At 73.9% G+C, this 43,616-nt stretch carries 42 protein-coding genes; 16 read left to right on the top strand and 26 right to left on the bottom strand.

Annotated elements, in window-relative coordinates:
- The 10 genes from V6U81_RS22725 to eccCa all read right to left on the bottom strand — a co-directional run.
- Positions 1 to 1,092: WXG100 family type VII secretion target (locus V6U81_RS22725; RefSeq protein WP_420884064.1), on the bottom strand; the 1,092-nt coding region annotated here is incomplete at its 3' end.
- Between the two features lie 19 nt (positions 1,093 to 1,111).
- Positions 1,112 to 1,684 carry a hypothetical protein gene (locus V6U81_RS22720; protein WP_334491925.1) on the bottom strand — a complete coding sequence of 191 codons (573 nt, stop codon included), beginning with the start codon at positions 1,682 to 1,684 and terminating at the stop codon, positions 1,112 to 1,114.
- 32 nt (positions 1,685 to 1,716) lie between these two features.
- Entirely contained in the window at positions 1,717 to 3,192 is a 1,476-nt protein-coding gene (locus tag V6U81_RS22715; protein WP_334491924.1) for a S8 family serine peptidase, read from the bottom strand.
- A 112-nt stretch (positions 3,193 to 3,304) separates the two neighbouring features.
- Entirely contained in the window at positions 3,305 to 3,583 is a 279-nt protein-coding gene (locus V6U81_RS22710) for a WXG100 family type VII secretion target (RefSeq protein ID WP_334491923.1), read from the bottom strand.
- 27 nt (positions 3,584 to 3,610) lie between these two features.
- Positions 3,611 to 3,919: a WXG100 family type VII secretion target gene (locus V6U81_RS22705; protein ID WP_334491922.1), complete on the bottom strand. Its 309-nt coding sequence runs from the start codon at positions 3,917 to 3,919 to the stop codon at positions 3,611 to 3,613.
- Positions 3,920 to 4,089: 170 nt separating this feature from the next.
- Positions 4,090 to 4,737: a hypothetical protein gene (locus V6U81_RS22700; RefSeq protein ID WP_334491921.1), complete on the bottom strand. Its 648-nt coding sequence runs from the start codon at positions 4,735 to 4,737 to the stop codon at positions 4,090 to 4,092.
- A gap of 14 nt (positions 4,738 to 4,751) precedes the next feature.
- Complete coding sequence (locus V6U81_RS22695) at positions 4,752 to 5,642, bottom strand: WXG100 family type VII secretion target (protein WP_334491920.1); 891 nt, start codon at positions 5,640 to 5,642, stop codon at positions 4,752 to 4,754.
- The gene (locus V6U81_RS22690) at positions 5,639 to 5,965 is read right to left on the bottom strand and encodes a type VII secretion target (protein ID WP_334491919.1); all 327 of its coding nucleotides are present in this window, start codon (positions 5,963 to 5,965) and stop codon (positions 5,639 to 5,641) included. Before V6U81_RS22690 ends, V6U81_RS22695 begins: the two co-directional genes overlap by 4 nt.
- A gap of 46 nt (positions 5,966 to 6,011) precedes the next feature.
- The gene (locus V6U81_RS22685) at positions 6,012 to 6,434 is read right to left on the bottom strand and encodes a YbaB/EbfC family nucleoid-associated protein (protein ID WP_334491918.1); all 423 of its coding nucleotides are present in this window, start codon (positions 6,432 to 6,434) and stop codon (positions 6,012 to 6,014) included.
- Positions 6,435 to 6,501: 67 nt separating this feature from the next.
- On the bottom strand, positions 6,502 to 10,464 hold the full coding sequence (gene eccCa, locus V6U81_RS22680) for a type VII secretion protein EccCa (protein ID WP_334491917.1): 3,963 nt from the start codon (positions 10,462 to 10,464) through the stop codon (positions 6,502 to 6,504).
- A gap of 166 nt (positions 10,465 to 10,630) precedes the next feature.
- Between eccCa and eccD the strand changes: the two genes are divergently transcribed.
- On the top strand, positions 10,631 to 12,028 hold the full coding sequence (gene eccD, locus V6U81_RS22675) for a type VII secretion integral membrane protein EccD (RefSeq protein ID WP_334491916.1): 1,398 nt from the start codon (positions 10,631 to 10,633) through the stop codon (positions 12,026 to 12,028).
- Here eccD and V6U81_RS22670 read toward each other — a convergent pair.
- Positions 12,012 to 13,184 (bottom strand): type VII secretion protein EccE, encoded by a 1,173-nt coding sequence (locus tag V6U81_RS22670; protein WP_334491915.1) that lies wholly within the window; start codon positions 13,182 to 13,184, stop codon positions 12,012 to 12,014. The two genes, eccD and V6U81_RS22670, sit on opposite strands and share 17 nt — an antisense overlap.
- Positions 13,185 to 13,346: 162 nt before the next feature.
- Here V6U81_RS22670 and eccB point away from each other — a divergent pair, with 162 nt between their 5' ends.
- The 8 genes from eccB (at position 13,347) to V6U81_RS22630 (ending at position 20,193) form a co-directional block, all read left to right on the top strand.
- The gene (eccB, locus tag V6U81_RS22665) at positions 13,347 to 14,819 is read left to right on the top strand and encodes a type VII secretion protein EccB (protein WP_334491914.1); all 1,473 of its coding nucleotides are present in this window, start codon (positions 13,347 to 13,349) and stop codon (positions 14,817 to 14,819) included.
- A 98-nt stretch (positions 14,820 to 14,917) separates the two neighbouring features.
- Positions 14,918 to 15,286: a hypothetical protein gene (locus V6U81_RS22660; protein ID WP_334491913.1), complete on the top strand. Its 369-nt coding sequence runs from the start codon at positions 14,918 to 14,920 to the stop codon at positions 15,284 to 15,286.
- Entirely contained in the window at positions 15,279 to 16,556 is a 1,278-nt protein-coding gene (locus tag V6U81_RS22655; protein ID WP_334491912.1) for a WXG100 family type VII secretion target, read from the top strand. The genes V6U81_RS22660 and V6U81_RS22655 overlap by 8 nt, the downstream gene beginning before the upstream one ends.
- Before the next feature lie 99 nt (positions 16,557 to 16,655).
- Positions 16,656 to 17,024 (top strand): hypothetical protein, encoded by a 369-nt coding sequence (locus tag V6U81_RS22650; RefSeq protein WP_334491911.1) that lies wholly within the window; start codon positions 16,656 to 16,658, stop codon positions 17,022 to 17,024.
- Between the two features lie 131 nt (positions 17,025 to 17,155).
- A complete protein-coding gene (locus V6U81_RS22645) occupies positions 17,156 to 17,953 on the top strand; it encodes a hypothetical protein (RefSeq protein ID WP_334491910.1) in 798 nt (265 codons plus the stop codon).
- Between the two features lie 74 nt (positions 17,954 to 18,027).
- On the top strand, positions 18,028 to 18,369 hold the full coding sequence (locus V6U81_RS22640; protein ID WP_334491909.1) for a YkvA family protein: 342 nt from the start codon (positions 18,028 to 18,030) through the stop codon (positions 18,367 to 18,369).
- 46 nt (positions 18,370 to 18,415) lie between these two features.
- Positions 18,416 to 18,841, top strand: a complete 426-nt coding sequence (locus V6U81_RS22635) for a pyridoxamine 5'-phosphate oxidase family protein (protein WP_334491908.1) — start codon at positions 18,416 to 18,418, stop codon at positions 18,839 to 18,841.
- Positions 18,842 to 19,473: 632 nt separating this feature from the next.
- Positions 19,474 to 20,193 (top strand): C39 family peptidase, encoded by a 720-nt coding sequence (locus tag V6U81_RS22630; protein ID WP_334491907.1) that lies wholly within the window; start codon positions 19,474 to 19,476, stop codon positions 20,191 to 20,193.
- 63 nt (positions 20,194 to 20,256) lie between these two features.
- Here the strand turns inward: V6U81_RS22630 and V6U81_RS22625 are convergent, their stop codons facing one another.
- From V6U81_RS22625 to V6U81_RS22600, 6 genes are all read right to left on the bottom strand, one after another.
- Positions 20,257 to 21,417, bottom strand: a complete 1,161-nt coding sequence (locus tag V6U81_RS22625; protein WP_334491906.1) for a M20/M25/M40 family metallo-hydrolase — start codon at positions 21,415 to 21,417, stop codon at positions 20,257 to 20,259.
- Positions 21,417 to 22,223 carry an amino acid ABC transporter ATP-binding protein gene (locus V6U81_RS22620; protein ID WP_334491905.1) on the bottom strand — a complete coding sequence of 269 codons (807 nt, stop codon included), beginning with the start codon at positions 22,221 to 22,223 and terminating at the stop codon, positions 21,417 to 21,419. Before V6U81_RS22620 ends, V6U81_RS22625 begins: the two co-directional genes overlap by 1 nt.
- Positions 22,220 to 23,074: an amino acid ABC transporter permease gene (locus V6U81_RS22615; protein ID WP_334491904.1), complete on the bottom strand. Its 855-nt coding sequence runs from the start codon at positions 23,072 to 23,074 to the stop codon at positions 22,220 to 22,222. The genes V6U81_RS22620 and V6U81_RS22615 overlap by 4 nt, the downstream gene beginning before the upstream one ends.
- Positions 23,075 to 23,190: 116 nt before the next feature.
- On the bottom strand, positions 23,191 to 24,135 hold the full coding sequence (locus V6U81_RS22610) for a transporter substrate-binding domain-containing protein (RefSeq protein ID WP_334491903.1): 945 nt from the start codon (positions 24,133 to 24,135) through the stop codon (positions 23,191 to 23,193).
- Positions 24,136 to 24,228: 93 nt separating this feature from the next.
- Positions 24,229 to 25,113: a MurR/RpiR family transcriptional regulator gene (locus V6U81_RS22605; protein ID WP_334491902.1), complete on the bottom strand. Its 885-nt coding sequence runs from the start codon at positions 25,111 to 25,113 to the stop codon at positions 24,229 to 24,231.
- Positions 25,114 to 25,138: 25 nt separating this feature from the next.
- Positions 25,139 to 26,566 (bottom strand): hypothetical protein, encoded by a 1,428-nt coding sequence (locus V6U81_RS22600; RefSeq protein WP_334491901.1) that lies wholly within the window; start codon positions 26,564 to 26,566, stop codon positions 25,139 to 25,141.
- A gap of 127 nt (positions 26,567 to 26,693) precedes the next feature.
- Here V6U81_RS22600 and V6U81_RS22595 point away from each other — a divergent pair, with 127 nt between their 5' ends.
- Positions 26,694 to 27,362: an HAD family hydrolase gene (locus tag V6U81_RS22595; RefSeq protein ID WP_334491900.1), complete on the top strand. Its 669-nt coding sequence runs from the start codon at positions 26,694 to 26,696 to the stop codon at positions 27,360 to 27,362.
- Positions 27,363 to 27,519: 157 nt separating this feature from the next.
- Here V6U81_RS22595 and V6U81_RS22590 read toward each other — a convergent pair whose 3' ends face one another.
- Positions 27,520 to 28,782, bottom strand: a complete 1,263-nt coding sequence (locus tag V6U81_RS22590) for a cyanophycinase (RefSeq protein ID WP_334491899.1) — start codon at positions 28,780 to 28,782, stop codon at positions 27,520 to 27,522.
- 126 nt (positions 28,783 to 28,908) lie between these two features.
- Between V6U81_RS22590 and V6U81_RS22585 the strand changes: the two genes are divergently transcribed.
- Positions 28,909 to 30,687, top strand: a complete 1,779-nt coding sequence (locus V6U81_RS22585) for a SpoIIE family protein phosphatase (RefSeq protein ID WP_334491898.1) — start codon at positions 28,909 to 28,911, stop codon at positions 30,685 to 30,687.
- Positions 30,684 to 31,286, top strand: a complete 603-nt coding sequence (locus V6U81_RS22580) for a hemerythrin domain-containing protein (protein ID WP_334491897.1) — start codon at positions 30,684 to 30,686, stop codon at positions 31,284 to 31,286. The genes V6U81_RS22585 and V6U81_RS22580 overlap by 4 nt, the downstream gene beginning before the upstream one ends.
- Before the next feature lie 72 nt (positions 31,287 to 31,358).
- Here the strand turns inward: V6U81_RS22580 and V6U81_RS22575 are convergent, their stop codons facing one another.
- Entirely contained in the window at positions 31,359 to 31,541 is a 183-nt protein-coding gene (locus V6U81_RS22575; protein WP_334491896.1) for an antitoxin, read from the bottom strand.
- 167 nt (positions 31,542 to 31,708) lie between these two features.
- On the opposite strand from V6U81_RS22575, the gene V6U81_RS22570 reads away from it, so the two are divergent.
- A complete protein-coding gene (locus tag V6U81_RS22570; RefSeq protein WP_334491895.1) occupies positions 31,709 to 32,818 on the top strand; it encodes an AI-2E family transporter in 1,110 nt (369 codons plus the stop codon).
- A 101-nt stretch (positions 32,819 to 32,919) separates the two neighbouring features.
- On the opposite strand, the gene V6U81_RS22565 is transcribed toward V6U81_RS22570, so the two are convergent.
- Positions 32,920 to 33,576: a dienelactone hydrolase family protein gene (locus V6U81_RS22565; protein WP_334491894.1), complete on the bottom strand. Its 657-nt coding sequence runs from the start codon at positions 33,574 to 33,576 to the stop codon at positions 32,920 to 32,922.
- A 120-nt stretch (positions 33,577 to 33,696) separates the two neighbouring features.
- Between V6U81_RS22565 and V6U81_RS22560 the strand changes: the two genes are divergently transcribed.
- The 3 genes from V6U81_RS22560 to V6U81_RS22550 all read left to right on the top strand — a co-directional run bounded on the left by V6U81_RS22560 (position 33,697) and on the right by V6U81_RS22550 (position 34,672).
- Positions 33,697 to 34,089 (top strand): MerR family transcriptional regulator, encoded by a 393-nt coding sequence (locus V6U81_RS22560; protein WP_334491893.1) that lies wholly within the window; start codon positions 33,697 to 33,699, stop codon positions 34,087 to 34,089.
- Positions 34,086 to 34,406 (top strand): thioredoxin family protein, encoded by a 321-nt coding sequence (locus V6U81_RS22555; RefSeq protein ID WP_420884063.1) that lies wholly within the window; start codon positions 34,086 to 34,088, stop codon positions 34,404 to 34,406. Before V6U81_RS22560 ends, V6U81_RS22555 begins: the two co-directional genes overlap by 4 nt.
- A gap of 86 nt (positions 34,407 to 34,492) precedes the next feature.
- Positions 34,493 to 34,672, top strand: a complete 180-nt coding sequence (locus V6U81_RS22550; protein WP_334491891.1) for a hypothetical protein — start codon at positions 34,493 to 34,495, stop codon at positions 34,670 to 34,672.
- Positions 34,673 to 34,735: 63 nt separating this feature from the next.
- Here the strand turns inward: V6U81_RS22550 and V6U81_RS22545 are convergent, their stop codons facing one another.
- From V6U81_RS22545 to V6U81_RS22520, 6 genes are all read right to left on the bottom strand, one after another.
- Positions 34,736 to 37,108, bottom strand: a complete 2,373-nt coding sequence (locus V6U81_RS22545) for a glycoside hydrolase family 65 protein (protein WP_334491890.1) — start codon at positions 37,106 to 37,108, stop codon at positions 34,736 to 34,738.
- Entirely contained in the window at positions 37,105 to 37,854 is a 750-nt protein-coding gene (locus V6U81_RS22540; RefSeq protein WP_334491889.1) for an HAD family hydrolase, read from the bottom strand. The genes V6U81_RS22545 and V6U81_RS22540 overlap by 4 nt, the downstream gene beginning before the upstream one ends.
- Before the next feature lie 58 nt (positions 37,855 to 37,912).
- Complete coding sequence (locus tag V6U81_RS22535; protein ID WP_334491888.1) at positions 37,913 to 38,380, bottom strand: DUF4442 domain-containing protein; 468 nt, start codon at positions 38,378 to 38,380, stop codon at positions 37,913 to 37,915.
- Positions 38,381 to 38,441: 61 nt separating this feature from the next.
- Positions 38,442 to 39,800 (bottom strand): ABC transporter ATP-binding protein, encoded by a 1,359-nt coding sequence (locus V6U81_RS22530; protein WP_334491887.1) that lies wholly within the window; start codon positions 39,798 to 39,800, stop codon positions 38,442 to 38,444.
- A gap of 75 nt (positions 39,801 to 39,875) precedes the next feature.
- Positions 39,876 to 42,053: a bifunctional glycosyltransferase/CDP-glycerol:glycerophosphate glycerophosphotransferase gene (locus tag V6U81_RS22525; protein WP_334491886.1), complete on the bottom strand. Its 2,178-nt coding sequence runs from the start codon at positions 42,051 to 42,053 to the stop codon at positions 39,876 to 39,878.
- The coding region (locus tag V6U81_RS22520; RefSeq protein ID WP_334491884.1) for a DUF5941 domain-containing protein at positions 42,050 to 43,616 on the bottom strand (1,567 nt) is incomplete at its 5' end. The genes V6U81_RS22520 and V6U81_RS22525, both read right to left, overlap by 4 nt.

Here is a 43,616-nt window from a genome sequence, read left to right as displayed (position 1 = left end):
GCCCGCGCCGGCACCCGCCCCGGCCGCGCCGCCCATCATCGGCGGCAGGCCCGGGCTGACCGGCCGGCCCAACGCGCCACCGCCGGGAATCATGCCGCCGGCCGCCCCTGCGCCGCCGCCGGCCCCCAGGCCGGTCGTACCGGGAAGGCCGCCACCGCCACCGCCGAAGCCGGTACCCACCCCGGGCAGGGTGCCGGTACCCGCGCCGGCCAGGCCGGTGCCGTAGTCCTCGTCCAGGCCGGTGCCGCCCGGGCTGTAACCAGTGCCGGTGCCCGGGGTCCAGCCGCTGCCGGAGCCGTCGTACCCGCCGCCGGTGGAGAGGTCAGGGTGGGCGCCCGAGCCGAAGGAGGCGCCGCCGGAACCGGTGCCGGGCAGGCCACCGGTGCCCAGCGAGGGGCCACCGCCGAGGCCGCCCGTCGAGGGCATGCCGCCGAGCCCGGGCACCTTTCCGGCACCTCCGGTGCCCGGACCGCCACCCAGATCGGGCCGGGTCGTCGTCCCGCCGTCGTACGGCGAGGCGCCCGCGCCGCCGGGCGTCTCGCGCTCCCGGTCCCGGTAGTCGTCGCTGACCTGGTCGTACGCCTGGCGCGCCTTCTCGGTGTTGTCGTTGAAGAACTCGCCGACCCAGTCGTTGAACTGGCCGATCTTCTCCACCGGCCAACTGCCCATGAAGTCGGCCCGAACGCTCGCCTCGAACAGCCCGGTGTCGAGGACCATGTCGCCGTTGCGGGCCGCCATCAGATCACCGACGCAGCCCTGCGGGATCGGCATCGCGTTCTGCGCCCGCTCCAGATCGCTCGCGGCCGTCTGCAGCACGGTCACGATGCTCTGCTGACCGTGCCCCGGCTTCCGCGCACCGTCCACGATCGCCTCGGCCTGCTTGGTGAGCCCCTCCATGTGCGTGCGGAACGCCTCGTACGCCGGGCCCTTCCAGCTCTCGCCGAGGCCCTTGACGTCGGCCTCCACCAGCCGCTTCACCTCGTCGATGTTGCCCAGCAGCGCCTGCCAGCCCAGCGCAGCGCCGGTGACGTCGCTCGGCCGGCCGGCGACGAGCACCTGCCGTGCCATGTCCTCCCAGCTCGGACCACCCATGTCAGTCCCCTTTCCCCGGTCAGACCGCGGGCCCGCCGGCCTCGAAGGCCCGCTGCATCTCCTGCGCCGACATCTTGTTGGCGCCCTCGGCGGTGTCGTACTTCCGCTTCACCTCGCGCAGCGCGTCGGCGGCCTTGTAGAGGTCGGCGGAGAGCTTCTTCAGCCCCTCCGACGTCGTCTTGTGCAGCCCGTGATGCACGCCGGCCAGGTTCAGCGCCTTCGGGAACCCGCCGAGGGCGCCGCCCGGGTCGCGCAACGCCGCGTCGCCGCCGAGCAGGTCCTTGATCTCCTCCATGTCGAACGCGAGCCGGCGGAGGTAGCCGGCCTGCTGCTCCAGGTTGTCGGCGGCCGCCTCCAGGCGGTCCGCCTCCCACTCGGTGACATCCCGCTTGCCGGGCCCGCCCACCAGCGCGGAGGGCGCCGATCCCGCGCCCGCGCTCACGTCGTCGCGGCGGACGCCGAACGCCGGCCCGTGCGCGGCCACCGTGGCGATGGGCCGCAGCGGGCTGCCCGGCGGCAGCACGTCGGCGGCGCCGGGCGGCACGCGCACCCAACCTTCCACCTGCGGTGGGCTGTTGCCGTCGTCGGTCATTCCTGTCCTCCCCGTTGGTCGTCGGCGGTGCGTCAGCGCTGCTGCGGAGCCGCCCCCGGCTGGCCGAACCCGTCAGGCTGGCCGGGCGACGGCGTGGGCGGGTGGTGCGGGACCGGCTGGGCGAGCGGTCTCGGCTGATAGGGGTGCGGCTGCGGCGGCGCGCCGAACCCGCCGGGCGGTGGCCCGTACCCGGGCGGAGTCGGCGCGGTCGCGGGGCCGTACCCGGCGGGTGGCGGACCGTGGCCGGGCGGACCGTACCCGGGCGGCGGGACGGCCCCCGGCGGCGGGAAGCCCGGACCGCCCAACGGCGCGCCGGGACCCGACCCGGGGCCGAACGGCGGCGTCGCCCGGCGGCGGCTCCGGCGGCGGGCGACCAGCGCCAGCACGACCGCGCCGACCACCACGGCCAGGCAGAGCACCCCCACGATCACGGTGCCGGCCTTGTTCTTCACCTTGAACGCGACGGCCGGACGTCCGTCGTCCGCTTCCGGGGAGGCCGTCGCCCCACCCGGCTGCGGACCCGCCGCGAGCAGCGGATTGGCGTCCACGGCCGGCACCTGGCGCTGCAACGCGGCCAGCACGTCGACCGCGCCGAAGCCGAACTTCGGATCCCGGCCCGGCGCCCCCGCGTCCCGGGCCGTCCGGATCAGCCGGTTGATCACGTTGGCCGGGTCCAGGTCCGGGTAGCGGGCCCGCACCAGCGCGACCACCCCGGCCACGATGGCGGTCGCCTGGCTGGTGCCTGAGTTGACCCCGTAGCCGTTCGAGGAGACCACCGTCGGCACCGGGGCGATGATGTCGTCGCCCGGCGCGGCGAGTACCACCTCGGGACCCGGCACCGATGCGCCGGCGAGGGCGCCCGACCGGTCCGTGGCGTTGACCGCGATCACCCCGGGGGCGTTCGCCGGCGAGGAGACCGTCCGGTTGCCCTTCGTCCAGGCGCCGGTGGCCGCCACGAGCACCACGTTCTTGTCGAGGGCGTAGCGGACCGCCTCGACGACCCGGACGCTGGGGGCCTCCTCGAAGCCGATGGACATGCTGATCACGTCCGCGCCGGCGTCGGCGGCCCAGCGGATGTCCTCGGCGACCTCCCCGTCGCCGCGGGCACTGCTCAGCGCGATCGGCAGGACCTTCGCCTCCGGCGCGATGCCGAGCTGCCGGTTCCGGTCGCCGCCCCGCCCGACGATGAGCCCCGCCATCGCCGTGCCGTGCCCGTCCTCGGCGTCCCGGTCCACCCAGCCGTCCGGAGACCCCACCGGGCCGGTGCCGGGCCGACCGGCCAGTTGTCCGGCGAGCGCCGGATGCTTCCCGTCGACGCCGCTGTCGATGACGGCGACGGTCACCCCGCGCCCCTTGGTGATCTGGTGCGCCTGCGGGATCCGCATCGCGTCGAGGTACCACTGCAGGCCGCGCACCGTGTCGGCGGCGCGCGCCGGGGCGGGCGCACCCACCACCCCGGACCCGACCACCGCGCCGGCCAGCAGCACGGCGACCGCGGATCTCCACACCGGTCGACGACGTTCGCCCGTACCCATGACACTCCCCGGACCTCGGTGGCTGGCAACGCAGTGCGGCTCCGGTCCGGTCGAACCGGACCGGAGCCGCGACGGCTGGATTATCTCAGCCCCACACCTTGGCGTTGCTCATCTCGGTGGAGACGTAGTTCTCACGCGCGACGCCGACGGCGCCGCCGATCTCGTTCAGGATCCGGTTGATGTCCCGAACGGCGGTGTCCCACTGCGCCTGGTGCTGCTCGTAGGCGGCTCGGTCCTGCCCGTCCCACTGGAGCTTCGACAGCATCGACCGCAGCGTGTCCAGCTTCTCGTCGATCGTCCGCGAGATGCCCTGCATCTGCTGGTTGGCGCTCTCGAGGACCGCGTAGTCAACCTTGATCGTCATGATTCCTCCCCTGCTCTTCTCAGCGGATCACGGGTTGAGAGCAGAGTGGAACTTGTCCAGCATCTGCTGCTGCTCTTCGTCGTTGACCTGGTGCGTCGTACCCGACTTGTCGAGCAGGTCGGCGATGCTGTCCATCGCCGTCAGCAGCTTGACCGTGTCCTCGTTCCAGCGCTGCATGAGCGACTGGAAGCCCGTGGACGCCTGACCCTTCCAGGCGATGGCCAGGTCGTCGACCACGTTCCACAGCTTCTTCAGCTCGCCGTCAACCTCGCTGCGCGTGGACCGCACGTCACTCGCGGCGGTATGCAGAGTCGCTGCTTCGACCTCGAACGCCATGCTTCACACCCTTCCGTCATGTTGTGGCGGCGCACCTGCCGCGCCTCTCCCCCGCGGCAAGGCCTACACCCCACCGACGGACACTCCGCATGAGACGGTAGCGGACCGCATCCAGCCTCCGCAGCCCTGTGTGACCGGACGGCTCCGCACCACAGTGGATGACCAGCGGATCAGCCGGTGTAGGAAGAGACCATCCGCTGGGCGGTCCCGTCGTCCGGCGGGCCGAGCACGATCCACGAGCCGTCGGCGAAGAGCAGCGCGAGGCGCCCGATGGTGCCACCGGGCAGCGCGTCGACCCGGACCACCGACTCCCGGCCCACCTGCCAGACCACCTCCAGTGGGGCGTCGCGGTCCACCGGACCGGGCCCCTGCCACGCCGCGCGCACCTGGCGGGCCGCCGCCGACAGGCGGTCCCGGAGCCCGCCGCCGGACGGCTCGGTGACGGCGGGGCGACCACCCTGCCGGCGCAGCACCAGCACCCGGCGGTCCGTCAGCGCCAGCACCTGGGCGACCGTGGGCTCCGGCAGCTGCTCGTCCAGCCCGACCCCGACCGAACCCGGTGGGCCGCCGAGCACCCCGTTGCGGGCCGCCTGGTACCACTCGACCCCGGGCCCGGTGGACGCGGTGACCCCGGCGGCGTCCCAGGCCAGCCCCTCCGCCACCCGCAGCGGGTTCAGCTCGGCACGGAACACCTCGCCGGCCGAACGCCGGCCCGGGACGCGGGTGAACCAGCACGCCTCCCGCAGCGTCTCGCCCGGGGCCAACAGGGCCCCCACCCGACCGAGCAGCTCCGCCCGACGCGCCGCCGGCTCGTCCATCGACCCTCCCCGAGTCACGGCACCCGGTCGGCTGCCGGGTCCGTCCAGGAGCTCACCGTACGCCGCCAGCGGCTGCCGTCACCGTCGTCGCCGCGCCGCCGGTCCTCGTACTCGTCGGCGGAGGAGTTGATGACCAGATCGCCGATCGACTCCAACCCCTCGCCGACGATCGACCCGTCCAGCGGGGTGGCGAGCTTGATGCCCATCTTGAGCCAGTGCTTCGGGCCGTACAGCTTGTCGAGGGTCCAGGCGGCGATCTTGCCGACGGTGCCCATCGCCTTGAGGGCCTCCATCACCGCCTTGTACGCCTCCAGCGCCCGGTGCAGCTGCGCCATGATCCGGGTGGTCCGGCTGACCGCGACGCCGGTCTCGGCCGCCGAGGCGACGGCGGCGGCCGCCTCGGACGCCCCGGCGGTGATGATCGCCAGCGCCTGGGCGGCGAGCCAGGTGATCACCAGCCACTCGACCAGCTCCCGGATGATAGTCCGGATGATCTCTTCGCAGTCGCGCAGGTCCATCGCCGTGTCGCCGAGGCTGTCCCCCGTCCGGGCCATCTCCCCGGCCGCCGCCTCCAGCCCCTCGACCAGCACGGCGATCCGCCGGGCGTACGCGTCGGCCGCCGGGCCGGTCCACTCCGGACGGAGCGCGTCCAGGCCCTGCCGTTCCTGCTCGGCGAGCTGGCGCAGCTGGGTGGCGGCGTTGCGCCAGGCGCCCGCGTGCGCGTCGAGCTGGTCGGGATCGCCGACGCAGAGCTCGAGCAGTTGCAGCAGCGGCCAGACGAACGGGTAGAGCAGCGCGTCCAGTCCGGTGTTGAGCGCCTCGGAGGCGGGACTGGTCACCTGGTTCCAGGTGTCCCGGACCTGCTGGTAGCCCTTGGCGACGTCGACGGCGTTCGGCTGGGTCATGACCGCTCCCGGTACCGGCTCGCCAGGTGTTCGGCGTTGCCCGAGTCGGTGTGCTCGTACGCCTCGGCGTTGGCGCGCAACCCGTCGGCCAGGTCGCGCAGGTGCCGGGCGAGCCCGTCCAGCGAGGCGACCTCGTCGGCCACCCAGCCGCGGTAGCCGGCGTCCATGCCGGCCATCTGCCCGATCACGCCGAAGAGGTTGCCCTGCGCGGTGGCCGACTCGACGGTGCGGGCGGTGGACTCGGCGACCCCGGCCGCCGCCTCCTGACCGCCGGCCGCCGCGCGCAGCGCCTCGGGCTGGACGGTGAAACCGTCGCCGCTCACCGGGCCCGCCCTCCGGGCCGCAGCGCGGGCCGGCGCCACCGCGCGCTCACCGGCGCCCGCCGAACTGTTCGTCCGCCGAGTCGAGCCGTTCCGCGGCCTCGCGGAACCGGCCCCGGTCCACCGCCCGGTCGACCATCGCCCGCACGTCCACCGCCCCGCCGGTCGCCGGGCCGATCAGCTCCTGGACCGCCTCGGCCTGCCGCCGGCCGGCCTCGGCCGCGGCCTCCCGCTGGGTCGCCACGATGCGCTCCGCCAGCTCCTCCGGCCCCAGCCGCAATGCGGCGGTGCTCAGGGTCAGCCGGACCGGCATCCCGCCGGGCGCCACCACCGCGACGACGCCGTCGGGGGACTCCGCCTCGCCGTACAGCCGCTCCGGGTCGTCGCCGAGCTCGGCCAGCCCGGCGAACCGCTCCCGAGTGTCGGCCACCAGGCGCCCGAACCAGGCCCGGGTCTCGTCACTCACACTCACCGTCGCCCCCTGCTCCAGACCGTACGAGCGCCGAGCGTACCGATTCCGGTCCACCATGGATGCCCCGTCACGACGGCTCGGCCCAGGCCGTCTGGATGAGCTGCTGGCCGTCCCGGCGGCGCACCAGCGTGCCCCGGCCCGGCGGCTGCGGACTGGGCCGCAGCGTGCCGAAGACGGCACCCTCCTCCCGGCTGCCGGACATCAGCAGGCCCGGCGAGTCCAGCTCGCGCAGGCGTTGCAGCACCGGCTCGTAGAGCGCCCGGGCCACCCCGCCGACCCGACGCGTGACGATGAGGTGCAGGCCGATGTCCCGGGCCTGCGGCAGCAGCTCGTGCAGCGCGCTGAGCGGGTTGCCGCCGCCCGAGGCGACCAGGTCGTAGTCGTCGACCAGGATGTAGAGATCCGGCCCCTTCCACCAGCTGCGGTCGCGCAGCTGCGCGGTGGTGACGTCCGGGCCCGGCAGCCGGTTCTGCAGGGCGCTGCGGATCGAGCCGAGACCCTGGCTGAACGCCTGGTTGGACGGGGCGTAGTCGAGCAGGTGGTCACCCTCGACCGCGCCGAGCAGGCCCCGCCGGTAGTCGGCGATCACGATCCGGGCCTCCGCCGGGGTGTACCGCTCGACGATGCCCCGGGCGATCACCCGCAGCACGTTGGTCTTGCCGCACTCGGCGTCGCCGAAGACGGTCAGGTGCGGCTCGCTGGCCAGGTCCAGGTGGACCGGCGCGAGCGCCGCCTCGTTGACGCCGATCGGCAGGCCGGGCACCGACCGGTCGATCACCCGGACCAGCTCGGCCAGCGGCAGTCGGCGCGGCAGCAGCCGTACCTTCGGGGCCGGGCGGGCCGGCCAGGCGTCCGCGACGTGCCGGGCCAGCGCCACCGACGCCTCGGTCAGGTCGTCGATGTCGCGCTTGCCGTCGATCCGCGACACCGCGGTGAGGAAGTGCAGCTTGTCGCGGGTGAGGCCGCGCCCGGGAGCCCCGGTCGGCACGTTCGCCGCCCCGCGCCGGTCGATCTCCGACTCGTTGGCGTCGCCCAGACGCAGTTCCAGCTTGGTGCCGAGCAGGTCCCGCATGTTGATCCGGATCTCCGCCCAGCGCACCGCGGTCAGCACCACGTGCACGCCGAAACCCAGGCCCCGGTTGGCCAGGTTGGTGATGGTCTGCTCCAGCTCCTCGTACTCCTGGCGCAGGGTGTTCCAGCCGTCGACCACGAGGAAGACGTCACCGAACGGGTCGTCGGCGAACTCGCCGGCGGCCCGTCGCCGCCGGTACGCGGCCACCGAGTCGATGCCGTGCTGGGCGAAGCGGGTCTCCCGGTCGTCCAGGATCGCCGTCACCTCGGCCACCGTGCGGCGGACCGCCTCGGTGTCCCGGCGACCGGCCACCCCGCAGACGTGCGGCAGCCCCTCCAGGCTGCGCAGCGCGCCCCCGCCGAAGTCCAGGCAGAAGAACTGCGCCTCACGCGGGGTGTGGGTGAGCGCGAGCGAGGCGATCATCGAGCGGAGCAGGGTGCTCTTGCCGCTCAGCGAGGCGCCGACGATCACCACGTTGCCGCCCGCGCCGGCCAGCTCCACCATCATCGGGTCGCGGCGCTGCTCGTACGGGCGGTCGACCACTCCGACCGGCACGGTGAGCCGGCCCCGGCCGGGCCAGTTCGCGGTGGTCAGCCCGAAGGTCGGGTGCGCGGTCAGCGGGCCGAGCAGCTCGCCGAGGCTCGGCGGCTCGGCCAGCGGCGGCAGCCACACCTGGTGCGCCGGAGCGCCCCGGCCCCTGAGCCGGTCGATGAGCACGTCGAGCATCGCCACGGCCTTGCCGTCGGCCGGCTGCTCGGGCGCCTCCGCCTCGACCGGCTCCCGGGGCACCTGCACGGGCACGAAGTTCACCCCGTACGGCACGATCCGGCGCTGCACCAGCGCCCGTGAGGACCGCTCGCCCTGCCCCGGCGCCCGGTACGGCCCGGACACGTACGCCGCCCGGAACCGCAGCATGGTGCTGGTGTCGGTCTTCAGGTAGCCGTGGCCGGGCGCGTTCGGCAGCTCGTACGCGTCGGGCACGCCGAGCACGATCCGGCTCTCCACCGCCGAGAAGGTCCGCAGGCCGATCCGGTACGACAGGTGGGTGTCGAGGCCCCGCAGCTTCCCCTCCTCCAGGCGCTGACTCGCGAGCAGCAGGTGCACGCCGAGCGACCGGCCCAGCCGGCCGATCATCACGAAGAGGTCGATGAAGTCGGGCTTCGCGGCGAGCAGCTCGCTGAACTCGTCGCAGATGATCAGCAGGCTCGGCATCGGGGGGAGCGGTTCCCCGGCCGCCCGGGCCTTCTCGTAGTCGTACCGGGAGACGTAGTTGCCGGCCGCCCGGAGCACCTCCTGCCGCCGGGTCATCTCACCGGCGAGCGCGTCCCGCATCCGGTCGACCAGCGGCAGCTCGTCGGCCAGGTTGGTGATCACCGCGCTGGTGTGCGGCAGCGCCTCCAGCGAGGCGAAGGTCGCGCCGCCCTTGAAGTCGACCAGGACGAAGTTGAGCTCCTCGGAGGAGTGGGTCACCGCCAGCGCGCCGACGATCGTGCGCAGCAGCTCGCTCTTGCCGGAACCGGTCGCGCCGATCACCAGGCCATGCGGGCCCATGCCCTCGTGCGCGGACTCCTTGAAGTCCAGCTCCACCAGGTTGCCGTCGGGCCCGAGACCGAGCGGGATGCGCAGCCGGTCCCGGTGCCCGCGGGGCCGCCAGGTCTGCGCCACGTCGACCGTCGCCGCGTCGCCGACGCCGAGCAGGTCGGGCAGCTCGGTGCTGCGGGCCAGCGGCTCGTCCGAGGCGCTCTGCTGCTGCGAGAGCCGGTAGGGGGCGATCTGCCGGGCCAGCCCCTCGGCGGCCTCGGCGCTGAGCCGGTCCGGCCGGCCGAGCCGGGAGGTGGAGGTGCCGCGGACCAGCTCCAGCGTGCTGCCGTCCCCGGCGTCCAGGCAGAGCAGCCAGCGGCCGGCGTCCCGGGGCACCGTGCCGGAGAGGTCGACGACGGTCGCGCCGAGCAGGCCCGGCCCCATCAGCTGGCAGGTCGCCGAAACCTCTCCGCCGTCGACCAGCACCACTACGTGCGGGGCGGTGGTCAGCGGCTTGGCCTCCGGCGCGAAGCGGGGCCGCCCGGCCAGCTCGGCGGCGAGCGACTCCTCGGCCTCGGCCAGGCTGGCGAAGACCAGCCGCCGGGCGCCCGCCGCGTCGGTCCGCGCGGCGTGGTGGGCGTGCGGCAGCCACTTCACCCAGTCCCACGCCGCCTGCCGGTCCGGCGCGGCCACCACCGCGAGGATCAGGTCCTCCGGGGCGTGGAAGGTGACCAGCTGGGCAAGCGCGGCCCGGGCCAGGTCGAGCACCGGCTCCCGCTCACCGCGCAGCACGATCCGGCTGAACGCCCGCAGCGAGAGCGCGGTGGGCAGGTCCGGCACCGTGGAGTGGGCCCGGACGAAGCGGCGCAGCGCGATCGCGCTCATCGGCTCCAGGTCCTCCACCGGCTTGGTCTCCGGCGGAACGATCTCCACGGCGAGCCGCTGCGGACCGGTCGCGATCCGGGCCTCGCCGAAGTCGTCCTCGGTGATCCGCCGCTCCCACATCCGGCGGGACGCCGCGATCGACCAGAGCGCGTCCGGCTCCGGGTGCCGCCAGGCCATCGCGGCCCGCTGCTGCTCGGCGGCGCGCCGGGTGCGCTTGCGCATCTGCGCCAGGTAGCGCATGTAGTCGCGGCGCTCGGCGTTCAGCTCCGCCTTGTCGTTCCCGCCGCCGCTGCTCATCGTCCCGATCGCCATGCCCAGCATGGACACACCGAAGAGACCACCGGCGATGTACGTCACCATGCCGCCGCCCTTGCCGGCGTACAGGAACGCCATGGCGCCGACGCCGCAGAGCATCGGCAGCACCATCAGCAGCTGCCCCATGCTCCGGGGAGTCTGCTCGGGCAGCTCGGGCGGTGACTCCAGCAGCACCTCGCCGCGCGGCAGCGCGGGCCCCGGTTGACGCGGAAGCCGGCGGAACACCACCGTGCTCACGGCTGTCTCCTCCCCCAGAAGCGGCCCTGCTGCGGTCTGCGACCGACCGGAGTCGTCGGGTGGGCATCGTACGTGCCCGCCATCGTAGGTAATCTCCCGTGGGCGTCGTGGACCCGCGGGGGCGTTGCCACCGGCCGAGGTGGATCGAGAGCACGAGGAGGCCACAGTGGCGACGAAGACCGCGACCGGCGGGTTGAGCCGGATCACCATCGTGGCGCCGCGGACCCGGATGGATCTCGCACTCCCCTCCGACGTGCCGCTGGCCGACCTGCTCCCCACCCTGCTCCGCTACGCCGGCGAGGACCTCGCCGACGAGGGCGTACGGCACGGCGGGTGGAGCCTCTCCCGGCTCGGCGGCGCGCCGCTGGACGGCGGCCGAACCGCGACGCAGCTCGGGGTCCGCGACGGTGAGGTCCTCTACTTCAACCCGCGCACGGCGGCGGCCCCGGAGATCGTCTTCGACGACGTGGTGGACGCGGTGGCGACCGCCACCAACCAGCGCCAGGGCACCTGGCAGGTCGGCACCACCCGCTCCTTCGCGGTGCTGCTGGCGACGCTGACCCTGGCGGCCGGGGCGGCGGTGACGCTGTTCGCCGGGCCGCCGCAGCTGCCCGGCGCGCTCGCCGCCCTGCTGGTCGCGGTGCTGCTGGTGGTGACGGCGGCGGTGCTCTCCCGGGCGGCCGGCGACAGCCGGACCGGTGTGGTGCTGGCCGTCGCCGGGATCGGCTACGCCGCGATCGGCGGCCTGCTGGTGCTCGCCGGCGACCGCGCCCTGGACGGGCTGGCCGGCCCGCACGTCCTGCTGGCCGGGACCGCGGTGCTGCTGGCCGGCGCGGTCGCCGCGCTGGCGGTCGGCGACCGGATGCCGCTCTTCTTCGGCGCCGTGGCGATCGGCGCCGCCGTCGCCGGCGCGGCGCTGCTCAACCTGCTCTTCGGCCTGACCGCGGCGGGAGCCGCCGCGGTGGTCGCCGCGGTCGCCTTCGCGACGCTGCCGATGCTGCCGATGACCGCCTACCGGCTGGCCCGGCTGCCCGTGCCGTCCATCCCCACCGGCCCGGACGACCTGAAGACCGACACCGAGAGCGTCGACGGGCGGCGGGTGCTGCGGCTCTCCGAGCGGGCCGACCAGTTCCTCACCGGTCTGCTGTGGACGGTGTCGCTGCTGGTGCTCGGCAGCCAGGCCGTGCTGGCCACCGACGGACGGCTGCCGGCGGTGCTGCTCTGCCTGGTGCTGGCGCTGCTGTCGCTGCTGCGGGCCCGGCCGTTCATCGGGCGGGCCCAGCGCGTCCCGGTGCTGGTCGCCGGCACCACCGGGCTGGTGTGCACGGCGGCGGCCACCTTCGGCGACGCGGGGCTGCCGGTACGGCTCGGGCTGGTCCTCGGCGGCCTGCTGCTGACCGCGGTGGTCAGCCTGGTCTACGGGCTGTCCGTGGCCGGCAGGCGGATCTCGCCGGTCTGGGGCCGACTCCTCGACATCGTGGAGATCCTGCTGATCGTGGCGCTGGTGCCGCTGGCCGTCTGGGTGTGCGGCCTCTACGGCTGGATCGTCAACCTCCGACCCTGATCGTCCCCGCCGCGGTGGCCACCGGCGTGGTGGCGTAGACGCCCGGGCCGTGCTGGCCGTCGAGCGGGCGGGCCGGCATGCCGCAGCGGCCGGCCACGTCCCGGACGGCCGAGACGAGGGCCTCGACGTGGTCGTCCATCGCCGCCACCCGCAGCAGCGGCGGCACCGGCCGGCCGCCCCGCGTCACCACCGCGGCGACCGTGTGCGACGGGGCCGAGGTGGCGGTCACCGCGTCCACCAGCGCGCCGAGCGGCGCCCCGGGCCGGCGGCGCAGGGTCAGGCAGCGCTGGGCCCAGCCGCCGCCGCGCAGGCCGGTCCAGCTCTCCGCGGGGGGCTCCGGGGCCAGGTCGAGACCGGCTGCGGCGACCACCGCGGCGCGCAGCTCGTCCCGGCCCAGCACCCGGTGGTGCAGGCCGGCCGCGGTGAGCGCCTTGCCGAGCCGGCCGATGCCGGCGGCCATCGTCCGGTGCACGCCGGGCATCCCGCCGCCCCGGGTCACCGCCTCGGTGCGGGCGTCCGGCACCGACAGCCGCAGCGCCACCCAGACCGTACGGTGGGCGGCCGGCGGCGCGCCCGGCGCCGGGTACCAGACCAGGGTGTGCGACACGACCTGGGTGAGGGTGACCGGGCCGGCGAAGTCCGCCAGCACCGCCAGCGCCCGGTCCATCACGGCCGCCTCGACCGAGCCGACCGGCGCGCCCGCCGGGCCGGTCAGCGCCAGCGCGGCGAACCAGCCCCGGCCATCCTGGCCGATGCCGAGCCGGGTGCCCCGCTCGGTCAGCTCGGTGATGCTCAGCTCGGGGGTGAGCGCGGCCAGCCGGGCGTCCACCACGGCACCCGTCGCCACCGCCGCCCGGGCGTGTTCGCGGCGCGTCCGCAGCCGGCGGCGCAGCAGCAGGTCCTCGTACCACCAGCGGCCGCCGCGCCGGACGAAGGTGGCCAGCGCGACGGGGACGGCCACCGCGGCCACCACCCCGACCAGCCAGCTCGGCCCGGCCGTCGCCGCCCAGACGGCGAGCGCGCAGAGCTCGACCACGACGAGCTGGCCGACGGCCACCGGGCCGATCCGGCCCCGACCGCGCTCCGGGACCGGCGACACCGGACGGTCGGCGGGGACGGTGGGCGTACGACCGGGCGGCGCCTGGAGCTGCGTCATCGGTGGGCGTCCCTTCTGGACATCGCGGGCGTCCGGTCGCGGTGGCGCGACCGGAGGACGGGCGGGGGTCCCGGTGACCCACCGACGGCCCCTTATCGTAGGGAAGCCCGCGGCGGAGTTCGGACCTGATCGTCGCGGACCCACCCCCGCCGGAGGTCAACCATGCGGACCCGCCGCGATCAGGTGCAGGCGTACCGCTTCGTCACCCGCCGCATCGTCTCGGCGCTGCTCTCCGGCGACCCGGAGACCACCAACCTGCCGATGCGCCGGCTCGGCATGGCGGTGGCGGGCAGCGTGGTCGCCGCCGCCGTGGTGCTCGGTGGTGCCGGTGCGTACGGCCAGCTGACCGGGAACACCGCTCCGCTGGAGGAGAACAGCCTGGTCATCGAGCGCGAGACCGGTGCGACCTACGTCTTCGCCGCCGGGGTGCTGCACCCGACGCTCAACTACGCCTCCGCCCGGCTGATCGTCAACGAGCCGGACCCGGAGGTCCGCACGGTGTCCCAGGCGTCGATCAAGGACCGCCCCCGGGGCCGTACGGTCGGCATCGTCGGCGCCCCCGACGCCCTGCCCGACCGCACCGCCCTGGTCGACCTCCCCTGGTCGGTCTGCGACGTGCCGGACCCGGCGGACTCGCGCCGCTCCGGCGCCAAGGTGCTGATCGGCCGGCCGCTCACCGGTGGTGCCCCGCTGACCGGTCGGGCGGTGCTGGTCGAGTCCGGCTCGCAGCGCTACCTGCTCACCGGCGGTTCGCGGCTGCAGGTGGTCGGCGGCGAACGGGCGCTGGCGGCGTTGAAGATGGCCGCCGCGGACACCCTGGAGGTGGGCCAGCAGCTGCTCAACGCGGTGCCGGCCGGGCCGGCCCTGCGCGAGCCGGCGATCCCGGGCGACGACGCGTTGAGCGGCCGTCCGGTGGCCGGCCGGCCGGCCCGGATCGGCCAGGTGTTCCGGGCCGCCGGCGAGCACTACGTGCTCACCCGCGACGGCCTGGTCTCGATCGGCGAGGTCACCGCGCTGCTCCTGGTCAGCGACGGGGGTCAGATCACCGACATCACCCCGGACCAGGCCGGCGAGCTGCTGACCGACCAGCGGCTGGAGGCCGAGGGCGCGCTGCAGTCCCTGCCCGCGCTGTACCCGGTCCGTCCCGGCCGGACGGTGGTCTGCGCGACCTACCGGGCGGGCGCGGCGGGCGGGCCGCCCACCACCACGCTGGAGGCCTTCGACCAGGTGCCGGCCGAACTGGCGGACGCCGGGAACCCGGTCCGGCAGGGCCCGCGCGACGCGGTCCGCACCGCACAGGAGGTGGTGCTGCCGGGCGGCAAGGGCGTGCTGGTCCAGGCCGCTCCGGGAGCCGGCGAGGGTACCGAGCCGGCGGCCGGTGCCACGGTCTACCTGATCAGCTCGCAGGGCGTGCGCCACCCGCTGGGCCGGCGCGGCGGGGACGCGGTCGCCGCGCTCGGGTACGCCGGGGTGGCGCCGCTGGTCGTACCGGCGTCGCTGCTCTCGCTGATCCCGACCGGGCCAGCGCTGGACCGCCAGGACGCGCTGGACCACTTCGCCCCGGACGACTCGCGGGACGAGGAGCGGCCCAGCCCCTCGGGTACGCCTGACGCCGCGCCTGCTCAGGGGGGCTGACCGGGCCGGTCGCCGTCGCACGGGGTCGCCCGGGATGGCGCGGGTCGACTAACCTGGGCCTGGCCCTTGGATCGACTATGGACAACGGGGATGCTGCCATGACCGGGCGCACGACAGTCGACGTACTGTCCTTGGAGGACTTCCACCAGCGGTTGGCGGATCGACTGGCCCAGGCCGAGACGGCGCTGCGGAAGCTGAACAGCGAGATGCAGTGCCGGCCGCCCGCGCTCGGCTCATTCGCCGACGCCACCGGCAACGCCCGGCGCTACAGCGACGTCCAGGCCGACTACGCGGAGCGGGTCGCGCAGCTGCGCCGCGCGGTCGCGGCGGCCCGGACCGCGACCCACACGGTCATGACGAACTACCGCACCACCGAGGCGCGCAACGCGGCGAACGCCGCCGACATCGAGGCCGCCCTCAACGGGGTCGACAAGGTGCTCGAGGAGCGGGAGGACGGGCGTGTCTGAATACACCCAGCGTTACCAGCACGTCAGCCACAAGGAGCTCTACGACGCCGTTCGGGCGGGCGACCCGGGTCAGATCGACGGCCTCGCCAGCCAGTGGAGTTCACTCAAGGACACCTTGAGCGGCCTGGCCCGCGACCTCGACGGTGACCTCGACCGGCTGGCCGGCAGCTGGACGGGCGACGCGGCGCGCGAGTTCCAGGAGCGGCTGTCGCTCGTGTCGCGCTTCTCCACCGAGCTCGCCGACGGGATGTCCGACGTCGGGCAGGCGCTGACGATGATGGCCGGTCAACTGCGCGTCGCCCAGCAGCAGGCGGAGAGCCCGGAGGAGACCGACGACCACGACAAGCTGCTCGGCAACGCCGCCAAGGGCGCGGTGTTCGGCGTGGGCGGCATGGTGGTCGGCGGGCTGATCGGCCACCAGCAGGACAAGGCCGAGCAGGAGAAGGCCCACCAGCGGATGGTGCTGCTGGTGGCGGAGCTCTCCGCCGGCTACGACGTCTCGGCGTACGGGCGGGTGGTGGAAGCCCCGCCGCCGGACGGCCGGCTGCCGGGCGGCACCCGACCGAGCGACTCGACGCCGCGGTCCGGCCCGGTGTCGAGCACCCCGACCGCCGCCCCGACCACCGGTGTCGCGGGCCCGCGCGGCGGCGCCACCGTGGCCACCCCGACCGGCCCGGCGCACGGCCCGACGGCCGGCTCGGGCAGCACCCACCCGGGCGACACCTCGGGTACCGGCCCGGGCGGCGTGGGCACTGGCCCGGGCAGCGCCGGCCTCGACGACCTGGCCGGCGGCACCTCGCTGGCCGGCGCGGACCCGCTGCTCGGCGGGGCGGTGCTGGGCGGGGGCGCGCTCGGCGCGGTCGGCCTGGCCGGCGCGGTCGGCACTTCGTCGAGCACCCTCGGCGCCCTGGGTGGGCTGCCCGTCGGCGGCGTGGTGGGCGGGGCCGGTTCGCTGGCCTCCTCCGGCCGGGCGGCGACCCTGCCGGGGCGTACCGGCGTCGGGCCGACTGGCGCGGAGAACCGGTCGGCGACCGGCACGGGCCGGCTGACCTCCGGGCAGTCGGGCGGCGCGAACGGCGGTGGCCGCTCCGGCGGGGCCGCCAACCGGGCCGCCACGGCCGGCGGCGCCAGCCGCAACGGCGTACTGGGTGGCCGCGGCCAGCAGGGTGACGACGAGTCCGACGAGCGGCTCACCTGGCTGACCGAGGACGAGATGGTCTGGCAGGACGCCAGCTCGGTCGCGCCGCCGGTGCTCGGCGGCGACCGCTAGGGGGAGCGGTCCGTCCGCTGAGGACGGAGTGGCCCGGGTCACCTCCCGGCATGCCGTCGCACCGCTGCGCGGGGTGACCGGAGGCATTAGGTTGGGTGAATGCTGCCCGTAGCGACGATTCACCCCGCCTGGGTGGCGACGCTGCGCGTGATGCGCGATCTCGTCCGGCTGGCGATGACCGCCCTGGTGCTCGCCGTCGGCCTCGGCGCTGCGGTCGCCGGCCCGAGCGGTCCGGCCGCCGCCGGGTCCGCCCCGGTCCGGCCCAGCGTGGTGGCCTCCCGGGTGGCCGATCTGCCAGCCACCACCCCGTCGGCCGACGTGCGGGTCGACGACAGCTCCGCCGGGCCGCTCCCGGCCCGACCGGCCGCCACCTCCGTCCACCCGGCCCCGCCGGCGACGACGGTGCGGACGCCGGCGGCGGACCCGGTCCGGGGCGCCGCCGGCCGGCGCGGTCCGCCCCGGCACTGAGCCCGCGCGGCACCCGTCCGGGTGCCGGACCCGACGCGCCGTCCCGGCCACGGGTCCGCCACGGGTACGACCGCCGGCTCGCGCCGTCCCCGCTCGTCCCTCCACATCGTTCCCACCGTGAGGTGCTGGTGATGCAGACCGTTCTCTCCGCCGTCCTGCCCGACGTCCCCGCCGCCGCCCTGATCTGGCTGATCCTGCTCGCCGTCGCGGCCGTCGCCGTCGCGGGACTGTTCGTCCGCCCCGACGTGTTCCGGCTCGCCCTCGCCGGCCGGTTCCGCCAGGCGGCCCTCCCCACTCACCTGGAGTTGGCCGAGGAGCAGCGCGAACGCGCCCGGTACGCCGAAGAGGTGGCGGTGGCGGCCGAGCGGGCGGCGGCCACGGCGGAGCGCCGCCGGACGGCCTGGCTCGCCGTGCAGGAGGAGGTCGAGGCGGCCTGGCGGGAGTACGAGACCGCCGAGGCGGACGTCCGCCGGCTCTCCGCCGCCGCGGCGATGCCGCTGCCCCAGACGGTCCGCACCCCGGCCGAGTACGCCGACCGGGAGCGATACCTGCACCGGGCGGCCCTGGACGCGTACTGGCGCAAGGAGCTCTCCGTCGAGCAGCTCAGCGATGTCTTCGGTCACCGCGGCGGCTGGGACCCACGGCGGCACCCGGTGGAGCAGGAACTGCTGCTGCGCCGGGCGACGCGGGACAACCTGGCCGCCCGGCACCGCACCGCGGTGGAGCGGGAGCGGGCAGCGTGGCGGGACGCGGACCTCGCCGCCGCGGCGGCGCGGAGCCTGCGGGAGGAGGCGTTCGCCGCGCTGGACCGCCGGCCGGAGGAGGCGCAGTCGGTGGTGCCGATGCCGGAGACCCGGCACCCGGTGGTGGAGCCGGCCCGGGAAGCGCCGACCGTGGCGCACGGCCGGGCGGCGGTCGCCGCGTACTGATCGCGATGCCGCAGCGGCCGGGTGACCGGCGCGCGAGCCCGGCGGTGCGGGCGCGGTTCGGTTAGCGTGACGGCATGTCCCGACAGACGTGGGTCCTCGTGGTGGTCGGCGGCATCCTGGCGCTCGCCGCGCTGGTCGGCGCGATCGTGCTGGCGGTCCGGGTGGTACGCACCCGGCGGCTGCTGGGGGCGCTCGGTGTGGGCGGCAAGGTGGCCTTCTACGGCGCGCTGATCTACACGATCTCCCCCGTCGATCTGCTCCCCGACCCGATCTACCTGGACGACCTCGGGGTGCTCGCCGGGGCGCTGATCTACCTGACCCGACTGGTCAACCAGCACCGGGCCGCGACCCGGTCGTTGCCCGGCCAGCCGGGTACTCCCCCTGATCAGGAACGGGTACGCCGCACCGTGCCATGATCCGGGCGGACCGGGACGACGCCGGCCACGAGACGGGGGAACGGACATGGCCGGCGATCACCGTCTGGACCGGTGGGACGAGCGGGTGCTCACGTTCTGCCGGGAGCGGCACCTCGCCACGCTGACCACCCTGCGCGCCGACGGCACCCCGCACGTGGTCCCGGTCGGGGTCACCTTCGACCCGGACGCCGGACTGGCCCGGGTGATGACCTCGGCGACGTCGGCGAAGGCCCGGCACGTCGCCGCGGCCGGTCCCGCCGGCACCCCGGTGGCGGTCTGCCACGTGGACGGCCGGTGGTGGCTCACCATCGAGGGCCGGGCGGTGCTCCGGTCCGATCCGGCGTCGGTGGCCGAAGCCGAGCGCCGGTACGCCGAGCGCTACCGGCAGCCCCGCCCCAATCCGGAGCGCGTGGTCATCGAGATCGCGGTGACCCGCCTGCTGGGCAGCCTGCCCCCGGCGTCCGGTTCCTGACCCTTCCGGGTTCGAGCGGGACCGGACGTCTCATCCCGCCGGGCCGCCTTTCGGACGCTACGAACTTGATGCCGTCAGCGAATCGGATGTCCGGTTCTTCCGGCGGAGGATGTCCGGTTAGCCGGCGGAGGATGTCCGGTTCTTCCGGCGGAGGATGTCCGGTTAGCCGGCGGAGGATGTCCGGTTCTTCCGGCGGAGGATGTCCGGTTAGCCGGCGGAGGATGTCCGGTTCTTCCGGCGGAGGATGTCCGGTTAGCCGGCGGAGGATGTCCGGTTCTTCCGGCGGAGGCGTGACCACCATCCGCGATTCGTTCGCGTCATCAAGTTCGTAGCGTCCGAGTCCGGCCCGGGCCTGCCGGCCACACCGCCCGAGGTGTGCACGAATGTCCGGTTCGTGATGACCAGCGTCACCCGCCCGGTGGAATCGCGACCCGCCGCCGGTCGTTACACCCTCCGTACGACCGAGTAGGACGAGCGCAGCGGCTGGAATGGCCGGCCGCCCGCGGTCGTTACCTTGCCGGTGGGCGAGCGGGCCGAGCGCCCGGTCCACCGATCCCCGATCCGAGCGCCCTTCCCGGTGCTTGTGTCCGTGTCCCCGACGCGGACGTCAACCCCCGAACGGAGCTTCGACCATGAACACGATCTTCCGGAACAGCATGCTCTCCGTCGCCGGCCTGATCATGACCGGTGGCGCCATCGCCGGCCCGGCCGTGGCGGCGCACGCCGCGCCCGCCGGCAAGCCGGCCGCCTCGGTGGTGGCCGACAAGCCGGACAAGGGCAAGGCCGACAAGAGCAAGGCCGACAAGAGCAACGCCGACAAGGGCAAGGGCGGCAAGGGCAAGGGCGGCAAGGCCGAGCGGCGCGCCGGCTACGAGTACCAGGCGCAGCCGAACTTCTACTACTGCGGCCCGGCGTCCACCCGGATCGCCCTGTCGGCCGAGGGCAAGACGATCAGTCAGGACGAGCTGGCGAAGAAGCTCGGCACGACCGAGAACGGCACCGACTCGGCCATCGACATCACCCGGGTGCTGAACGAGTACACCGGCGGCAAGTACAAGACCACCGAGATCAGCTCGGACACCGCCTCGAAGGAGCAGGTCGAGCGGCTGCGGGCGGACATCAAGGCCTCGGTGGACGACGGTGACCCGGTCGTCGCCAACATCCTCGGCGGCGCGCTGGACGTCGACGGCGTCGAGCACAACTACCCGGGCCACTACCTGACGGTGGTCGAGTACAAGGACGACGGCAACACGGTGAAGATCGCCGACCCGGCGGCGCCGGACATCCAGGAGTACTGGATGGACGTCACCGAGCTGGCCAACTGGATCGCGGGCCGCGGTTACAGCTCCTGATCCCGCACTGCTGAAGACCGAGGGCCGGTCTCCCCACCCGGGGAGGCCGGCCCTCGCGTCGTCCTAGCGCCGGCCGACCTCGTCGATCAGGCCGGCGAGCAGCGCGACCCGGGGCACCACCGAGTCGAGGTCCAGCCACTCGGTCGGGCTGTGGTCGTCGCCGCCGACCGGGCCGAGCCCGTCCAGCACCGTCGCCCCGGCCTCGGCGAGCAGGTTCGCGTCGGCGCAGCCACCGGTGGCGGTGTGCGACACCGGCACCCCGAGGCCCGCGCCGACCTTGGCGGCCAGCTCGGTCAGCCAGCGCTCCTCCGCGCCGGGCTCCCAGGGCGGGGTGGGCGCGTGCACGGCCAGCTCGGCGCGTACCCCGGCAACGGTCGGCTCGTCCACCAGCCGGCGGATCGAAGCGAGCGCCGCGGCGTACTCTCCGGTGCGCCAGGCCCGCAGGTCGACCAGCATCCGGGCCCGATCGGCCACCACGTTGGGCCGGCCGCCGGACTCCAGCACCCCGACGTTGACGGTGACCCCCGGCCAGCGGCCGTTGAGCGCGTCCAGCGCGACGGTCAGCCGGGCGGCGGCGAGCAGCGCGTTCGCCCCACGTTCCGGCTCGATGCCGGCGTGCGCGGCCCGGCCGCGCAGCACGATCTCCAGATCGGCCACGCCCTTGCGGGCCGACACCAGGTCACCGTTGTCGCGGGCGCATTCCAGGCAGAGCGCCACGTCCGCCTCCGCGCCGAGGGTACGCAGCAGCGGGCGGCTGCCCGGCGAGCCGATCTCCTCGTCCGGGGTGCAGACCAGCACCAGCTCGCCGTACTCCTCCCGGCCCAGCGCGTCGAGCACCTCGACGGCGGCGAGCCCGGCGAGCAGGCCGCCCTTGTCGTCGCTGACCCCCGGCCCGTACGCCCGGCCGTCGTGCACCCGGAACGGCCGGGTGGCCGCGGTGCCGGCCGGGAAGACCGTGTCGAGGTGAGCGGCGAGCAGGATGCGCCGCTCGCCCCGGCCGCGCCTGCGGGCGACCAGCACGTCGCCGAGCGGGGTGCCGGACGGGTCGCCCACCGGTTCCCGCTCGACCGACAGCCCGGCGGCGAGGCACCAGGTCTGCACCAGGTCGGCGGCCTCGCGCAGGCCGTCCACCTGGCCGGAGCCGGAGTCGATGCCGACCAGCCGGGCCAACCGCTCGTGGTACGCCCCGAGCCGGTCGCCGGCCGCCGTGAGCAGAGGATCCATCAGAGCACCTTGTCCAGGAACGCGCGGGTGCGCTCGTGACGGGGGTTGCCGAGCACCTCGGCCGGGGTGCCGGCCTCGACCACCACCCCGCCGTCGAGGAAGGCGACGCTGTCGGCGACCTCGCGGGCGAAGCCCATCTCGTGGGTCACCACCACCATGGTCATTCCGTCCGCGGCCAGCCCCTTCATCACGTCCAGCACGTCGCCGACGAGTTCCGGGTCGAGCGCCGAGGTGGGCTCGTCGAAGAGCATCAGCTTCGGGTGCATGGCCAGTGCCCGGGCGATCGCCACCCGCTGCTGCTGGCCGCCGGAGAGCTGGCCCGGGTAGTTGCCCGCCTTCTCGGCCAGGCCGACCCGTTCGAGCAGCCGCAGCGCCTCGGCGCGGGCCTTCTCGCGCGGGGTGCCGAGCACCCGCACGGGCGCCTCGACGACGTTGCCGAGCGCGGTGAGGTGCGGGAAGAGGTTGAACCGCTGGAACACCATGCCGATGTCCCGGCGTCGGCGGGCCACCTCGCGCGCCTTGAGCTCGTACAGCTTGTCGCCCTGCCGGCGGTAGCCGACCAGGTCCCCGTCCACCCAGAGCTGACCGCCGTCGATCCGCTCCAGGTGGTTGATGCAGCGCAGGAAGGTGGACTTGCCGGAGCCGGACGGGCCGAGCAGGCAGGTCACCTCACCGGGGGCGACGGTCAGGTCGATGCCCTTGAGCACCTCGACCGGGCCGAACCGCTTGGTCACGCCGTCGGCGCGCACCATCGGCCTGGTCGCGGTCGCCACCGGACCGGTCTGCGTCTCGTCGGTCACGGTCATCGGACACCTCCCCGGGAGAAGCCGCGGCCGAACCGCCGCTCGATCAGCCACTGGCCCGCCGAGAGCAGGCTGACCAGGGCGAGGTACCAGATGGCGGCCACCACCAGGAGCGGGATGACCTTGTAGTTGTTCTGGTAGACGGTCTGCACGGCGGTCATCAGGTCCCGCCCGGCGATCACCGAGACCAGCGCGGTCGACTTGAGCATGGTGATGGTCTCGTTGCCCATCGGCGGGATGATCACTCGCATCGCCTGCGGCAGCACCACCCGGCGCAGGGTCAGCGTCGGGCTCATGCCCAGCGCGGCGGCGGCCTCGGTCTGCCCGTCGTCGACGGCGAGGATGCCACCCCGGATGACCTCGGCGGCGTACGCCATCTCGTTGAGCGACAGGGCCAGCACGGCGGCCACCGTCCCGGTCACCACCACGCTGGTGGGCTTGTCGAACAGGATGGTGCCGGTGAACGGCACGGTCAGGCTGATCCGGGGGAAGAGCGCCCCGAGGAAGCCGAAGAAGATGATCTGGACCAGCAGCGGGGTGCCCCGGAAGACCCAGATGAACGCCCAGGAGACGCCGCGCAGCACGGGGTTCTCCGACAACCGCATCACGGCGAGCAGTACGCCGCCGACGGTGCCGAGCACCATCGCCAGCAGGGTGAGCCAGAGCGTGGTGACCACGCCGTCGAGGACGTAGTCCTTGAACAGGTAGTTCGCGATGGTGCCGGGTTCCAGGTTGGGGCTGTCGAACAGCGCCCGGAGGAACAGGGCGGTCAGGCCGACCACGAGCAGTGCGGTCGCCCAGCGTCCGTAGTGACGTACGGGCACCACCCGTACGGTCTCGGTGTCGCTCGTCATGTGCGGTGCCTCCTGCGGCGGAAGGGTGCGGCGGTCGCCGGACGCCCCCGGGCCCGCCCTCACGGAATCGGAGGACGCCCGGCGACCGCGGTCCTAGGGGGTGGTGGTCCGCCGGGTCAGTCGATGGCCTGGTCGATGGTGGCCTGCTTGACGGCGATCGGCTCCTGCTTCCACTGCGCGAGGATCTTGCCGTAGGTGCCGTCGTCGATCAGGGACTGCACGGCCGCCTGGTACGCCTGCGCCAGCTCCTTGTTGGCCTTCAGGAAGCCGAAGCCGTTGGGGCTGGCCAGCCAGCCGTTCGGGGCGGACCGGTCGTCGACCAGCTCGGCCTTGCCGGCGAGCGAGCTGGCGGTGTCGACCAGGTTCACCTTGGTCGCGGCGACCACCTCGACGTTGCCGGCGAGCATCGCCTGCACCGCCTGCGGGTTCTCCGGGTACTCCTTGACGTCGATGGCCTTGCCGGCGCAGCTGTCCTTGGAGTAGGTGGCCAGGTTCTTTGCCTGGTTGCTGGCCTTCTGCACGGCGACCTTGCGCCCGCAGAGGTCGGCCACGGTCTGCACGCCCAGTGGGTTGCCGGTCCTGACCAGGAAGCCGGTGCCGGAGGCGGAGTAGTCGACGAAGGTGGCGACCTGCTGGCGCTCCTTCTTGTCGGTGATGCCGCCGGCGATGGCGTCGTACTTACCGGCCTGCAGGCCGGGGACGAGGCCGTCGAAGGGCTGCTGGCTGAAGGTGGCCTTCAGGCCGAGCCGGGCCGAGGCGGCCTGGAACAGGTCGTAGTCGAGGCCCTTGAACTCGTCGTTCTTGCCCTCGACCTTGAAGTCGATGAACGGCTGGTAGGGGGCGTTGGTGGCGACGGTCAGGGTGCCGCGGCCGCGCACGTCGGTCGGGACCTTCTTGGCCAGCGCGGTGTCGGTGGCGACCGCGCCGACCCCGTCGATGGTGACCGAGACCTGCTTGACGTCGTCGCCGGAGCCGGCGGCGTCGGTGGTGCCGCCACAGGCGGCGGTGGCGGCGAGAAGGGCCGTGGTCGCGCCGACCAGGGCCAACTGACGGATGCGCATGAGGTGTCCTTCCGGGGGCCAGAACGAACCAGCCCCCGGACTGTAACGCACGTTACGATTTCGGTGGGGTTACGATTTTCTGTAACGCGGAGTTCAGTCGCTGCCGAACGTCTGCTGGGCCGCCTCCATCGCCTTCAGCCGGCCGCCGGCGACCGGTCCGAGCCGGTCGATCAGGGCCGCCACCAGCGTCTCCACCAGCGCCAACGCCGGCACGAAGCTGTCGTACGGCGAGGGCGACTCGACCCGGCTGGGCAGTACCACCTCGGCCAGACCGGCGACCGGCGACAACCACCGGTCGGTGAAGAGCACCACCTTGCCCCCCCGCGAGGTCACCTCCCGGGCCAGCGCCAGGGTGGGCTCCTCGTACCGCCGGAAGTCGAACAGGGCGAACAGGTCCCGGCGGCCGACGTCGACCAGCATGTCGGTCCGCTCCACCGGGGTGCGGGGCAGCAGCCGGCTGCCGCCGCGCACCTGCATCAGGTGCAGCACCAGGTAGTGGGCGAGCAGCCCGGAGAAGCGGCCACCGGCGGCGGTGACCCGCAGCTGCTGGTCGGCGAAGAGGCGTACCGCCGCGTCCAGCTCGCCCTGCGGCAGCTCGGCGAGGGTGCCGGCGACCGCGTCCGGCAGGGTGGCCGCCGACCGGGCCAGAGCCCCCTCCGGCGGTGCGCCGGTCCGCTCCGCCGCCCGGTACGCCGACAGCGGTGAGGTCTCCCGCTCGGCCAGCTCCTCGCGCAGCGCCCGCTGGAACTCCGGGTACCCGCCGAAGCCGAGCCGGGACAGGAAGCGCAGCACCGTCGGCCCGCTCACCTCGGCCCGCTCGGCCAGCGCAGCGACGGTGCCCAGCCCGGCCGCCGGGTACGAGGCGAGCAGCGCCCGGGCCACCCGACGCTCGGCCGGGCTGCACTCGCCGAGCCGCTGCCGGATCAGCGCGGCGACACCGACCGCATGCGGCTCTTCGACATGATCGGGATTCGACACGCGCTGAGCGTAACCGGGCTGGGAATCAGGACTTGGTGACCGTGCAGGTGTAGTCGGCGGTGCCGGAGCCGGAGTACGCCTCCAGGTCGAGGTAGTAGGTCGCCGACCCGGACGTGGTCCGGGTGAGGGTGACCGCCTCGTCGGCGCCGGCGCCGTCGTTCACCGACCGGGTCAGCGTGCTCCCGGCGGAGCTGAGCAGGTAGAGATCGGCGTCGTACGCGGTCGGGACGTCGCAGTTCGCGGTCAGCGTCTGTCCACTGCCGAGGGTGAGCGCGAAGTAGTCCCGGTCGGTGGTGCTCTTCATGTCACCGGTCAGGGTCAGCGGGTAGGACCTGGCGGAGATGTCGTTGGCCGCGGTCCGCGAGTCGTTCGGCTCCACCTCGGCGTAGCTCGACCCGCCCGACGGCGGCGGGGTGGTCGAGCAGTCGGTGACCGGGGTGCCGCTGTAGAGGCTGCTGCTCGGCACGCCGGCGTTCACGCTCTTGAGGTAGTAGCCGCAGGTCGGCCGGTTGGCGAAGTGGTAGGTCTGGCCGCTGGTCAGCTTCCAGATCTTGAAGTTCGAGTAGGTCAGCGGCTGCCCGGAGACGGCCACCTCCGGCTGGTGGTCGCCGAGGACGATGTACGCGCTCGGCCCGCTGAGCGTGGCCAGCCCGTTCTTGTCGATGTAGAGCGACGCGCCCTCCTCGACCCCGACCCCCCACGCCTTGCCGCCGCTGGCCAGCCCGTCCTTGATCGCCCGCGCCACGAAGGCCATCGTCCGGCCCATCCGGTCCCGGGTGACGAAGTGCGAGTCGTTGATGGTGTTGGCGTAGTTGGGCCAGCGGAACATCCCGGTGGTGAACGTCAGCGACCGGTCGTACGGGTTGGCCAGGGCGGTCGCCGAGGTGGCGCTCGCGGCGCAGGCGTCGTACACGATGTCGCTGTTGATGTGGTGCCCGGCGCTGCCGCCGCCGACCCCGCCGCCCTTGGCCACCACGGACTCCACGGAGGCCTCCAGCGCGGTGCCCTTCCAGGCCACGTAGTTGCACTGGTTGCCGCCGGCGAAGTAGACGAACTCGGCGTTGCGGATGTCGGTGTTGACCTGGGCGTCGTCACCGTCCCGGGCGGCCGTCAGGGTGAGCGTGGTGCAGGAGTTGACCCCGGCCAGCGGGCTGATCACGTCGCACTCGGGGGTGGTGGTGCCGGAGCCGGCGATGACGACCACGTCGATGGAGCCGGTACCGCCGCGGATCGCGTTGATCGCCTGGTTCATGGTGGCGGTGATGATCCCGCCCGAGCCGTTCATGGTGTACGCCGGGCCGGACCAGGCGGTCCGGCTGACGTCGGCGGCACTGCCCTGGCGGACGCGGGTGACCTGGGCCTGGGCTGCGGTCACCCCGACCGGGGCGATGGTGAGCAGGGCAGCGGCGGCGGCCACCACCGTCAGTCGGCGGGGGTTGCGGGCAGGGAACATGGGCACCTCCGAGGGGCCACGGATCGATGAAACAGAAGTTACATCTATTAAGTTCCATGCTCAATACGTAACTTCTGTTACAGCTCGATGACGGTCCTTCGCCGGAGTGTCCGGATAGCATGCGGCGATGCCGCGGGCCGTGATCCTCGACCTGTTCCACACCCTCGTCCAGGGCGCCGACGCCGAGCGCGACCGCGTCGTCGCCGAGATGGGCGCGCTGGTCGGGGTGGAACCCGCCGCGCTGGTCGCCGCGTACCACGCGACCTGGCGGGACCGGCTGGTCCGGTGGGACGTGGAGGAGACGATCGACATCCTCGCCCGACGGCTCGGCGGCACTCCCACGCCCGACGCCCTGTCCCGGGCGGGATCGCTCCGCCGCGAGTTGGCCCGCCGGGTGCTCGACTCCGTATCGCCCGCCACCCTGGACGCCCTCGACGCGCTCCGGGCCGACGGCCACCGGCTCGGACTGGTCAGCAACGCCACGTCGGAGACGGCGGAGGCGTGGCCGCGCAGCCGTCTCGCCGCCCGCCTCGACGTCGCGGTCTTCTCCTGCGAGATCGGCGTGGCGAAGCCGGACCCGGCGAGCTACCTGACGGCCACCGACCGGCTCGGTGTGGCGGCCGGCGACTGCGTGTTCGTCGGCGACGGCTCGGACGACGAACTCGCCGGGGCCGCGGCGGTCGGCATGACCGTCCTGCGCACCACCGAGCACAACGACACCGATCCGACCTGGGACGGCCCGGTGATCGCCTCCGTCACCGAGCTGCCCGCCCTGCTCGGGCCACCGCCGAACTGAGCTGCCGGCACCCCGCCCGGCGGGCAACGAACGAATGAGCGGTATGACTCCCAGTCATATTCATGACGCAGAGTCATACCGCTCGTTGTCGAACCCGCCAGCAGGACGACCCGCCGGGCAGGACGACCGCCGGCAGGCCGACCCGCCGGGCAGGCCGTCAGACCGGACGGATGCCGACCACCGCGTCGACGAACGACGTCCTCGACCCGTCCCGGTACCCGGCGAAGCCACGGCCCCGGGTCACCTCGGCGGCGAACTGCGGGTCCTTCTCGTACGACGTGCCCGACGTCGACGCGCAACCGGCCTGGTCGACCAGCCCCTCGGCGAGCCCGACCAGCGCGTAGTCGTAGAAGACGTCCTCCGAGGCGGGCACCGTGCACGGGCCGGCGGCCGGGGCCACCCGCTCCTTGCCGGCGGCGATCACCGGCTGCCAGCGCTCGGCCCGGTAGCGGTCACCCTCGGTCAGCCGGTTCCACCGCACGCCCTCGATGCCCCACACCCCACCGATGCTGGTCACCTCGGCGTGACGCAGGTCGAGCACGCTCACCCCACGCTGGCCGATCACCGTGAGCGACCGGTGCCGCGAGCCGACCCCGGTCACCTCCAGCGCGGTGTTCTCGTCCAGCCCGAAGACCCGGTCGTTGCCGGTGTCCGAGGCGAGCCGGATCGAGCGCGCCTCCCGACCGCGCCGGGAGAAGTGGGTGTCCAACAGCCCCTCGGTGAAGAAGCCGAAGCCCCCCTTGGGCAGGTAGCCGAGCACGCCCGGGTCGTCGAAGTAGCCCACCTTCGCGCCGTCGCGCAGCCCCGGCTCGGTCGAGCCACCAGTGATCATGTCCTTGCCGGCCATGATCTGCGCTCCGGCGCTGGTGCCCGCGACCACCGCGCCGGAGCGCAGCTTGCGCCGGACGGCGGCCAGCGCGGCCGAGTCCCGCTGCGCGCTGCCCCGGGTCATCGTGGTGACGTACCGGTACTGGTCGCCACCGCCGAAGAAGAAGCCGGTCATCGAGTTGATCTGCTTCACCACCGCCGAGTCGTCGGCGGCCTGCGGGTGGTCCAGGTCGATCGGGATCCACTGCGCGTCCGCGACGCCGTAGGTCTTGAAGAGCTTGGCGTAGTAGTCGCCGTTGCAGACGCTGTTGTTGCAGTCCGGGGTGTCGGCGTCCGGGTCCTCGGACGGCACCGGGGCCGCCGCGGTGAAGATGCCGATCCGGGCCTTGCCGGTGCCACCGGCCAGCCGGACGATGTCGCCGTAGATGGTCGCGTTGTCGTCGGCGAGACCACCACCGACGAGCACCAGGCTGCCGCCGGCGGGGTGGTGCGGGGACGGGGCGGCCGAGGCCGGGGCGGCGACCGCCGGCACGCTCAGCACGACCGCCGTACCCGCGCTGAGCCCAAGGGCCAGCAGGCGGTTCAAGGGCATGACTGCTCCTCACTGGAGACCGTGAGGGCGGGCCGAGGAGAAGGGTACGGCAGGGTGACCGGCGCGACAACGCCCGCACGCGTACGCCCCCTACCGATCCGTCCGCCGGGCTGACATCGTGTGACGGTGACCGGACGACCGGCCCCCGGCCAGCGGCCGTCGACCAGCCTGGGAGCGGGCCGGCGACTCTTCGCCGCCGTCGCGGTAGTCACCCTCGCGCTCGGCTCGACCGGCGCGCTGATCGCGGTGGACACCTGGCGCGCCGGGCGGGCCGCCGCCGTGGAGGAGGTCCGGCTGCGCAGCCAGACCGTCGGCGCCAACGTGTACGGCAGCCGCCTCTCACTCGTCCGGCTGCTCCAGGCGGTGGCGTCGGGGCGTACCTTCACCGGCGGCGACCCGGCTGCGATCCAGCGGCGGCTCGAATCGATCCGGGCCGACCAGCTCGGCCTCACCGGCGGCCTGGCCTGGCTCGACACCACCGGGACGGTCCGCGCGGCCGGCCGGGGCACGGTGGGCGCCCCGGCCGGCGGCGACTGGTGGTCCGAGGTGGCGGCCGGCCGCGCGGAGTGGACCACCAGCGCCGCGCTCACCTCCCCCGCGTTCACCGGGGAGGTGATGGTCTTCGCGGTGCCCACCAGCGGGCCGGACGGCGCGGTGAACGGGGTGCTGGCCGGCGGCTGGAGCATGTCGTGGATCCGCGCGGTGGCCGCCCGGCAGGCGGCCGGGATCGGGCCGGAGTTCTACGGGCCGGAGACCGACCTGCTGGTGGTGGACCGGGCCGGGCAGCTTATCGTCGGCCCCGGCGTCGACCGCACCCGGGACATCTCCGGCACCGACCTCTACCGGCGGCTGGTGGCCGGCGGGGACGCCTTCGCGAGCGGCGCCCGGGCCGAACGCGCCGGTCTCAGCGGCCGCCCCGACGAGATCGTCGGCTGGACCCGGATCGGCGGGTTCGGCGAGTACGTCGCGCTGGAACGGCCGGTGGCGGACGCGACCGCCGGGCCGGACCGGCAGCTGGCCGCCTGGCTGGCCGGGATCCTGCTGCTGGCCGGCCTGGCGCTGGTCAGCGGCGGGCTGGCCGGCCGCCGGATCGACCGGCTCACCGCGGAGCGGGACCGGCTGCACCAGGACGAGCACGACGCGGTGGTGGACCTGCAACACTGGCTGCTCACCGAGGACCTGCCGGCCGGCACGGTCGGCCGCTACCTGCCGGCGCCGTCGGTGCTCAACGCCGGCGGCGACTGGTACGACGTGATCCCGCTCGGCGGCCAGCGGCACGCCCTGCTGGTCGGCGACGTGGTCGGGCACGGCGTCAAGGCGGCGCTGGCGATGGGTCAGCTGCGCACGGCCGCCCGGGCGCTCGCCGGGCGGGTCGCCGGCCCGGGCGCGCTCCTGACCGAACTGGACCGTTTCGTCGTCGCGCTGCCCGACGTGGTCTTCGCGACAGCCGCCTGCGTGTTCGTCGACCCGGCCACCGGCACCCTCCGGTACGCCTCCGCCGGCCACCCCCCACCGCTGCTGCGGCTGGCCGACGGCACGGTGCGCCGGCTGGCGGCCACCGCCCGCCCGCTCGGGATCGGCAGCGGGGTACGAACCGACGAGGAGTTGCCGGCGCCGGCCGGCGCGATGGTGGTGCTCTACTCCGACGGCCTGGTCGAGTCGCCCGACGAGGTGATCGACGAGGGCATCGACCGGCTCGCCGGCGCGATCGGCGCGGACGGCGCCGGCAGCGACGACTGGACGGAGCAGCTGATCGCGGCGGCCCGCGGCGGACGGCCGGCCGCCGACGACATCGCCCTGCTCTGCTTCCCGCTGCCCGCGGCCCCCGGGTGGGTTCGGCCGACGGATGACGGGTACCAGCCCCCCATCCGACCGACCGCACCGGTAAGGGGCAATCGCACATGACTCATCACGACACCGCGCACCAGGACGTCGTCGACGTCCTGGTCGCCGACCACCGCGAGGTCGAGGCGATCTTCGTCGAGCTGGAGAGCCGGCAGGGCAGTGCGGAGCACCGCCGCCAACTGGCCGACGTGGTGATCGCCGAGTTGGTCCGCCACTCGGTCGCCGAGGAGGCGTACGTCTACCCGACCGTCCGCAAGGCGCTGCCGGGCGGCGAGCAGCTCGCCGAGCACGAGACCTCCGAGCACGCCGACGCGGAACGCACCATGAAGGAGCTGGAGTCGCTCGACCCGTCCGAGCCCCGCTTCGACGAGCTGCTGGCCCACCTGACCAGCACGATCCGGCACCACGTGCAGGACGAGGAGGCCGACCTGTTCCCCCGGCTGCGCGCGGCGGTGGCCCGCGAGGAGCTGGTCGAGCTGGCCGGCAAGGTGCGGACGGCGAAGAAGGCCGCCCCGACCCGGCCGCACCCGGGCGCCCCGGACCGCCCGCCGGCGAACAAGATGCTCGCAGCCGGCACCGGCCTGGTCGACCGGATGCGCGACGCGCTGAGCGGCCGACCCACCTCGATGGCAAAACTGCGGGAGAAGCAGCAGAGCTGACCAGGGGTGTCCGCTCCGGACACAGCGCTGCCGGGTCACCCGATACGGGCGACCCGGCAGCGGCAGGGCGGGTCAGCGATCCTGGTCGCCCTCACCGGTGCGCTGCTGCGCCATGTCGACGCCCTTGTCGATCTGCTCGTCGTACTTGCCGCCGGAGCGCTTGTCCGCGTAGTCGCCGGCCTTGTCGAGGCCCTGGTCGACCTGCTTGTCGTGCTTGTCGGCGAAATCCTGGGCCTTGTCCATGAAGTCACTCATGATGGTCCTCCTAGGTCGGTGTCTTCTGCGTTCCCTCGGGGTTTGGCCGCAAACACCCGTGGTCCTCGACAGGTGAGCGGAGTCCCCGACCGGGCCGGGCGTCGGGTCACCGGGTGTCGCGGCACGGCCGGTCGGGTATCGACCCCGCTGAGACGAGGAGGGTCGACGTGGTCGATGACGGATACGGGCGGACGCCCGAGCCCATTGCGAGGGCTGCCCGCCCGGGCCCGCGCCAGGCCTGGGCGGCCCTGCCCTGGCTGGTCCGTACGGCGGTGGTGTGGAGTGCCTGCCTCATCGTCGTGGTGTTCGGGCTGTACCTGCTGGGCAAGGTCGCGGTGCTGCTGGCGCCGCTGGCGATCGCGCTGGCGGTCACCCTCTTCCTCACCGCGCTGCTCGACCCGGTGCTGCTGGCCCTGCGCCGGCTGCGGGTGCCGGCCGCGCCGGCCGCCCTGCTGACCATCCTGCTGCTGCTCGGCATCCTGTGCGGCGTGGGCGCGCTGGTCTGGAACCTGACCGCCGCCCAGTTCGGCGAGTTGAGCCAGCAGCTCGACCAGGGCCTCCAGCGCAGCCGGGACTTCGTCACCGAGACCCTGCCGGTCAGCGACGCCCAGCTCGACAAGCTGATCCGCCAGGTCCGCGACGGCGTGGGTGGCGGCACCCCCGACCCGGTGGGCGGGGCGCGGACCGCGGCCGAGGTGGCCGGCTCCGCGCTGCTCGCCCTGGTGCTGCTCTTCTTCCTGCTCAAGGACGGCCGGTCGATGTGGCACTGGGTGCTACGCCGGATGACCGGCCCGAACCGGGGGGTGACCGCCGAGGCGGGTCGGGTCGGCTGGCGGACCCTCGGCGCGTACAGCCGGGGCACCATGGTGATCGCGGCGATCGACGCGATCGGCATCGGGCTGGCGCTGGTGCTGCTCCGCGTGCCGCTTGCCCTGCCGCTGGCGCTGATCACCTTCTTCGGCGGCTTCGTGCCGATCATCGGGGCCACGGTGGCCGGCGCGGTCGCGGTGCTGGTGGCCCTGGCCGCGAACGGCCCGACCACGGCGCTGCTGGTGCTGGCCGCGGTGATCGCCGTCCAGCAGATCGAGGGGAACCTGCTGGAACCGCTGATCATGAAGCGGCAGGTGCAGCTGCACCCTGCGGTGATCCTGGTCGTGGTCACCGCCGGCACGCTGATCGCCGGCATCGCCGGCGCGTTCGTGTCCGTCCCGATCGCCGCGGTCACCTACCGCGTGGTCGACACCATCCAACGCCACCGCCACCCCACCACCCCCTAACCCCCACCCCACGTTCCGCCCGCACCTGCACGGAAAGAGTGGCCATGGCGCTCTCCATGGCCACTCTTTCCGTGACAGTGCAAAGCCCCGGGGCGGGTGGGTCAGGCGGGGACGCGGAGGTGGGTGGCGAACCAGCCGGCGGCGGCGTCGGCGACCTGGTCGAGGGTGCCCGGCTCCTCGAAGAGGTGCGTCGCACCGGGCACGATCCGCAGCTCGTACGGGGCGTGCAGCTGCGCCGCGGCCTGCTCGTTCATCGTGATGACCTGCTCGTCCAGGCCGCCGACCAGCATCAGCGTCGGCGCGCGCACCCCGGACAGCGCGGTGCCGGCCAGGTCGGGGCGGCCACCCCGGGACACCACCGCCGCCACCCGATCCGGCCGCTCGGACGCCGCGACCAGGGCCGCCGCCGCACCGGTGCTCGCCCCGAACAGGCCGACTGGCAGCCGTCCGAGGGTGGGCTCGGCGCCGAGCCAGTCGACGATCCCGGCGAGCCGGTCGGCGAGCATCTTGATGTCGAAGCGCAGCTCGGCCGTGACGGCGTCGACCGCGTCCTCCTCGGGGGTGAGCAGGTCGACCAGTACGGTAGCGAGGCCGGCGCTCTGGAGCACCCCGGCCACCGCCACGTTGCGGGGGCTGTGCCGGGAGCTGCCACTGCCGTGCGCGAAGAGCACCACGCCGGTCGCGTCGTCCGGCCCGTCGATGTCGGCCGGCAGCCCGGCTGCCCCGACCGGGATGGTCACCTCTGCGCGCATACCCATGTTGCCTCCTCACCTCGTTGTCCGGTCGGCCGCGTACCCGCCGGACGGCCGCCCTCACCCGTTGCCTTGACACCGGCGACAAGGTCTAGCGTGACCGGCAGGAGCGGCCGAGGAGGTCGGATGCTGATCGGTGAGCTGGCGGAACGCGCCGGCACGAGCACCCGCACGCTGCGGTACTACGAGACGCGGGGGCTGGTGCGGCCCCGGCGCTCGGCCAACGGCTACCGGGTCTACGACGAGGCGGAGCTGCGCGTCGTCCACGAGATCCGGACGCTGCTGGCGATCGGCTTCGACCTGGACGACATCCGCCCCTTCGTGGCGTGCCTGCGGGCCGGCCACGCCTCGGGCGACGTCTGCCCCGACTCGGTCGCCGTGCTGCGCCGCAAGCTCGCCGAGGTGGACGCGTACCTCGACCGGCTGGGCGCGGTCCGGCGGCAGCTGCACCACCAACTCGCCCAGGCCATCGCAGACCGGGAGGAAACATGCTTCAGGAGACGGCAGACGGAGCGTTGACCGTCGTCACGGACGCCACCTTCGCCGACACGGTGCTGGCCGCCGACCGTCCGGTGGTGGTCGACTTCTGGGCCGACTGGTGCCCGCCCTGCGTGGCGGTCTCCCGGAGCCTCGCCGAGCTGGCCGGAGAGTTCGGCGACCGGCTGCTGGTGGCCACCCTGAACGCCGACGAGAACCCGGGCACCACCCGGGCGTACCAGGTGATGTCGATGCCGACCCTGCTGGTGTTCCGCGCCGGCGAGGTGGTCGGCTCGATCGTCGGTTCGCGGCCGAAGAGCCACCTGCGGCTGAGCTTCGCCCGACACCTGGAGGGGTGACGTCGTTTGCGTCCGGGGCGATCGGGAAGGCGCGGGGTGACCTCAGCACCGGCGCAGCCGCGCCCCGACGGATCGCGAGGATCGCCATGGCCGAGCGGAAGACGTCCCAGCAGACCCAGACCGCCGAGCAGGAACGCCGCGAACAGGACGCCGAGCGCGGCCGGGACTGGGCGGACGAGGCGGCGCAGGCGCGCACCCCGGAGGACCCACGCGCGGTCAGCCCGCGCGACGCCGCGGGCCGGCCCTCCAACGGCCCCCAGTTCTGACCCGACGGGTCCCTTCTTGGTCGATCACGAGGTCGGCGGCGGTCGCCGCCGACCTCGTGGTCGTCAGGGGCGGTTCTCCGGGAGGCGCAGCAGCGGAGCGCGGCCGGGCGGTTGCTCCGGGGACGGCCCGATCGCCTGCGCCGGGGGCACCGGAACGGTGACCGGCAGGGCGGACGTCACCTTGATCCTCTCCCCGTGGTGGCGCAGCTCGAGGACCGTCTCCGGCCCGCCGTTGCGCAGCGAGTACGTGGTCTGGTGCGGCCGGACGTCCACCCGCAGCCGCAGGCCCCGCCACTGCAACGAGAACTCCAACCGGCTGAGCCGGCTGGACAGCCGCGGCGAGAACGACAGCGTCCCGTCGTGGTCGCGCAGCCCGCCGAAGCCCGCCACCAGCGCGATCCAGGCACCCGCGAGCGAGGCCATGTGCACGCCGTCGCGGGTGTTCTCGTTCAGGTCGTGCAGGTCCATCAGCGCGGCCTCGCGCAGGTAGCTGTGGGCCAGCTCCGGGTGGCCCACCTCGGCCGCCATCACCGCCTGGGTGCAGGCGGAGAGGGAGGAGTCCCGGACGGTGCGGCGCTCGTAGTAGAGGAAGTTGCGGACCTTCTCGGCGCCGGTGAACGCGTCACCGCGCCAGTGCATGGCGAGCACCAGGTCCGCCTGCTTGACCGCCTGCTTGCGGTACAGGTCGAAGTACGGGTAGTGCAGCAGCAGCGGGTACTTCTCCGGCGGGGTGTGCTCGAAGTCCCACTCCTGCAACCGGGTGAAGCCCTCCACCTGCTCGTGGACGTCCAGCCCCTCGTCGTACGGGACGTGCATGTCGTTCGCCGCGTCCCGCCACTCGGCGGCCTCCTCCTCGGTCACCCCGAGGTCGAGCGCCTGGTCGCGGTGGCGCATCGCGCACTCGGCGGCGGTGACCAGGTTCCGCTGCGCCATCAGGTTGGTGTAGATGTTGTCGTTCTTGACCGCGGTGTACTCGTCCGGGCCGGTCACCCCGTCGATGTGGAACCGGCCGCGCCGGTCGTGGTGCCCGAGTGAGCGCCAGAGCCGGGCGGTCTCCACCAGCAGTTCCAGGCCGATGTCCCGTTCCAGCTGCTCGTCCCCGGTGACCAGCACGTACCGGCGCAGCGCGTCGGCGACGTCGGCGGCGATGTGGAAGGCGGCGGTGCCGGCCGGCCAGTACGCCGAGGACTCCGGGCCCTCGATGGTCCGCCAGGGGAAGGCGGCGCCCTGGAGGTTCAGGGTGCGGGCCCGCTCCCGCGCCTGCTCCAGCGTGGCGTGCCGCCAGTGCAGCGCGTCCCGGACGGCGGTCGGCTGGGTGTACGTGAGCACCGGCAGCACGAACATCTCGGTGTCCCAGAAGGCGTGCCCGTCGTACCCGGGGCCGGTCAGCCCCTTCGCGGAGATCGGCCGCCGCTCGGCCCGCGCGCCGGCCTGGAGCACGTGGAACAGCCCGAACCGGACCGCCTGCTGCACCTCCGGGTCGCCCTCCACCCGCACGTCGGCGGCGTCCCAGAACTCGTCGAGGTAGGTCCGCTGCTCCCGGTGCAGCCCCTCCCAGCCGTCCAGCCGGGCCGCGGCCAGCGCCGCGCCGACCTGGTCGCGCAGCGCCGGCAGCGACCGGCGGCTGGACCAGCCGTACGTCAGGTACTTGACCACCCGCAGCGTCTCGCCGGGCTTGAGCACGCACCCGACGGTGGTGCGCACCCAGTCCTCGTAGCCCTCGGACTCGATGGTGGCCTTCTCCGGCGCGTGCACGTCGTGGCCCATGATCGCGGCCACCCGCAGCCCGCTGACCTTGGTGCGGTGAATGAGCAGCCCACCGTCGTCGGTGGTCAGCTCCTCCTCGGCCTGCAACGGGGACTCCAGCACCGCCGCGACCCGCGGGTCACGGCTCTGCGCCGGCAGGGTCTCGTTGGCGACCAGCTCCGACTGGAGGATAAGCCGCAGCGGCCCGTTGACCGCCTCCACCTCGTAGTGGATCGCGGCGACCGCCCGCTGGGTGAAGGAGACCAGCCGGGTGCTGCGTACCTTGACCTCGCTCCCGGCCGGGGAGCGCCAGTGCATCTCCCGGTGCAGGGTGCCGGCGCGCAGGTCGAGGATCCGCTCGTGGGCGAGGAGTTCGCCGTACCGGAGGTCGAGCGGTTCGTCGTCGACCAGCAGCCGGATCAGCTTGCCGTTGGTGACGTTGACGATGGTCTGGCCCGACTCGGGGAAGCCGAAGCCGGCCTCGGCGTACGGCAGCGGGCGCAGCTCGTAGAAGGAGTTGAGGTAGGTGCCGGGCAGGCCGTGTGGTTCCCCCTCGTCGAGGTTGCCGCGCAGCCCGATGTGGCCGTTGGAGAGCGCGAAGACCGACTCCGACTGGGCGAGGACATCCATGTCGAGCCGGGTCTCCCGGATGTGCCAGGGCTCGACCGGATAGGCGCGTTCGCGGATCATGAGGTCGACCCCTTCAACAGGTCGGCGAGGTCGGTGACCACGACGTCCGCGCCGTGCGCGCGCAGCTCGTCGGCCTGACCGACCCGGTCGACGCCGATCACGTACCCGAATCCGCCGGCCCGGCCGGCCTCGACGCCGGCGAGGGCGTCCTCGAAGACGGCGGCGTTCGCCGGCTCGACGCCGAGCAGCTTCGCCCCGGCCAGGAAGGTGTCCGGGTGGGGCTTGCCGCGCAGCCCCTCGGCCCGGGCCAGCAGGCCGTCGACCCGCGCCTCCAGCAGCGGTTCCAGCCCGGCGGAGGCCACCACGTCGCGGCAGTTGGCGCTGGCCGAGACCACCGCCCGGCGCAGCCCGCCGGCGACCGCCGCCCGCAGGTAGCTCACCGAGCCGGGGTAGACCTCGACGCCGTCGCGGTGGATCCGCTCCAGCAGGACGACGTTCTTGCGGTTGCCGACGCCGTTGACGGTGTCGGCGTCCGGCGGGTCGTCGTGGCTCCCCTCGGGCAGGACGATGCCGCGCGAGGCGAGGAAGGTGCGCACCCCGTCGGCCCGGGGGCGGCCGTCGACGTACCGGTTGTAGTCCGGCCCGGGGTCGAAGGGGCGGAACGGCTCACCGGTGGCCGCGGCACGCCGGCGCAGGAAGTCGTCGAAGGTCTGCTTCCAGGCGGCGTTGTGCACCCTGGCGGTCTGCGTCAGCACACCGTCCAGATCGAAGAGACACGCGGTCACATGAGCGGGTAGACCCAGCACGGTACGAATCTATCCATCGGACCGGCCGGGCAAACCGGATTCGGCTGCGGCGCGTGTGTCAGCGGTGGGGGCGCAGCGTCCAGACCACGGTCATCGTGCCGGTGACGGTGCCGTCCTCGGTGCCGATCTCGACCTCGACCGGGAACTCGGGCCGCTGGCCGGCGTCCAGCTCGGCGATCACCTCGGCGGGGGCCCGACCGAGCCGCGCGGTGGCCCGTACCGGCCCCATGGCCAGCTTCCGGTAGGCGATGTCGGCCCGGACGGCGAGCGGGACGGCCCGGTCGAGCAGGTGCCCGAACGCGGCCATCACCACCGTGCCGGACGCCGTCTCGCCGAGGGTGAACATGGCGCCGGCGTGCGGGCCGCCGACGTGGTTGTGGGTGGCCGGGGTGTCGGGCAGCCGGACGACCGCCCGGACGCCGCCTTCCGCCTCCGGCGCGACCTCGACGAACTCGAAGCCGAGAGTACGGGCGAACGGGACGGCCTGGAGCATTCCGGCCGCCACCTGGCGCGAGTCGATGGACATGCCCCGACGTTACTAGTCGGTAACTACTCGGGCAAGGACCAGCAGGGCAAGGCCGACCTGCTCAGCGCCAGCCGACGTCGATCCGGTCGCCGCGCTCGTCGAAGAAGTGCAGCGCGTCCATCCGCACCGCCACGGACATCGGGTGGCCCGCCGAGATCGCCGGGTACGGGGCCAGCCGAACCGCCAGCTCGGCCGGGCGGCGGTGGTGCCGGCCCGGGTCGCTCAGCACACTCGTCCGGTTGCCGCCGCCGGACGCCACCGGCTCCGCCGCAGCCTCGCCGGCCCGCCCGGTCAGCCGCTGCACCACCTGTCCGAAGCGGCCGATGCCCCGCTGGCCGGTGTCGGCGCCCTCCGCCGGGGTGCCCATCTCGTCCACCACGATCGCCGTGGCGCCGATGTCGAGGAAGGCCAGCGACTCGTGCCCGTGGTGCTCCAGGTAGCGGACCCGGCCCTGGAGCACGTCGCCCTGGGTGTCCGGGGCCACCGGGGTCAACGCCTCGGCCCGCATCCCGACCACGATCCGCTCGCCGTGGTAGTGCGCCACCGCCCGGGTACGGATGTCGTCCCAGGGCAGGTAGAGCGCCTGCTCGCCGAGGGTCAGCGTGACGTACCGGTCGAGGTGGACGTAGACCGACGCCTCCAGCAGGTTCATCCGGGGGCTGCCGAGGAACGCGGCGACGTAGAGGGTGGCCGGCCGGCCGTACACCTGGGTCGGGGTGCCCACGTCCTGGAGCACGCCCTTGCGCATGATGGCGACCCGGTCGGCCATGGTCAGCGCCTCGGCCTGGTCGTGCGTGACGTAGATGGTGGTGACACCTAGCTCCCGGGTCAGCCCGGAGATCTCCGCGCGCAACTCGGCGCGGAGGCCGCTGTCCAGGTTGGAGAGGGGCTCGTCCATCAGGAACAGGCCGGGCCGGCGCACTATCGCCCGGCCCATCGCCACCCGCTGCCGCTGGCCGCCGGAGAGCTGGCTCGGCTTGCGCGCCAGCACGTCCCCTATCCCCAGCGCGCTGGCCACGTCCTGGACCCGCTCGCCGCGCGGGGCCGGCTCGACGCCGGCCAGCCGCAGCGGAAAGGCGATGTTGTCGCCGACGCTCATGTGCGGGTAGAGCGCGAAGTCCTGGAAGACCATGGCGATCTTCCGCTCGCGCGGTGGCAGGTCGTTGGCCACCTCGCCGTCGAGCATCACCGCGCCGGAGCTCGGGTCCTCCAGGCCGGCCACCATCCGCAGCACGGTGGACTTCCCGCAGCCGGACGGCCCCAGCAGCACCATGAACTCGCCGTCGTTGACGTCCAGATTGACGCTGTCGACCGCGAGCGTCCCGTCCTGGAACACCTTGGTGACATCCTTGAGTGCGACGGTGGTCACCGTCTCCTCCCCCAGCTCGCCGAAACCCCGCTTGACTGTGACGAGCATCATCCGATTAGCACATCGGGTAAACGTGCCATGTTCGACTCGTGACAGCGCTATTACGGCCCAGCGTGGCCGCGCCGGTCAGCTCGGGTCGTCGAGGAAGATCCGGCGGACCACCCGCTCCGCGGCGTGCCCGTCGTCCAGCGCGCAGAACCGCTCCCGGAACAGCCGCCGCCGCAGCGCCGCCGGTTCGCCGTCGACCTCCCCGCTGCGGAAGACCTCGCACAGCTCGTCGAAGGTGAGCGCCACCGCGCCCGGCGGCTCGGCGGTCACGTCGAAGTAGACGCCCCTGGCCAGCTGGTACGCGTCCCGGTCCGGGGCGTAGACCACGATCGGCCGGTCCAGCACCGCGTAGTCGAACATCGCGGACGAGTAGTCGGTGACCAGCACGTCCGCGGCGAGGTAAAGGTCCTCCACGCTGGGATGGTCGCTGACGTCCACGGTCCGCCCGAGCGTACGCCGCAGCATCCGGCCGCTCCGGTCGTGGAAGTAGTGGCTGCGCACCAGCAGCCGGCCGGTCGGCCCGAGCGCCGCCAGCAGCTGTTCCGGCACGAACGGCGGCCGGTAGTGCGGCAGGTGCTCGCGGTGCGTCGGCGCGTACAGCACCACCCGATCGTCTGCGGCGATGCCGAGCCGGTCCCGCACCGCCCGGACCTCCTCGGCGGTGGCGGTGGCCAACCGGTCGTTGCGCGGGTAGCCCACCTCCAGCCGGACGTAGTCCGCCGGGTACGCCCGGTCCCACATCTGCGTCGAGAAGCTGTTCGAGGTGATGCTGTAGTCCCAGCGGTCCACCCGGCGCAGCAGCCCGGCGAAGTCCATCCCGTCCGCGCCCAACGGATAGCGCTGCTGGTCCAGCCCCATCACCTTGACCGGCGTGCCGTGGTGGGTCTGCACGTGCGTCGAGCCGGACCGCTTCCGGACGAAGTCCGGGAAGTTGACGTTGTTGACCAGCCAGCGCGCCCGGGCCAGGGCGCGGTAGTAGGCGCGGGTACCGGCCACCACGTACTCGACGCCGGGCGGCAGCGTGTCGACCCTGTCCCGCCGGACGATCCACACCCCGCGTACCTGGGGGGCGAGCCGGCGGGCCGCCTCGTGGATGGCGGCCGGGTTGCAGGCGTACCCCCGGTACCAGTACGCGGCGTAGACCGCCAGCGTCGGGTCCAACGGGCGGCGCAGCTCGGCCAGGTAGTACTCGCGCAGCACCGCATCCCGGCCCAGCCGGGCGGCCCGCCGGACGACCGGCCGGACCCGTCGGGCCGCCTTCCGGGCCGTGTTCCGGGCCCGACTCGCGTCGTGCAGCGCGTTGAAGGCGCGCCAGCGGCCCGCCCCGACCAGCCGGTGCTTGAGCCCCTCCAGCCCGGGTGGGGCCGGATAGCCACCGGGCGGCAGGAAGCGCCGGTAGTCGGCGGTGATCCGTTCGAAGAAGGCCGGGCGCAGCCCCGGGGCGAGCCGCTCGCCGTTGCCGAGGACCGTCAGGTAGTGCCAGATCATCCGCTCGAAGACGGCGGGACGCAGCTCCTCCGCCCGGCCGTCCCACTCGTCCAGCAGCCGGAACACCCGGTGCCACTGTTCGAAGACCTCGAAGTGCCGGTCGCCGCGGGTCCGGGTGATCGCCCCGTGCCGCCGCTGCCGGTAGTTGACGCAGACCCGGTCCAGCACGCCGATCCGCTCGGCCGCCAGCATCACCGGATAGCTGAACGAGACGTCCTCGTACCAGCCGGGAGCGAAGCGCAGCCCGAGGTCGACCAGGAACTCCCGGCGAACCACCCGGTTCCATGCGGTGTGCAGCAGGTGCATCACCTCGGGCCGCTCGCGCGGGCCGAACGTGACCTCACCCGGCGGCTCCGGGAAGACCTGGCGCATGACACTGCGGGTGGGGCGGTCGTCCCAGTGCCGGCGGACGTGGTCGACGACCAGCACGTCGGGGCGGGTGACGAGGAGGCGGTCCGCCACCTCGGCCAGGCAGTCCGGCGCCAGCCAGTCGTCACCGTCGACGAACCAGACGTACTCGCCGGCGGCCAGGTCCAGGCCGGCGTTGCGGGCCGCGCCGAGCCCGACGTTCTCGGCCAGCCGCAGCGACCGGACCCGGGCGTCGCGGGCGGCGTACTCGTCGAGGATCTCGCCGCAGTCGTCCGGCGAGGCGTCGTCGACGCCGATCACCTCGATGTCGGCGAACGACTGGTCGAGCAGGGAGTCCAGGCATTCGCGCAGGTAGCCCTGCACGCCATAGGCGGGCACGACGAAGCTGATCAGCGTCATCCCCACCGCCTGTCCGCCGACCGGGCCGGCAGGACGACCCAGGCCAGGACGACACTCGCCACGAAAACCGCCAGAAGGTACGCACCGAGTGTAACCATCCCGATACCCGTGGCACCGGCTATCGCCGCCAGAGCCAGCAGCGCCGAACGCCCCTCCCACCCCCCGGTCCACCGGTGCAGCGGCGGGGCGGCCTGCCGCTTCTCCAGCCTGGCGGTCAGGTCGTAGTGGTGCAGGGCGAGCACGAGGAGGTATCCGAAGAGCAGCCACGGCGGCACGCCACCGACCACCCCCACGGCGATCGCGAAGAGGTACTCCCCGGCCCGCAGCACCGCCGGCACCAGCCAGTCCAGCGGCCCGCGGTGCGCCGCGCCCGCCCCGAGGCCGCCGACCAGCAGCACCAGCAGCGCCACCGGCACCCCCGGGCGCAGCCCACCCGGATCGCCACCGCCGAGCCGGAGCAGCGCCGCGACCAGCAACGCCGCCGCGCCGAGCGCCCCGATCGCGGCCAGCGCCAGCGGCCCCGGCCGCCGGAGCGCCGGCAGAAGGGCGGCCAGCGGACCGTCGTCGCGGTGCAGCGTCGCGTCGACCGTCTCCAGCACCGACACCCGCAGCCAACGGGCCCGCAGGGTACGCAGCCCGGCCGTGTACGCGAAGGCCAACGTCCCCCAGACCAGCACCGCGACCAGGGCGACCCGCTGGTCGAAGAGCGCCACGGTCAGCGCGATCAACGCCCACCGCTCGCCGATCGGGAAGACCACCGTCCGCTTCAGCCAGTACGACGGCGAACCGGGCGCCGCCTGCACCCGGGTCGACGCCGCGTCCAGCCGGACCCCGACCCGACCGCCGGCGGGTTCGGGCCGGGGTCGGCGGATCGCCTCGTCGTGCAGCGCGCCGTACCAGGTGTCGGTCATGTGCCGGGTCGTCTGGAGGGTCAGCGCGGCGATGGCCAGCGCCCAGCCGTACCGGATGCCGGCGTGGGTGGCGCCGACGGCCAGGCCGGCGTAGACCAGGTACTCCTTGGCCCGGTCGGCCATGGTGTCCAGCCAGCCGCCCCAGGCGCTGAAGTGCCGGGTGTAGCGGGCCAGCTGGCCGTCCACGCAGTCCAGCACGAAGCCGAGGTAGAGCAGGACCGCCCCGACCACCAGCGCGGGCCGCCCGCCGACGGCGAAGAGCACCGCCGCGCCGACCGCCAGCAGCACCGAGAGCAGGGTGACCGCGGACGGGCCGAGCCCGAGCCGGGCCGCCGCCCGGGTCAGCTGGACCGACCAGGTGCTGACGGCGTACGTGGCGAAGAGGTCGTCCCGCTCCTTGACCGCGAGGCGCAGCTCCGCCCGGTCCTCGTCGACCGCGGCCACCGCCGCCTCGGCCTCGGCCAGCTCGTCGGGGTCGGCGACCCGGCGCGCGACGAGCAGGCGTACCCGCTGGGCGGAGACCGGGGTGCCGCGGGCGGTGAGGGCGGCGACCAGCCGGTCCACGGCGGGCCCGACCGCCGGCCCCCCGGCGACCGCTGACGCTGCTGCCGGCGCCGGCCCCGCGGTCGGCGAGGCGGCGGCGAGGGCGGCG

It is taken from the genome of Micromonospora lacuserhaii (assembly GCF_036902735.1).
In the GTDB taxonomy this organism is placed as follows: Bacteria; Actinomycetota; Actinomycetes; order Mycobacteriales; family Micromonosporaceae; genus Micromonospora.
This window is presented reverse-complemented; position numbering and strand designations above follow the sequence as displayed.

Coding starts and splice junctions, on each gene's coding strand:
- V6U81_RS22720 (WP_334491925.1), bottom strand. CDS start 1,684: ATGACCGACGACGGCAACAGCCCACCGCAGGTGGAAGGTTGGGTGCGC.
- V6U81_RS22710 (WP_334491923.1), bottom strand. CDS start 3,583: ATGACGATCAAGGTTGACTACGCGGTCCTCGAGAGCGCCAACCAGCAG.
- V6U81_RS22705 (WP_334491922.1), bottom strand. CDS start 3,919: ATGGCGTTCGAGGTCGAAGCAGCGACTCTGCATACCGCCGCGAGTGAC.
- V6U81_RS22700 (WP_334491921.1), bottom strand. CDS start 4,737: ATGGACGAGCCGGCGGCGCGTCGGGCGGAGCTGCTCGGTCGGGTGGGG.
- V6U81_RS22695 (WP_334491920.1), bottom strand. CDS start 5,642: ATGACCCAGCCGAACGCCGTCGACGTCGCCAAGGGCTACCAGCAGGTC.
- V6U81_RS22670 (WP_334491915.1), bottom strand. CDS start 13,184: ATGACGCAGCTCCAGGCGCCGCCCGGTCGTACGCCCACCGTCCCCGCC.
- eccB (WP_334491914.1), top strand. CDS start 13,347: ATGCGGACCCGCCGCGATCAGGTGCAGGCGTACCGCTTCGTCACCCGC.
- V6U81_RS22660 (WP_334491913.1), top strand. CDS start 14,918: ATGACCGGGCGCACGACAGTCGACGTACTGTCCTTGGAGGACTTCCAC.
- V6U81_RS22650 (WP_334491911.1), top strand. CDS start 16,656: ATGCTGCCCGTAGCGACGATTCACCCCGCCTGGGTGGCGACGCTGCGC.
- V6U81_RS22645 (WP_334491910.1), top strand. CDS start 17,156: ATGCAGACCGTTCTCTCCGCCGTCCTGCCCGACGTCCCCGCCGCCGCC.
- V6U81_RS22640 (WP_334491909.1), top strand. CDS start 18,028: ATGTCCCGACAGACGTGGGTCCTCGTGGTGGTCGGCGGCATCCTGGCG.
- V6U81_RS22635 (WP_334491908.1), top strand. CDS start 18,416: ATGGCCGGCGATCACCGTCTGGACCGGTGGGACGAGCGGGTGCTCACG.
- V6U81_RS22630 (WP_334491907.1), top strand. CDS start 19,474: ATGAACACGATCTTCCGGAACAGCATGCTCTCCGTCGCCGGCCTGATC.
- V6U81_RS22625 (WP_334491906.1), bottom strand. CDS start 21,417: ATGGATCCTCTGCTCACGGCGGCCGGCGACCGGCTCGGGGCGTACCAC.
- V6U81_RS22620 (WP_334491905.1), bottom strand. CDS start 22,223: ATGACCGTGACCGACGAGACGCAGACCGGTCCGGTGGCGACCGCGACC.
- V6U81_RS22615 (WP_334491904.1), bottom strand. CDS start 23,074: ATGACGAGCGACACCGAGACCGTACGGGTGGTGCCCGTACGTCACTAC.
- V6U81_RS22610 (WP_334491903.1), bottom strand. CDS start 24,135: ATGCGCATCCGTCAGTTGGCCCTGGTCGGCGCGACCACGGCCCTTCTC.
- V6U81_RS22600 (WP_334491901.1), bottom strand. CDS start 26,566: ATGTTCCCTGCCCGCAACCCCCGCCGACTGACGGTGGTGGCCGCCGCC.
- V6U81_RS22595 (WP_334491900.1), top strand. CDS start 26,694: ATGCCGCGGGCCGTGATCCTCGACCTGTTCCACACCCTCGTCCAGGGC.
- V6U81_RS22590 (WP_334491899.1), bottom strand. CDS start 28,782: ATGCCCTTGAACCGCCTGCTGGCCCTTGGGCTCAGCGCGGGTACGGCG.
- V6U81_RS22580 (WP_334491897.1), top strand. CDS start 30,684: ATGACTCATCACGACACCGCGCACCAGGACGTCGTCGACGTCCTGGTC.
- V6U81_RS22575 (WP_334491896.1), bottom strand. CDS start 31,541: ATGAGTGACTTCATGGACAAGGCCCAGGATTTCGCCGACAAGCACGAC.
- V6U81_RS22565 (WP_334491894.1), bottom strand. CDS start 33,576: ATGGGTATGCGCGCAGAGGTGACCATCCCGGTCGGGGCAGCCGGGCTG.
- V6U81_RS22560 (WP_334491893.1), top strand. CDS start 33,697: ATGCTGATCGGTGAGCTGGCGGAACGCGCCGGCACGAGCACCCGCACG.
- V6U81_RS22550 (WP_334491891.1), top strand. CDS start 34,493: ATGGCCGAGCGGAAGACGTCCCAGCAGACCCAGACCGCCGAGCAGGAA.
- V6U81_RS22545 (WP_334491890.1), bottom strand. CDS start 37,108: ATGATCCGCGAACGCGCCTATCCGGTCGAGCCCTGGCACATCCGGGAG.
- V6U81_RS22535 (WP_334491888.1), bottom strand. CDS start 38,380: ATGTCCATCGACTCGCGCCAGGTGGCGGCCGGAATGCTCCAGGCCGTC.
- V6U81_RS22530 (WP_334491887.1), bottom strand. CDS start 39,800: ATGATGCTCGTCACAGTCAAGCGGGGTTTCGGCGAGCTGGGGGAGGAG.
- V6U81_RS22525 (WP_334491886.1), bottom strand. CDS start 42,053: ATGACGCTGATCAGCTTCGTCGTGCCCGCCTATGGCGTGCAGGGCTAC.